Here is a 56,322-nt window from a genome sequence, read left to right on the forward strand (position 1 = left end):
CCGATTTCAACAGCCGCATCAAGGCGCCGCACGGCTTTCACCTTGATGTGCCGCCGCGCCGGCGCGTCTGGGCCACGCCGAACGGCAAGGCGAATTTCCTGCCGCTGCCGGGGCTGGAGGTCAACGATCCGGTGGACGATCCGCAGATGCTCCGACTGTCCACCATCCGCTCGCACGATCAGTTCAACACCACGATCTACAGCTACAATGATCGCTATCGCGGGATCTACAACGACCGGATGGTGCTGTTCATGAACGCGGGCGACATCGCCGCGCGCGGGTTGCGCGACGGCCAGCAGGTCGCGCTGGACACGATCAGCCCGGATGGGTTGCCGCGGCGCGTCGCGGGGTTGACGGTGGTGGAATATCCGATGCCGCGCGGGTCGGTCGCGGGATATTATCCGGAACTCAATCCGCTCCTGCCGCTTGACTACTACGACCGGATCAGCGGCACGCCCGCCGCGAAATCCATTCCCGTTCGCATCGCCACCTGATCCCCCGGAGGGGCAGCCATGTTCGAACATCTGGATGCCGTCATTCTGGCCCGCGTGCAATTCGCGTTCACGGTCTCGTTCCACTTCGTCTTTCCGGCCTTCTCGATCGGGCTGGCCAGCTATCTCATGGTGCTCGAGGCGCTGTGGCTGCGCACGGGCAGGGGGGTTTATGCCAACCTGTTCCGCTACTGGCTGAAGATCTTCGCGGTGGTCTTCGGCATGGGCGTCGTCTCGGGCGTGGTGATGTCCTATCAGTTCGGCACAAACTGGTCGGTCTTCTCGGAAAAGGCGGGGCCGGTGATAGGGCCGCTGATGGCCTATGAGGTGATGACCGCATTCTTCCTCGAAGCGGGCTTCCTGGGCGTGATGCTGTTCGGGATGAACAAGGTCGGCAAGGGGCTGCATTTCCTTGCCACCTGCATGGTGGCCCTGGGCACCATGATCTCGGCCACATGGATCCTTGCGGTAAACAGCTGGATGCAGACGCCGGCGGGGCACCTGATCAACGAACAGGGACAGTTCGTGCCGGGACCGTCCTGGTGGGCGATCGTCTTTACCGCAAGCTTTCCCTACCGGCTGGTGCATACGGTCATCGCGGCCTACCTGACCACGGCGCTGGCGGTGGGCGGGGTCGGCGCATGGCACCTGCTGCGCGACCGCGCCAATCCCGGCGCGCGCAAGATGTTCTCGATGGCGATGTGGATGGCGGCCGTCGTCGCGCCGATCCAGATCTTCGTCGGCGATGCGCATGGGCTGAACACGCTGGAGCACCAGCCCGCCAAGATCCTGGCCGTCGAGGGCCATTACGAGCCCAGTCCCGACGGCGCCTCGCTGATCCTGTTCGGCATCCCCGACAGCGAAGCGCGGCGCGTGGACTATGCCATCGAGGTGCCGAAGCTCGGCTCGCTGATCCTGAAGCACGATCCGAACGCCGCCCTGCCGGGGCTGAACGATTTCCCGCGCGAGGACTGGCCGCCCGTCGGCATCGTGTTCTGGTCCTTCCGCATCATGGTCGGGCTGGGCTTCGCCATGCTGGGGCTGGGGCTCTGGAGCCTCTGGGCGCGCTGGCGCGGCATCCTCTACGACTGGTGCTGGCTGCATCGGGCGGCGCTTGTCATGGGGCCTTCGGGCTTCGTCGCCGTGATCGCGGGCTGGATTACCACCGAGGTGGGACGCCAGCCCTTTACCGTCTACGGCCTGATGCGCACCGCGGAATCGCATTCGCCGCTTGCCGCGCCCGCCGTAGCGGCCTCGCTGATCGCCTTTGTCGTGGTCTATTTCTTCGCCTTCGGGGCGGGGATCTATTACCTGCTGCGGCTGATGGCAAAGCCGCCGCAGCCCGGCGAAACCCAGCCGCCCAGCCGACCGCAGCGCGCCGCCGGCATCACGCCCGCCGCGTCCGGCGCCGGCACGGAGTATTGACATGGAAAGCATCGATCTGACCGTCGTCTGGGCGCTGATAATCGGCTTCGCGGTCTTTGCCTATGTGGTGATGGACGGGTTCGACCTGGGTATCGGCATCCTGTTCCCGACGCTGAAGGTCGGCGAGGAACGCGACCAGGCGATGAACTCGATCGCACCTGTCTGGGACGGCAACGAGACTTGGCTGGTGCTGGGCGGCGGCGGGCTGTTCGCGGCCTTTCCGCTGGCCTATGCGATCATCCTGCCGGCCACCTATCCGCTGATGATCGCCATGCTGCTGGGCCTGATCTTTCGCGGCGTCGCCTTCGAGTTCCGCTGGCGCGACCCGCGCCACCGCGCCTTCTGGGACCTGGCCTTCACGGGTGGTTCGGTCGTGGCGGCGCTGTCGCAGGGCATCGCGCTCGGCGCCATCCTCCAGGGCATCCGGGTCGAGAACGGGGCCTATGCCGGGGGCTGGCTGGACTGGCTCAGCCCGTTCAGCCTGCTGACCGGGATCGCGCTGCTGACGGGCTATGCGGCGCTTGGCGCGGCCTGGCTCAACTGGAAGACCGAAGGCGGCGCGCAGAGCCACGCCCGCCGCATGGTGCATCTGCTTGCGCCCGCCATGATCGCCATGCTGATCGCGGTCAGCGCCGCGACGCCCTTTCTCAACTACGACTACTGGCGGCGCTGGTTCGACTTTCCAGGGGTGCTGCTGACGGCGCAGGTGCCGCTTCTGGTTGCGATCTGCGCCTTGGTGCTGTTCCGCAGCCTGATCGCCGGCGCCGAGCGGCTGCCCTTCCTGATGCTTCTCGCCCTGTTCCTGTTGTGCTTCATCGGGCTGGGCATCAGCATCTTTCCCTATGTCGTGCCCCGCTCGGTGACGATCTGGGATGCGGCGGCACCGCTGCGCAGCCAGTCCTTCATGCTGGCAGGCGCGATGTTCATCATCCCGATCATCCTGATCTACACGGGATGGGCCTATTGGGTGTTCCGCGGCAAGGTCGGAACACACGGCTATCATTGATGGCGGGCGAGGCCCCCCTGTGGAAGCGGCTGGCCTGGATGGCCGCGATCTGGACCGCCAGCGTTCTGGCCCTCGGCCTTGTGGCCATGGCCATCCGATGGGCGCTCGCGCCGTAAGCTCCCGCACCGACACCCGGCAAGAAACCGACACGACTCGCTGAACCAACGAGGAGGAACCAATGGCGACCGAAATGTGCCAGATCTGCGGCATCCGCCCCGCAGCCTATCATGTGACCGTCATGCAGGACGGCGAACGCAAGCAGATGGATATCTGCGAATACGACTATGCCCGGCTGACCCGGCAGCAAAGGCGCGCCTCGCCGCTGGAATCGCTGTTCGGCGGCGATCCCTTCGACGGCTTCTTCGATCGCGCCCGCGGCCTGATGGGCGACGCCAATGCCCCCGCCGGCCGGGCCGCCATGACCGATGCGCCCAGCGAGCGGCAATATGTGGACAGCTTCAGCGAGCAGACCAAGGCCATGCTGCAAAAGGCCGCCGAGCGCACGCAGGAAAGCGGCCGCCGCGACATCGATACCGAGCAGTTGCTCTATGTCCTGCCCGACAGCGAGGCGGTGCAGGCGATCCTGAAGCAGTTCAAGGTCAGCCCCGCCGACCTGCGGGCCGAGATCGACAAGCGTGCCCCCGAGCTGCCCGGCGCGGGACCCGAGGGCAGGGACAAGGATGAGGTCGGCGTCTCGCCTCGCGTGAAAAGCGCGCTGAACCGCGCCTATACGGCCGCGCGCGAACTGGGGCACAGCTATGTCGGTCCCGAGCATCTGCTGATCGGACTGTCCGAGGTGCCGGACAGCCATGCCGGCACGCTGCTCAGAAAATACGGCATGACCCCGCAGGCGATCCGCCAACAGGTGGTCAAGGTGGTCGGCAAGGGTGCCGAGGACGGCCGGGTCGAAACGCCCACGAACACGCCGAACCTGGACAAGTTCAGCCGCGACCTGACCAAGCTCGCGCGCGAGGGCAAGCTGGACCCGGTGATCGGCCGCGCGCAGGAGATCGAGACCACGATCGAGATCCTCGCCCGGCGCAAAAAGAACAACCCGGTGCTGATCGGCGAGCCCGGCGTCGGCAAGACCGCCATCATCGAGGGCCTTGCGCAGCGCATCGTCAACGGCGAGGTGCCCGAGGTCCTGCGCGACAAGCGGCTGATCGAGCTGAACATCAACTCGATGGTCGCGGGCTCCAAGTATCGGGGCGAGTTCGAGGAACGCGTCAAGCAGTTGATGGACGAGATCACCGCCCGGAAGGACGAGCTGGTCCTGTTCATCGACGAGGTCCACACCATCGTCGGCGCGGGGCAGGGCGGGGGCGAGGGCGGGCTGGACATCGCCAACACCTTCAAGCCTGCCATGGCGCGCGGCGAAATGAATCTGATCGGCGCCACCACCTTGGCCGAATACCAGAAATACATCGAAAAGGACGCCGCGCTGGAGCGCCGCTTCCAGCCGGTGCTGGTGCCCGAGCCGAGCGTCGATCAGACCATCAACATCCTGCGCGGCCTGCGCGACAGCATGGAGGCGCATCACAAGGTCACCATCCTTGACGAGGCGCTGGTGGCGGCGGCGGAACTGTCGGATCGCTACATCTCGGGGCGGTTCCTGCCCGACAAGGCCATCGACCTGATCGACCAGGCGGCGGCGCGGGTGCATCTGTCCACTACCTCGCGCCCCGCCGACCTGCAAGAGGCCGAGGCCGAGATCGCGGGCTTGAGACGCGAACAGGCCTATGCCACCTCGCGCAAGAATTTCGACAAGGCCAAGGAATTCGAAGCCCGGATCGGCGAGCGCGAGAAGGACCTGGAGGAAAGGACCGATGCCTGGAAGGCCAGGGTCGGCTCGTCCAGCGCCGAGGTGCAGGTGGGCGACATCGCCGACATCGTCTCGAAGCTGACCGGCATTCCGGTGAACGAGCTGACGCAGGAGGAAAAGGAAAAGCTGCTGAAGATGGAGGAGCGGCTGCATCAGCGCGTCATCGGCCAGGACCGCGCCATCGAGGCGGTCTCGGACGCCGTGCGCCTGGCAAGGGCCGGGCTGCGGCAAGGCAGCCGCCCCATCGCCACCTTTCTGTTCCTGGGGCCTACCGGCGTCGGCAAGACCGAGCTTGCCAAGGCGCTGGCCGAGGTGATCTTCGGCGACGAGGATGCCGTGATCCGCATCGACATGTCCGAATACATGGAGCGCCACGCCGTCGCCCGGCTGATCGGCGCGCCACCCGGCTATGTCGGCTATGACGAGGGCGGGCAGCTGACCGAGCGGGTGCGGCGCAAGCCCTATTCGGTGATCCTGCTCGATGAGATCGAAAAGGCCCATGCCGATGTCTACAACGTGCTGTTGCAGGTCTTCGACGACGGCCGGCTGACCGACGGCAAGGGCCGGGTGGTCGACTTCAAGAACACGCTGATCATCGCCACCTCGAACCTTGGCTCGCAGGTGATCATGTCGGGCGGGGGCGAGATCACGGCGGCGGTCAAGGAGGGCGTCCAGGAGGTGCTGCGCCAGCATTTCCGGCCCGAATTCCTGAACCGGATCGACGAGATCATCATCTTCGACAGTCTCAAGAAGAACCAGATCGGCAATATCGTGCAACTGCAGCTGGACGGCATCCGGCAGGTGGCGCTGGGGCAGGACATCACGCTGCTCTTCGACGACAGCGTTGTGAACCACCTGGCCGAAGAGGGCTACCAGCCCGAATTCGGCGCGCGCGAACTGCGCAGGCTGATCCGGCGCGAGATCGAGGCGCCGCTGGCCAAGGAGATGCTGGCCGGGAAGGTGGCCGAGGGCGACACTGTCACCGCAAGCTGGGACGACAGCGGCGGCATCGGATTTTCGGTCGGGAAAGCGGCGGAGAAACCCGCTTCTGCCGCCGCCCCGTCGACGCTGGACGCCGTTGCCGCAACCGATGTGGTCGAAGGCGAGGAGCGCAGCTTGCAAGGCGGTGCCGAACAGGCCGCCGAGGCGACGACGCTGATCGAGGACGAGGAGGCGGGCTTGCCGCCCGCCTCGTGACGCCTCGGCGACGAACCCGCAACAGGAAGATCATGGCCTGCGATCCCCGACACCTTCAGGTTCTGCGTGGCGGCGTTCGCGGCCATGAACCCGCCCGGGCATGCCCACCCCGCCGCGGCCGCGCCGGGGACGACCGGAATCGGGGCCATGTTCCGGTCGGGACGATGCCGGCGCTTTCGCAAGCCGGCTGAATAGGCTTTGCTGGACCCGTGCCAGCGAGGGAGTGCCAATGACGACGATTGCAAGCCAGCCCGCGGACGCTTCGCTGACGGCGAATGCGATTTTTCTGACCCTGTCGCTGCATGAGGGCGAGGCGGCGTTGCAGACCTTCCGCGACCTCTGCGCCGACCTGCCGGGGCTCGTGCGTGCCGTGGGATTTCGCAACGCCGCCGCGGGCCTGTCCTGCGTCATCGGCATCGGCGCGGCCCTGTGGGACCGGCTGGACATGGGCGCGCGGCCGCAGGGCCTGCACCCGTTCCGCGAACTGGCGGGCGTCCATCGCGCCCCCGCCACGCCCGGCGACATCCTGTTCCACATCCGCGCCGAGCGGCCGGATTTCTGCTTCGAGCTGGCCAGCCAGGTCATGGCCCGCCTCGGTCCCGTCGCCACCGTCGAGGACGAGACGCAGGGCTTCAAGTTCTTCGACAACCGCGACCTGCTGGGCTTCGTCGACGGAACCGAGAACCCGAGCGGGGCCGATCGCATGGCGGCGGTGTTCATCGGCGCCGAGGACGAAGTCTTTGCCGGGGGCAGCTATGTGATCGTGCAGAAATACCTGCACGACCTCGCCAGGTGGGCGGCGATGACGGTCGAGGCGCAGGAAAGGGTGATCGGCCGCCGCAAGCTCTCGGACATCGAGTTCCCGGACGCCGAGAAGGCCAGCTTCGCCCATAACGTGCTGACCAACATCAGTGACGCGCAGGGCAACCCGTTGCAGATCCTGCGCGACAACATGCCCTTCGGCAGCCCGGCGCGCGGCGCGTTCGGCACCTATTTCATCGGCTATGCCCGCGAGCCGGGCCGGATCGAGACCATGCTGACGAATATGTTCGCGGGCCTGCCGCCGGGAAATTACGACCGCATCCTGGATGTCTCGACCGCCGTGACGGGCGGGCTGTTCTTCGTGCCCTCGGCCGATCTTCTGGACCGGATCGGCTCCGGCGAGGCGCTGGCCGCGCCGGAGCAGGGCATAACGGCTTTTGCGGGGCGGGCGCAAGGCTCGCTTGGCATCGGATCTTTGAAACAGGGGAGCTGACATGGACAATCTTCATCGCGAACTGGCCCCGATCAGCGACGCGGCCTGGGCCCAGATCGAGGACGAGGCGTCGCGGACGCTGAAGCGCTATCTGGGCGCGCGGCGGGTCGTCGACCTGCACGGCCCCGAAGGGTTCGGACTGTCGGCGGTGGGCACCGGCCACCTGCGTCCCGCCGCCTCGCCGGTCGAGGGGGTCGAGGCCCGCCAGCGCGAGGTGAACCCGCTGGTCGAGCTGCGCGTGCCCTTCACCCTGGCCCGCGCCGCCATCGACGACGTGGCGCGCGGCTCGAACGACAGCGACTGGCAGCCGGTCAAGGATGCCGCGCGCCGGATCGCCCTGGCCGAGGACCGGCTGGTCTTCCAGGGCCATGCCGATGCGGGCATCAGGGGTATCCTGCCCGAAAGCAGCAATCCTGCCGTCGCGCTGCCCGCCGATGTCGCCGACTATCCCGAGGCGGTGGCGCAGGCGGTCAGCGCGTTGCGGCTGGCGGGCGTCAACGGTCCCTATGCGCTGGTCCTGGGCACGGCGGGTTTCACCGCGGCCAATGGCGGCGCCGAGGACGGCTACCCGGTGCTGAAACACCTGGAGCGGCTGGTCGATGCGCCGGTGGTCTGGAGCCAGGCGCTGCAGGGCGGGGCCGTCGTCACCACGCGCGGCGGCGATTTCGACCTCTGGCTGGGGCAGGACATCTCGATCGGCTACCTGTCCCACGACGCCGGGACGGTGACGCTCTATCTGCAGGAAACGCTGACCTTCCAGATGCAGACCTCGGAAGCCGTCGTCGGTCTGGACGCCTAGCACGCGATGCCTCCGCGCTCTCAGCCCAATCTGCGCGACATCCTGTTCACGCTCAACGGCTCGATCATCCCCGAGATCCTGGGGCGCCTGGCGGTGATCGGGACGGTCTGCATCGTGGCGATCCTTGCGGCGCGGATGCATCCCGGCATCTTCGCCCGGATCAGCGCCATCCCCTTCACGCTGATCGGCATCGCGCTTTCGGTGTTCATGAGCTTTCGCAACAGCACCTGCTATGCCCGCTGGTGGGAGGGGCGCCAGCTTTGGGGGCAGGTGATCGTCGCCTGCCGGGGCCTTGCACGGGCCAGCGCCGGGCTGGAGCCCGGAACCCGCGCATGGCTGCTGCGCGCGCTTTGCGCCTTTTCCGCCGGGCTGGCCGCGCGGTTGCGCCATCAGGACGAGTTGTCCGCTATTGCGCATTGGCTGCCCGCCGCGGATGTCTCCGGCCAGCCCAATCCGACGGACCGCGTGCTGCAGCTTGCCGGCCATGAGCTGATCGCCGCGACCGGGGCCGGGCGTCTGGGCGAAATCCGCTGGTCGGTGCTTGAGGGCTATCTTGCCCAGCTTTCCGCGGCGCAGGCGGCCTGCGAGCGCATCGCCACGACGCCGGTGCCCTTCGCCTATTCGCTGCTCCTGCACCGCACGGCGCTGGTGTTCTGCCTGCTCCTGCCCTTCGCGCTGGCGGGGTCTCTGGGCATCTGGACGTTGCTGCCGGTGCTGCTGGTGGCTTATACCTTCTTCGGCCTCGACGCGCTCGGCCACCAGCTCGAGGACCCATTCGGCCAGACCCCCTATGCCCTGCCCCTCGACACCCTCGCACAAGCCGTCGAGCGCGAGATGATGGCGGCCGTGTCCGAACCAGGCCGGCCGTATCATGACGGCCGTGCAGGCGCCGTTTGCTGATCGGCTGAAATGCGGCGCGGCGGTGGACCCATCAGCATGAAGACCGATGTAGATCCGGGATGCTTGGCTTCGCTTGCGGTCCTTCGGCAAGACCGAGTGACGATCGAAAAGCCCTCCCCCGTTGTTGCGCCGGAGGAAGAGCCCGCGCCGTCAGTGAAACAGCGCAGCCGTCTTCTGCGCCGTCATCCACACGCCCCAGGCCAGCGGCAGCCCGACCGCCGCCCAGGCCAGCATCGCCGGCAGGTCGAACCGGCCCCGGTCGATCCCGAACGAGCCGCTCCTGACCTCGGCCGTCTTGTGCTCGCGCGCCTGCAGCACCGCCAGTTCCTCGGGCTTCATGAACCATTTCTCGTCCAGGGACCGCACCAGTCGGTTGCAGACCAGCCCCAGCGCCAAGAAACCCGCAAGGATGTACATCGTGTAGTCGTAGACCTGCGCCCGCGGCACGCCCGCCGCGATCTGCGCCTCGCGCAGGTAGTTCACAACGACCGGGCCGACGATCCCCGCCGTCGCCCAGGCGGTCAGCAGCCGGCCGTGGATGGCGCCGACGAATTGCGTGCCGAAGACATCCGCCAGATAGGCCGGCACGGTCGAGAACCCGCCGCCATACATCGAGATGATGACGCAGATCATCGCCACGAACAGCACCTGGTTGCCCGAATGCGCGGCACTTGGCGCCAGCAGGTAAAGCACGATCCCCAGGCCGAAGAAGATGAAATAGGTGGTCTTGCGCCCCAGCCGGTCCGAGGCTGAGGCCCAGCACAGCCGCCCGGCGATGTTGAACAGCGACAAGAGCCCCGCGAAACCCGCGGCGATGGCCGCGATGGCCGCTTTCTGGCCGGCGTCCAGCTGGGTAAAGCCCAGGTCCGGCCTGCCGACCAGCGATCCGGCAAAGATTTCCTGCAGCATGGGCGAGGCCATGCCGATCACCCCGATCCCGGCCGAGACGTTCAGGCACAGCACCAGCCAGATCAGCCAGAACTGCCGGGTCTTGTGGGCGTCGCGCAGGTGGACGTGGTGCTGGGTGATCATCGCGGCCTGTTTCGTCGAGGTCTTGTGAGCTTTGCCGCGACGTCCCGGATCGGCAGCTTGGCCGCCTCCGAGGCGATTTTCGAGTCGCTCTTGTATGCCATGATGATGTTCTTGGTGCTGAAGGTTGTGCCTAAACCATCACCCGCAAGCCGGCTTTACCCGCCGGCCCGGTCGATTCCGTCAGATGCCGGAGATAGCGGCGGTATGTGGCGCCGCAGAGCCATCCGGCCGCGATGCAGCTCACAGCCCTGGATAGGGTCGCTCATCGAGGCAGGCCGTGGTCCGCCGGGCATCTGGCGCCTCTGGTGGCAGCCCTGCCGGCATGTTGCAGTGACGCATTATTACCTTCCTTCCCCTAACTGCCGGTGTCCGCACGCAGCGTTCCCGGCGAAGCCCCCAACTGCAGGAACGCATATTGCGCTTGGCTGTCAACGTTTTATTGTTTTATATCAGCGTTTTGGTCGGTTATATTGTCTGTTCACTGTGGCGCGACCGTTCGATATGCGGACATTCTGACCCTGGGGCAGGCGGGTCTGGCGGCCAAACTGGTACATTCTGTCCAAATCGCCCCTTTTCGATTGGCAGGATCGAACCGCCGTTCCATCCTGGAAAACGGGCTCCGCGCTGCTTCGCAGAACGAATCATCCGTCCCGTCCTGATTGACTTGGCCCGTGCTGAAAAATCGACGAGCCGCACCCCGGAAACCGCGCTTTGGTGGGAGCGAGACGATGGTATCACGTGGCCTCTCCCATCTGCATTCGACCTCGCTTAAGCTGCAACCCCGACATGACATTCGCGCCGGATTGATCGGTCGGGGGATTGCGCGGCGCACGCGCTAGGGACAACCAACCCCATGCCCTTGGCGGGCCGCCGGTCATGCACGGCCTGCTCCAGGGCGTCGAGAACGAAGCGTGCATGCGTCGAGGTGCTGACGCGCTAGCCGGCGATCTTGCGGGCATACGCGTCGATGACGAAGGCCACATAAGCAAAGCCCTTCCAGGTGGCGACATAGGTGAAGTTGTCGTCCATTGGGCTCGGACCAATGGCGCCACAATGGACGACCCCACAGCATGTTCGGCGCAGGCACGCGGAACTAGCGGTTCACCTTGTCCAGCGGACGTGGTGCCGATCTGTCCGAGATCGTCGTCTTGTGCGGCTTGCCACGGATAATCCCTTGGATCCCCAGCCCCTTCATCAACCTCCCGACCGAGCAACGCGCGATGTCGAAGCCTTCGCGGCGCAGCTGCCGCAGACCTTGCGCACGCCATAGACCCGATAGTTCTCTTCAAAGACCCGCAGGATCTCGGGGCGCAACGCATCGTCACGGCGCGCCCTGTCGGGCAGGCGCGTCAATACCTGCTGGCGCTCCCGTGGGCTCATTCCGCGCAACGTAAGCGCTCAGCCGTAGCCCTATGGGGCGAGGCTTGACGCGGTGGTGAAGTTCCCCGGCATGAGCTTGTCGATGCGGCTCCTGGGATGCCCGTCGAGCAAGGCGCGCAGGGTCTCGGCGAGATAGCTGACCGGGTCGACGTCGTTCATCTTGCAGTTGGCGATGAGGCTGGCGAGCATGGTCCAGTTCTCCGCCCCGACCTCATGCCCCGCGAAGAGGGCATTTTTGCGGGTCAACGCGATCTTCCGAATCTGGTTTTCGACAGGATTGGTGTCCAGTTCCAGGCGACCATCCTCGAGGAAGCGGGTAAGGCCCGGCCAGCGCGGCAGCGTGCAGCGGATATCTTCGGCCAGTTTCGAGGACCGGGGAATGCGCGAGAGCTGTGCCGCGAGCCACGGCTGGAAGGCGGCAATGATGGGGGCCGAGAGTGTCCGCCGTGCCGCGAGGCGGACATCAGGCGCCGCGCCGCGCACCGTCTTCTCGATGGCATGGAGTTCGGCGATCTGGCGCAGGGCTTCCTCGGCGATCGGCGATCCGTCCTTTTCCAGCCGCTTCACGAACCGCCGGCGCGCATGCGGCCAGCAATGGACGAGCGTCCAAGGCCCCTCCGTCCGGTCCACCTTGGTCAGCTTGTCATAGGCTTCGTAGCCGTCGCATTGAACGAACTGCCCGCAATAGCCCTCGAGGAAGCGGAGCGCATGCACGGCACCGCGACCCGGCGCGTAGTGGATTGAGGGCATGAACGCCACTGGCTCGAGTGAATGCCCGAAAACCACGGGCGGACTGGTGCTCCCATGCCCGCGATCATCGGAGACGACGGCCCAGAAGTAGCCGGTCCTGGTTCTTCGTCGCCCGGGATCGAGCACCGGTGCCCGGGTCTCGTCCATGAAGATCCGGTCTGCACATATCAGGCGTTCGCGAAGATGGTCGACGATCGGGCGCAGATGGAAGCAGGCGCGTCCGACCCAGTTGCCGAGCGTGGCCCGGTCCAACGCGATCCCCTGCCGGGTGTAGATCTCGGCCTGGCGGTAAAACGGGAGATGGTCGCCGAGCTTCGCCACCATGGCCTGGGCGATCAGCGCTTCGGCGGGAAGGCCGCCGGGCACGACATGCTCCGGTGCGTGGACCTGTACCACCGCGGCGGAGCACTGCCGGCAGGCATATTTGGGGCGCCGCGTGACCAGTACGCGCAGCTGGGCGGGCACGATATCAAGACGTTCGGAGACGTCTTCGCCAATCTTGGCCATCTCGCCGCAACCACAGGGACACGGCGTGCTCGCAGGCCAGTGTCGGTCATGACAGGGGTCTGGCACATGGGCCCCGGCGCCACCATCATCAAAGCGTGCCCGAGTCATTCTGTCGCAGCTATCCCCGTCGAACGCGTTCAGGACGGACAAGCCGCCAGTCGAGGCCCTCGAACAGAGCGGCAAACTGGGCCGGAGACATCTTCATCACGCCATCCTGCACCCGGGGCCGGACGAACTTCGCTGCCTCGAGCCGCTTGTGAACCAGGACCATGCCTGTCTGGTCCCAGACCAACACCTTGATCCGGTCCGCGCGCTTGGCCCGGAACACGAAAGCCGCGCCGCTGAACGGATCGAGGCCGAGCGTCTCTTGGATGGCCAGCGCCAGCCCGTCGATGCCTTTGCGGAAGTCGATCGGGCGCGTGGCAACGTAGACGCGCAGGTCGCCGCTCGGCGAGATCATTGCGACGCCGCCCGGAAGGCACGGATCGTCCGGGCAGCTGCGCCTCGTCGATATCGGAACGCACCCGCAGGATGACACCATCCAGCTCCAGCTCGATCAGGCACGACTTCGCCTCACGCACCGAACCGTCGCGCGGACCGGTCACCGGCGCCGAAGGTGGTGCAACGACAAGCGCCGCGAACATCGGCTCCGACGCCGTTTCGGCAGTCAGCGCGAGATGGCCCGACGCCAGCTTCTTGCGCCAATCATAGATCTGCCAGCGCGTCACCGCGTGCCGACGGGCGACGTCCGAAACCCTTGCCCCGGGGCGCCAGGCTCTCGGCAGCGATCCGCGCCCGTTCCTACTCGCTCCGAAGACGGCGGCCAGATCGCCCCTCCAAAACATCAATCGTGCCCGCGTAGCCATCCGTCGAGCCGTCCAAATAGCCGCCCGTTTTGCCGTCCAATCATGCCTTGCCTCGGCGGCAGGACTCTCACAGCTGAGTTCAACATCGCAGAAGGGATCGGCCGGGCGCTTACCGCGCAACCGCTCCGAGTCGACTTGCATCTGCTGTTGCCTGGGGCTCGACGGCCCGGTGGACACGCCAGGTCCAGCGCCTGGTGCGCAAGGTTCAGGCTGAAGGCGCCATGGCCATGCGCCACACGTTGCGTGGCCGGCCGTCGAACGTAACGTCTCGATTGGAACCGCCTTCTGATCTTGGTCTCAGATCTTAAGCTATTTCGTTATTGACGTCGTTAACGACGTCGTATCGGGGAGCTGACATCTGGTGCATCATGTTGAGGTTCGGTTAGCCGACCTTGCATTTCCAGCCAGTAGTCCGACCGCTCGCGCAGGGCACTGACCGTGTGTTCGGCGAAGAACTCACCGTTGACGCGCAACTTCGTGGCCTCGAACGCGAGGGCCTTGGCGCCCTGTTCGCAGAATTCCAGCCTGTCGCGATGGGCGGGGTCGGGAAAGGCGCAGCTTGGACATTTGAAGCCACCTGGCTGGTTCATCGACAACAGCGCGCGCGAGCCCTTTACCAGCACGCTTTGCTGCATCAGAGCCCGCGCCGTGGCAGCCGCAGCACCCCCGCCGCCGGCTGGGTGGTTATAGGGGTGATAGCGCGGCTTCTCGTCTTCCATCTGCGGCTCTCCTTGGATGGAGTTGCATTAACAAGCCTCCACACGAGCCATGCTTTTAACTGGCCAGTATCTCGCGCACCCTCGGGATGACTTTCGTGCCGAACAGCTCGACCGCGCGCATCAAATGCTCATGCGGCATCGTTCCATAGCTGTATTTCAGGTCAAAGCGCTGAAGGCCCAATGTCCGCACCGTTGTCGCGATCTTCAGCGCCACCGTATCGGGCGAGCCGACATGCATCGCGCCGTGTTCGATATCGGCGATATACTGTTCCTTCGTCACCGGGCTCCAGCCGCGATCCCGGCCGATCCGATCGCGCGCCCGCTTGAAATGTGGAAACAGCAACCGCTGCGCCTCCTCGTCCGTATCGGCGACAAAGCCCGGTGCGTGCACCCCGACCGGCAGTATTGGCTGACCAAGCTCGGTCAGCGAACGGCGATAAAGTTCGGCATAGGGTCGGAAGCGCGCCGGATCGCCGCCGATCACCGCCAGCATAAGCGGGAAGCCATAGCGCGCGGCGCGCACGACAGATTCGGGCGAGCCGCCAACGCCGACCCAGACAGGTAGCACGCCCCGGGTGGTCTTGGGGAAGACCTCGGTATCGGTTAGCGGCGCACGGTGCCGGCCCGACCAGGTGACCGGCCCTTCGGAGCGCAGTGCCGCGAAAAGATCCAGCTTTTCGCTGAACAGCATCTCATAATCCGCGAGATCATAGCCGAACAGCGGAAAGGATTCGGTGAACGAACCCCGACCCAGCGTAACCTCGGCCCGGCCGTCCGAGATCCCGTCCAGTGTCGCAAAGCGCTCGTAGACACGGATCGGATCATCCGAGCTGAGCACCGTCACGGCACTGCCCAAGAGGATGCGCCCGGTCCGGGCTGCGATCGCGGCCAGCACCATCTCGGGAGCCGAGACGGCGAAATCGTCGCGATGATGTTCGCCGACGCCAAAGGCATCCACGCTCACCTGATCCGCAAGCACGCCTTGCGCGACCACATTGCGGATCACCTCGGCATAAGGCGCCGGTGCACCATCGAGCCGCGCATTTACATCGCCAAAGGTATCGAGACCGAGCTGCAGAACTTCAGTGGGCATGTTTCCCTCGGATTGTAAAACCGGGCCGGAAGCCAGCATCACCGAGATCAGCCCGCGAACAGCGCAAACGAGCCCGGCCCCGCCGCAGCCAGTGCAAAGAAGCCGCCGCACAGGGCGATATGTGCCAGAAGCTGGTTGATGTCGTTCTTGTGAGCAACCAAGGCGGTTACCACGCACCACAGACCCAACAGCACACCGAACAGCGTCAGCGGCCAACCAATCACCACGCCGATCCCACCGATAAGCTCGCAGGCACCAACCATATAGGCCAACGCCTTGGCATCCGGCACACCCATGGCGCTCAGCACCGGAACCAGTTTGGCCTCGCCGCCGCGAAGCTTCATCACCCCCCAGACGATAAACGCGCCGCCCATGATCAGCCGCGCCAAGAGAATTGCGAAGTCGAACATGAAATACCCCTTTGACGAGATTAAAAATTAGACTGTTGAGTGTACTGCCATTGCCTTGTCTCGTATAGCTGGTCTGTGTGTGTAGCCGGCTGCCGGACTTTCCGAACGTATGGCGGCGGGCTGTTGACGCCGCCAGGAAAGGGCAGCGCGCCCGGGACTTCATATTCGATGGCGCTGCGGCGTCAATCATCTTTACTGAGATCCGCCGCCAATGCACCTCTTCCTACAAGATCGTGCCGATCCGCCGGAAGGTGCGCGAGTTGCTCGGCATAGCCGAGCGGCGCTCGCCCGGATCGCCAATCGCCGAGCAATGGATCGGTATTTCGCTCGACGAGGCGCTTTGTCAATCGGCCTGCAAAGCTGGCTCTGACTCAATCTCGGTGCAGCTTTGCGGTCATCATGCTGCGCCGAGGAGCCGGGCCCTGTCGGGGGGGCAGCCAAGCTTCGGCGCGATCACCTTGTAGGCCGCACTGTCGCTGGCGTAATCGGCCCGGTTCTCTCTGAAAAGCCGAACACCGCGTTCGCGCAACTCGGCCGGATAGGCGGGGGTGAATCTTTGCTTCGTCATAGGGCTCATCCTTTGAGTGTTCTACTCTCCGGTAAACCCGGGGCGGTTCAATCGGGCTGATGATGCGGCTTCTGGTGTTGCACTACGTATCGACCTGTGCAGCACTGGCCTCGCCAGGCTTCGATGACGTGCGCTGGTATCGACCTCTGCGCCCAGGCGAGCGCCTTTCGTTGCGTGTGACCATAGAGGATAGCCGCGTCTCGCGATCCAAGCCTGATCGAGGAATCGTTTCTATCTTAATGGAGGGCATCGCTCAGGACGGAGTGACCATCGCGCGGGCTCGTGGAACTGGAATGGTGCTGGGTCGCCCAAATTTATGAATGCCATCAAATCTATGGAATCAAGCTTACTGTTGGTAAAACTCTTGGAATGTATGCAGTGACTATTGTGATGCCACGTTTTATAGAAGCTGCGTTTTTGTTCGGCAGTAAGGTTCCGCCGAGGGCCGTCTGTTCGGTCTGAACGTCATGACTTAAGGCATGTCTTATGTCATGCGCTAAGGTGGCGCTTCACCGGCTCGACATCGCCCACGTCGCTGGTGGTGAACTCAGCCGCACGGATTTCCAGGGATTTTTCGTCGATGCCAATGTGGATCTTGCGCCAGATGCGCCGCTTCGTGCCACCATGCTTGCGGGCGTTCCACTCGCCTTCGCCCTCGACCTTGATCCCGGTGCTGTCGACCAGCAGGTGCAATGGGCCGTCTGAACCGCGGTATGTGCAGGGCATGCATGCAAGCTGGCTGTCGACCCAGGCGCGCATGGCCTATGGCGATGCGGTCGTGGCGGGCGACTACGGGCTTGAGGTGCGCTATCGCTACAATCTTCGCGATCACCGTCGTGGTGCAGGGGGCGCTGGAAGTACCCATCCGGGGGGCGCTGCCGTTGTTTCTGGTCGCCACGCTGCTGATGCTGTTCGCCACGACTTCGATGGGGATCTTCCTTGCGACGATGGCCGGGTCCATGCCGCAATTCGGGCTGCTTCTGATGCTGGTGCTGTTGCCGCTGCAGGTTTTGTCGGGCGGGATGACGCCGCGCGAAAGCATGCCCGAGATCATCCAGAACATCATGCTTGCCGCGCCGAATACCCATTTCGTGATCCTCTCGCAGGCGATCCTGTTCCGTGGTGCCGGTCTTTCCGTCGTATGGCCGCAGCTTCTGGCGTTGCTGGTGATCGGCACCGGCCTGTTCGTCCTGGCGCTCAGGCGGTTTCGTGCCTTTCTCAGATAAGCTGGCTGCTCACTCGGCCAGGATGCCGCCGGCGACATTGAAGGGCGCGGCAAGCGTTGCGCCCACGGCATTGAAGACAAGTGCGCCGGCACTGCGGAAGCCGCCGACATCCCCGGCTTCGTCCGACAGCCGGGGGTAGAGCGCAGCAAGCCCTGCATACCGGCTGTGGCGCATGTCGTCGCTGGTCTCGATGGTCGAAATGTCGACCAGCATGATGTTCGCCTGAAGCGCGCCCTGCTGTACGACCGGGTTGTTCACGTCCAGCGCACCAACCCTCTGGCGCGCACCCTGGATCATTCTCGACACTTGCAATGCACGGTCGTCGGGTGAGACAAGGACGACCATCGGCGGATCCATCGGACCGATCACGGAAGCCTGCGCGCGGAACACATCCGCATCTATGTCGGGGGCCGCCAGAACCACGTCCAGCTCGCGCAGCACCCCGTCCTGCCCCGAAAGGCGCAACTGCCGCAACGACTCGGCCGTCAGCCACCCGCCCATCGAATGCCCCATGACACTGACCCGATCCACTTCGGGCAGTCTGGTGAGGCGCGCCAACAAACCGGTCAGTCCGTCGCGCGAATAGGTTGCGGCCTCCTTGTCGGTCGCATAGCCCAGAACTTGAGCATCCGACGGCCACGAAAAGAGGATCGGAGCGCCGGTCAGATTGGCATCGGCAGTCATCTGCGCTGTCCGGAACAGTCCCTCCTGGAAGCTGGTGTTGAAACCGTGGACGAAAACGGCTGCCCCCTCGCCCTTGGCGGAACTGGTCCGCGCCGCGACCCGCTGCTCGAAACTCGTCGCATCGAGGATTGTGTGGCTGACCACGGTGAAATCCGTCTGCGGATCGGCGACCCTGCCTTTGGGCCATTCGATCTCGCCGGGCCGGTGGCCTGGAGGAACCGAGATCCTGAATTCGGCATAGCTCATCTGCCCGGCGCGGAGGTTGGTGAAGCCGTCTGCGGCATTCTCGGCCCGGCCGCGTGTCGTCGCGACGAAGACGGTGACGATGTCCGGGTTTTCTGCGGCATCCGGGCGGGGATAAAGAACCTCGGTTCCGGGCCGCTCGGAACAGGCAGCCAGGAGGACCGTGGCCATGACCAGCAATGCGTGACGCAGTCGCCGTCGTCCGCCAGTCAGTGCGGAATGGCGGTTTGCGCCGGGCGTGAATATGTCTTTACCAGTCAGGCTAGGCATGAGATTTCCGATGTTGCCATTCGAAAGTGATGCAAGGCGTTGCTGCCCGGTGTTCTGTTGCGCCGGGATCATCTTCATGCGGAACCGCATGTCAACAAGTGACGATCTTTTCCCCCGCGGAGTCGCAAACGAGCCGCCGCCTTGGAAAATCGCCGCACTGCAGTGATTCTTGGAAGACGCTACAGATCCTGCAAGATCTTGCGAGAGACTGTCGGGCCTTGTGTGCGGGATTGATACGCGCCATGCGCCGGAATGCGAGTATCGCCATGATCCGCTAAGGAAATCCCGAGCGATGACCACGTGCCGGGGCGGATTGGCGGAGGGGTGTGCCAGCGATGCGCCCTGGCGTCGGGGCGCCAACGAGGAACTTGACGTCACCGATCCTGCGATCTTGGATATGTGGGTTCGGGACTGTCATGCCCATGCGGCGGCGACGGATAGCCATCGCCATCGCTGTTCTGGGTTTCCGGCTCATCACCCCCCCGGTGGTGATGAGCCGGAAACCCTCCATGACGGAATCAGTTCATCTGTTCCAGGGAGCGAAGGCGAGGGGCGCTGCCGGACATCACGTCTTGAAAACCGTCACGAAGCCTGCCGATCCCATGCCGATGTTGTGTTGCAATGCGACCTTGACGCCCGGAACCTGGCGTTGCCCCGCCTCGCCGCGCAACTGCGTGATCAACTCGGTGCATTGGGCAAGCCCCGTCGCGCCCAACGGATGGCCCTTGGACATCAGCCCGCCAGACGGGTTCACGACGAACTTCCCGCCAATTCTCCCGGTGGCGTCGTCACCAGCGGTCTCGCCATGTATGATACCATGCGATACATCCGCGCGCCGGTTCACACGCTCTGCATGGGCACGGCCCGTTCGATGGGGTCGTTCCTGTTGATGGCAGGCCAATCCGGCGAACGGGCCGCTTTGCCGAACGCCAGCATTCTCATTCATCAACCGTCAGGCGGGTTCCAGGGGCAGGCGTCGGATATGCTGATTCATGCCGAGGAAATCTTGAAAACCAAGCAGCGGATGACACGGCTCTACGCTGAGCATTGCAGACGCACTTATGAAGAGTTCGAACAAGCCATGGACCGCGACCGCTTCATGACGGTGGAAGAAGCGTTGGAATGGGGTTTGATCGATCGTATCTTGACGGAGCGCGAACCCGGCGCGACCTCGGAAGTTTCTGGATGAGTTAGCGCCAGTTCTATGAGGACTGTAACTTCGCTCTAAGCTCTCAAATTTTCAGCAACGAAGTCGGCACGCTGCTCGATTCCCACCAGCGGCAGCTCGACTATCTGATAGCCAAGCCTGCTGTAAGTCTCTGCCATGACCCTAGCTGTCGCCTCAGCCTCTTGCCTGTCCTGTTTGCGCTCAGTGTCCTGCGTGAAAATGGCATCCCAATATGGTGCGAGAAAAACCCGCTTTTTGTAGGGATGGGTTTTTGCTGCCGTTTCGAAATGAGCAGGCACAGGCAGACCGCAGAGTGTGAGATAACCAACAGCATCTGGTATTCCACGGTCCATCAGGACAAGAGCGTCGCTTGCAAGTGCCTCCTGATAGGAACGCAGTTCCCAGCCCAACATGAGTTCGGCAAAGAGTGCGCGATCCGCCCAAGGCAAAGCTTTACCGCCGATCTTGATTTGGTCTCGAATGATCGCCCTGCCGGCCTCGGGCATGGTGCGGAAGCCGCGCTGGGCCATGGCATCGATCAGACTGCTTTTGCCGGAACCGGGGCCACCGGTTACGACGATCATGTGTTCAACATTTGCCATCAGATTTCGTCCGTATTTAACGTGAGTATCTTGAGTTCGAGGAATGAAGCGTAGCCAGGATCGTAATCCGTTCCGACGGGCGCTGCGGAGTGTTTCGATACCGATTTAGCGAACAGCAGCTGGCTCTACGTCACAAAGATTGGATAAAGCGAGACAACCAGCAGCGCTGCCATGGTGAGATTGAATGCGCGCAGCTTCGCAGGTTCCGAAAGCAGCCGACGGAGGCCCACACCGAACGCGGCCCAGATACCGACGCAGGGCGCGTTGATCACGGCCATCAGCAGCGCAGCTGCGGCCACGGACGACAGCGAGGGGGAACCCGGAAGATAAGTGGCGACGGCACCGAGCGCCATGACCCATGCCTTGGGGTTGACCCATTGGAACGCAGCAGCGCCAATGAAGCCCAAGGGTCTGGCAGCCGATCCTTCTGCATCCTCCGGTGCTGCGGCCCCGGCGATCTTCCATGCCAGATACAGAAGATAGGCGCCGCCAACCCATCGCAGGACGGTGTTGAGCACGGGATACGTCTCGAAAATCATTCCAAGGCCCATCCCCATGATGACGATCATCGTGGCGAAACCAATGCTGATGCCCGCAATATGTGGCAATGTCCGACGAATGCCGAAATTAACACCGGATGCCAGCACCATCATGTTGTTCGGTCCGGGCGTGACCGATGTTACGGCTGTGTAGAGACACAGCGCCAGAAATGCTTGCAAGCCGAACAAGTTGGGCGCGGTTAATTGTGAAACATCTGTCATGACTTGACGCGATCCGCGACGTCAAAAGGAAGTTTTTGGCGCGACTGGCACCAATGCTTCGACCGACCGCCATCCCCGATTTTCATGATCCGCCTCATTGTTGATGCTTCAGAAATCGGCCGACCATGGTCGTGATCAGTTTGCGGCTCTCCTCGAAGTCAAGGTCCGCTGTCATCAACGGCAGCATCGGCGCGGCATCAAGGACCGCCACCAAAACCGCGCTCGTGTGCTTTGGATCAAGACCGGAATCGACTTCGCCACGTGCCTGGCCGGCTGTCAGCGCTTCTGTCAGCAATGTTCGAACACCATCGGTGTTCTCTTTGAGGATGGCTCTGATTCTTTCGTTGCGTCCTGCTTCTGCCAACAACTCGAACAGAATGCGGCAATGACCGAGATCGTCCCACCCCTTCATGCTCCACAATTCCGATAGCAGAACAGTTGCCGTCTGTTCGCCTTCGGGGTGGCCGCTGAAATGGCTGTGGAGGCTGGCAAGGTAATCATCCGCCATCTGCTCAATGATAGCGTCCTTGCTAGGGAAGTAGTGATAGAGGTGGCCGGGGCTCATCGCCGCCTCTTTGCAGATCATCGAAATCGACGCGCCTTGCAGACCATGGCGCAGGAAGCACCGATGTGCCGCTGCGAGAATCTCCTGCCGTCTGCCTTCATGCTGCTCGGGAACGCGCTTGCGGACCATGCGGCCTCCATAAACATAGAATGATCGTTCTAATATAGCTTGACCGCACGGCGATCATAAATAGAGTGAGCATTCAATCTATACCGGAACTGCTGGTGGGTCCAGCCCTATGCTGCCTCAGCCGGTCCGATTTCCAAGGTGCGAGGCCACATGAACAGACCCCTTCCGATCATAGCGACCAGCCTGGCTTGGCTGCTGGCGGCTTTCTTTCTCTTCGGCGCTTACGGTAACATCTTCATCTCAGAGGAAAATGCGGCGGCCTATGTGGCTTGGGGTTACCCCGACTGGTTCCACTACATCACCGCCGTTCTCGAACTGGCGGCTGGGCTGATGCTGATCCGCTCTGGCTTGCGGCCCTATGGAGCCGGCCTTGGCGCGATGGTGATGGCCGCTGCTTCCCTCACGACACTGCTGAACGCTGATTACGACCATGCAGTCGCTCCCAGCATTGTCCTGCTCGTCTCACTGGCGGTGCTGTGCCTGTCCTTGGCCGTCCGGCGCGCAGCCAACTGAACTCCCCACTTTCGGAGAATCCCCGATGAATAGCTCACCAACTCCGGCCGGTCCGGCCGATCCCGCAAACGAACCTGCGGCGTATCTGGACGCATGGTCCGATCTTCTGTCCGGCCGCTACCTCGCCATCGTCCTGGTCATGGCAAGCGGCGTGCTGCTCTATGCCATGAACCTCTATTTCACCGCTGCACTGATGCCCTCTATCGTCGCGGATATCGGAGGGCAGCAATATTATGCGTGGGTGACTACAGCCTTCGTCATCTCGGCAATCGTGGCCTCGCTGTTTGTTAGCCGTATCCTCGACTGGAAGGGGCCGGCGCTTGCCTATGTTACGGCGTTCGTCGTCTTCGCGCTCGGCGCAGCGGCCAATACCGCCAGCCCGACGATGGAACTGCTGATCATCGGCCGAGTGGTGCAAGGACTGGGCGGCGGTTTGCTCGCGGGCCTTGGATATGCGGTGATCCGCGCCGCGCTTCCCGAACGCCATTGGGCGCGGGCAACCGGCGTTGTGTCAGCCATGTGGGGATTGGGCACGCTGTTCGGGCCGGCGCTAGGTGGCCTGTTCGCAGAACTCGGCCTCTGGCGCTGGTCCTACGGTGCGCTGGCGGTGGTTTCGCTGCTGTTCGGAATTATTGCTCAGCGCGCGTTCGACCGCATGGCAGGCTCGGGGCACCGCTCGCCGGTTCCTGTCGCCTCCCTCATACCGCTTGTACTTGCGACCATCGCTATCAGCCTCAGCGCCATCGTGCCGATAGGCTGGCCGACGCTGACAATGGTCGGGATCGGTCTAGTGCTGCTCTGGCTGTTCGTCGTCGTGGAGCGGCGGGCAAAAGAGACCATCCTTCCGCACATCACCTATCGTCGCGGCAATTCTCTGAAATGGGTCTATCTCACGGTCGCGGCGCTCAGTGCGGGCGTGATGGTGGAGAACTTCATTCCGCTGTTCGGCCAGCAACTGGCGGGCCTCTCCCCGCTGATCGCCGGTTTTCTCGGCGCGGTCCTGTCGCTCGCATGGGTCATCGCTCAGCTTTTCGTGGTGTCGGTTAAGAGTGAAAGCGGCCGCCGCCGCGCCATCCGTCTCGGCCCGCTGCTGCTGACTGCTGGGCTGATTGCTTATGGTCTTCTACAAATCTCCGATGCCGATATCGGGATGGTGCTGACTTGGGCGGCTGTCCTCGCATTCGCTGGCGTCGGCATCGGACTGGCATGGCCGCTGCTCGGTGTGGCCGCGATGAGCAGTACCCACGACCCTGCGGAAGGGGGCAAGGCGGCGGCGGCTATCACCATTACGCAGCTTATCGCCTTCTCGATCACTTCCGCACTCGCCGGAACCCTGATGGCGGCAGGCGGGGGTTTTGCGGTGGACTCCGCACGCTACGTTACGCTTGGCATCGCGCTCCTGACCCTGCTGGGTATATTCGCGGCAGGCGTGGCGACGAGAAAGTAGCGAACCGCCATGCGACGGCGGCGTCTGAAAAACCCACAGTCGGCTAGATCGCCTCGAAACCTTGGAGGCTGCATCCCTCTGGCGTCTCTCATCCAGACACTCGCAGTCGCGGAGCACTTGAGCTTCCACCGGGCGGCCAAAGCACTCGGCGTCAGCCAACCCAGCGTTAGCGCGAGGATCAGGACACTGGAGGAAAATCTTGGCGTCCGCCTGTTCGAGCGCAGTACACGAGGCGTCCGGCTCACTGAAGCCGGGCGCGTTTTTGTTGAACGGGTATCGGTTGGCGTCGATCAACTCGACTATGCGGTGAGAACAGCGGGCATGGCAGCATCCGGCGAGTGCGGCCGGCTTCGCACCGGCATCCACGCCCTCATTCCCCGCAGTTTCCTCGCCGAGCTAATCGCGCAATATCGAGAAGCTCATCCCGGCATCGAGGTCGAGATCACCGAAGGCACCGCCCGCGAAGCAGTCATGCAGCTGCTGGTGGTGCGCGGCGACGACGGCACCGTGCGCGTGCTGTCCGATCCCTGCAGCCACCGCAGCATGCCGCTCGCCGAAGGGTCCGGCTCCACGCGCCGCTTCGTCTGCTCGTATCACGCCTGGAGCTACGGCCGCGCCGGCGAACTGGTCAACGCCCCCAGCATGCGCGACAAGGGCGTCACCAGGGAAACCTGCAGCCTGCCGTCGTTTCCCTGCGAGGTGTGGAACGGGTTCGTCTATGCCAACCTGGATCCCTACACGCCGACCGGCCCGAGCCGGCAGTCGATGTCCGACGCCAACCTCACTTTCCATTGCGCCAACTGTCCCGAAACCGCGGAATCGCGCGGCATGGGGCGCCGGGCCTTACCGAGGAAGAGCGCCGCCACTCGACGCTGCTCTGCCTGTTCCAGACGCATATCATCAGCCGGGCGGCGAAGCTGCTGGCCTCCTTCTCGATCCAGCCTCTGGCGGCCTTGCGATGGACCATGTCCACCGCGGCGGCCAACTCGTGCAGGACGGGCTGGAGGACAGGATCGCGCTTTGCCACGGAGTCAATCGCGAAGATCGCGAGAAGCTGGAAAGGACGTAGCGGACCCTCTCGTCCCACCACGCGCCTTTCGGTCCGGGGGTGCCGCGCGATTACGAGGCCACGATCCGGAACTTCTACCGCTAATTCGGCCGGCAGATTGCTCTGGAAAACAGGTCGTTGCGTGTGGTCGGCTCGTCCCGAGGCTTCCTGAGCCTTTGCAAATTCCACCCGGGCGCGGATGCGCGCCTGGCGAAATACACGGAGACCAACAGTGCCTCTCATAACCTGGCGTGATGCCGATGGCCGTGAAATCAGCGGGAATGTCGCCTCGGGAACCAACCTGATGAGGGCCGCGCGCGATGCGGGTGTGCCGGGCATTCATGGCGATTGCGGCGGCGCGCTTGCCTGCGCGACCTGCCATGTCGCAACCGATCCTGTCTGGGCGGAACGTCTCGGCCCACCGGGCCCGCTCGAGGATGAGATGCTGGACATGGTCGACGGAGAGTGGACCCCGACGAGCCGGCTGAGCTGTCAGATCCTTGCGCACGAGGATCTGGAGGGCCTCATCCTCATCGTGCCGCCGGGCGCATGACACCAGAGTCCCCTGCCGTGACAGGGGGGCGATGATACGCCATTCGCAAGCGCCGGAGCGAAGGGCTTGACACTTTCCGCCAGGCCCGCAGCACATGGATCGCGCCGCCTGAACGGCCGCGCGTCCGGTGGCGGCAGGCTAGGCCATGGCATCCAGGAAGGCGTCGTTCTCGTCCGGGGTGGCGATGGTGACGCGGGCCCAGTCCAGGAAGGGCGGCTCTTGCCAGCCCTTGACCAGCACGCCCCGACGCCGCAGCGCCTCGGCGAAATCCGCGGCCGGGCCGGGGGTGCGGAAGAACAGGAAGTTGGCTTGGCTCGGGACCACCGCATGGCCCGCGGCGGTCAGCGCGGCCGACAGTCGCGCGCGCTCGGATCGGGCTAGCGCGACGGTGCGGGCCAGATGCGCCTGGTCCTGCAGGGCCGCCAGCGCGGCGGCGCCGGCGAAGGCGTTCACGGCGAAGGGGTTGCGAGTCTTGCGCAGGGCCCGCGTCAGCGCGGTCGACGAGCAGAGCCCATAGCCGACTCGCGCGCCAGCCAAGCCATAAGCCTTGGAAAAGGTGCGCAGCGAGATCCAGTCGAGCCCCGCCGCGCGCATGATGGCGCAAGGGTCGAAGGCCAGCGCGGGGTCGAGATATTCGCGATACGCCTCGTCGAAGACCACTAGCGTGCCCTGCGGCACCGCCTCCATCAGCGCGCTGAACTCTTCGAGCGACACCGCCGGACCGGCCGGATTCGAGGGCGAGGAGAAGATCAGCACCCGCGCCGGCCGGCGCAGCGCTTCGACCAGGCCCGGCAGGGGAAAGGTCCAGTCTTCGGCAAAGTGAACCTTCTCGACGCTGGCGCCGAAGGCCTGGGCGCCGAACTCGTGCAGGCCGAAGCTGGGACAGATCGTCACCACCCGGTCGCCAGGGCGCAGCACGGCGCGATAGATCGCGCCGATCAGGTCCTCGGAGCCGTTGCCGACGATCACCGCCTCGGGGTCGATGCCAGTCGCGGCGCCGATGGCCTCGCGCAGGGCCAGATCGGCCGCGTCGGGATAGCGCCAGATCCCGGCGGCACAGTCGCGCATCGCGGCGATGGCGGCGGGGGCGGGACCCAGCGGGTTTTCGTTGCTGTCGAGCTTGGCCCGCGCCTCGACGCCATAGACTGCGCGAAAGCGGTCCAGCGCCAGGCCGGCGTTGTAATCCGCCAGCGCGGCGATTTCCGGGCGGATCAGGGACGTGTCCTGCGACATGGCTTGCCTCTATAAATCGAAAATCTTGCCGGGGTTCATGATGCCCCGCGGGTCGACGGCCCGTTTCAGCCGCCGCATCAGTTCCAGCGCCGGGCCGTGCTCGGCGGCCATGTAGTCCTTTTTCCCCAGGCCCACGCCATGCTCGCCGGTGGCGGTGCCCTCCATCGCCAGCGCGAGTTCCACCAGGCGGGCGCTGATGCGCGCCAGCTCGGCCGGGTCGCTTGCGTCGAACAGCAGCACCAGGTGGAAATTGCCGTCGCCGACATGGCCGACCAGCGGCGCGACCAGCCCGGTCCCGGCGATCTCGGCCTTGATGGCGGCGATGCATTCGGGCAGGCGCGACAGCGGCACGCAGACATCGGTGGAAAGTCCGGTGACGCCCGGCCGAAGCGCCCGCGTCGCATAAAGCGCGTCATGGCGGATGCGCCACAGCTTCGCGGCGTCCTCGGGCGTCTGCGCCAGCTCGATGCGCGAGGCGCCCGCGCCCTCGGCCAGGTCGCGAAACAGCGCGACGTCATGCGCGACGGCGGGGTCCGAGCCGGTGATCTCGACCCAGAGCGTCGGGCTTTCGGGCAGGTCGGTGCCGGAGTAGGCGTTGATCGCGCGCATCTGCAACTCGTCCGCCAGCTCGATGCGGCTCACGCCCAGGCCGAATTGCAGCGCCTCGACCACGCAGCCGGTGGCGGCGTTCAGCTCGGCAAAGCTGCACAGCAGCGATTGCGCGGCGGCGGGGATGCCGAACAGCCGCAGCGTCAACTCGGTGATGACGCCCAGCGTGCCCTCGGCCCCGACGAACAGATGCGTCAGGTCGTAGCCCGAGGCGGACTTGCGCGCCCGCCCGCCGGTGCGGATCACCTGGCCGTCGGGCAGCACCACGGCCAGCCCCAGCACCAGCTCGCGCATCGAGCCGTAGCGCACCGTCGTCGTGCCCGAGGCGCGGGTTGAGGCCATGCCGCCCAGTGTCGCATGGGCGCCCAGGTCGACCGGAAAGAACAACCCGCAATCGCGCAGTTCCTCGTTCAGGCGCTGGCGGGTGGTGCCGCATTGCACGATGCAATCCATGTCCTCGGCATGGACCGCCAGCACCCGGTCCATGCCGGACAGGTCCAGCGTGATGCCGCCTTGTGGGGCCAGCACCTGCCCCTCGATCGAAGAACCCGCGCCGAAGGGGATGACGGGCGCGCCGTGCCGATGGCAGATCGCCAGCGCCTGCGAGACCTCGGCGGTGTCATGCAGCAGCAGCACGGCGTCCGGCGGTGCGGCGGGCAGCCAGCTTTCCGCCGCGCCGTAATGCGCCCGCGCCGCGGCCGAGGTCAGCAGCCGCTCGCCGAAGATCGGGCCGAGTTCGGCCAGCGCGGCCTTGACCGCGCCGACCGGGGTTTCGTGGGCGTCAAGGCTCATTCCGTGAACCACCAGCGTTCGGAGGCGCGGGCGCCGTCCAGCTCCCAGTCGTTGCCCAGCTCGGCATGGGCCACCTTGTTCGAGGTGGCGTCCAGGAAATCGGCCCAGAGCGGCGCGATCATGCCGCCATCCTCGGCGATCAGCGACTGGCATTCCCAGTAGAGCTGTCGGCGCTTGGCCTCGTCCTTTTCGCCACGCGCGGCCAGCAGCGCCTTGTTGAAGGCCTCGTTGTCCCAGCCGGTCTCGTTCCAGCTGCCGATGCTTTCGCGGGAATAGGCCAGCGTCAGCATCACGTCCTCGTTCACGCGGCCCGACCACTTGGTGGCGAACATCGGCCGCTTGCCCCAGATGTTGGACCAATAGCCGTCGTCCGGCTCGCGCTTGACGTCGATGGTGATGCCGGCGCGGGAGGCCTGCTCGGCATAAAGCTGAGCCATGTTGGTCGCGCCGGTAAAGGGCGCCTCGGCCACGTGCAGCGGCACGGTCAGGCCCGAGACACCGGCCTTGTCCAGCAGCGCCCTGGCCTTGTCGGGGTCGTAGGCATGCTGCGGCAACTGCGGGTCGAAATCGGGATAGGCCTCCGAGATCGGCTGGTCGTTGGCGATCGAGCCATAGCCCGACAGGATCTTATCCAGCATCTCCTGCCGGTCGATGGAGAGCTTCAGCGCCATGCGGACATTCGGGTCGGCGAACAGCGGATCCTTGCAATTCATGCTGAAGGCATAGTGCTGCTTGCCCTTGGTCTGCAGCAGCTTCACGCCGGGCATGGCGCTGAGCAGCATGGCCGTCGCCGTATCCGCCGCGCCCATGGCGTCGATCTGCCCGGTCTGCAGGGCGGTGGTGCGGGCGTTCACATCGGCGATGGCATGGATCTCGACCGCGTCGAAATGGGCGCGGCCTTCCTTCCAGTAGTTGGGGAAGCGCTTCACGAGGCTGCGCACGCCCGGCTCGAAATTCTCCAGCACATAGCCGCCGGTGCCGATGCCCTTGCCGAAATCCTTGTCCCCGGCCGGCACGATCAGCAGGTTGACGAGCGCCATCAGTGCCGGGAAGCCGGAATTCGGCCCGTTCAGGCTGATGCGCACCTCGTCCGGGGCAGTCGCCGCGATGTCGGTGATCGTTTCCAGCAGCGACTTGACCTCGGACACCGTGTCCGGGCCGCGATGCAGGTTCAGCGAATAGACCACGTCGTCGGCGGTCATGGTCTTGGCATTGTGGAACTCGACGCCCTGGCGCAGCTTGAAGGTCCATTCGGTCAGCTCGGCATTCGAGCCCCATTCGGTGGCCAGCTCGGGGATCAGCTTGCCGCCGAGGCCGACCTCGATCAGGCAGTTGCGCAGCTGGTATTGCAGCTGCATCATGAAGCGCGTCTCGTTCAGCTGCGGGTCCAGCGTGTCGGCGCTGTCGAAATCGGCCACGGCGACGCGGAAGGTGCCGCCCTTGCGCGGCGCATCCTGCGCCAGCACGGGCAGGGGCCGCAGGCCCAGCGTGGCCGCCGCGGAAAGCGCCCCTGCACCCAGCAGCACGGAACGCCTGGTAAACAAACTCGCCATCGGATCTTTCTCCCTGATCTCCTCCCGCCTGCCGGCCGTGCCTGGTCGTTGACGGGAACCTGTTTTTATGACTGACCTAAACGCTAGACTCGGGCCCCATGTCGGACAAATCAGTTTGCGTGGTGCGCGCGACAGTTCAGCTAAACTATCGAATCCAGCCAGGACCTTTCGCCATGAACCCGACGCTGCCGCCGTTGCGTGCCTTGCAGGCCTTCGAATGCTTTGGCCGGCTGGGATCGGTCAATGCCGCGGCGCGGGCGCTGGGGGTGACGCCGGGCGCGATCAGCCAGCAATTGCGGCTGCTTGAAGAGCATGTGGGCGTGGTTCTGCTGGTCAAGGACGGGCGGCGGGCGACGCTGACACCGGCCGCGCGGGCCTATCACGAGCTGATATCGCAGGGCTTCGGACGGCTGATGCTGGCGCAGGACTATATCCTCGCGCACAAGCAAAGCGAGGAGCTGACCATCTCGGGTTTCCCGACGCTGATGCAGAAATGGTTGAATCCCCGCCTGCCCGAATTCCAGGCGACTGCCCAGGACCTGGCCATCCGCGTGATCTCGACCCATCAGGAACCCGATCCGCATATGCTGGAGCAGACCTTCCGCCTGACCTACGGCGAGGCGGCGCGGCGCTATCTGCACAGCCGCGCCCTGTTCACCGACTGCTGCTTTCCGGCCTGTTCGCCCGAATTCCTGCAACGCCATCCCGAGGCGCTGGATCCCGCCGTCCTGGCCCGCCTGCCGCTGATCGGCATCGACTGGGGCGGCGGCTACACGACCGAGCCGCATTGGCGCGACTGGTTCGAATCGCAGGGCCTTGGCGAGCTGCCGCCGATCCGCCCCGTCGCCGTCCATTCCATGTCCAGCCTGGCGCTGGAGGCGGCGATCGCCGGGCAGGGCGCGGTTCTGGCCCAGGGCTCCTTCGCCGCCGAGGACATCCGCGCCGGCCGGCTGGTCCGGCTGTCCGAGGCCAGCCTGCACATGCCCGACCCCTATTTCGTCTGCTGGGGCCCGACGACGCTGGACCGCCCCGTGGCGCGGGATTTCCTGAACTGGCTGATGCGCGCCACCAAGCCGCTGCGCAGCCGGACGGTTCAGTCCAGCTAAACGATCTGGCTGCGCTTCTGCGCTGAACGCTTCGGCATTCGCCTATACATTTGCCGAAACGCAGCCACATAAGGTGCAGCCATGTTCCTCAAGAACGCCTGGTATGTCGCGGCCTGGAGCCATGAGATCACCGACAGCCTTCAGCAGATCCTCGTCCTGGGCGAAAAGATCTGCATCTTCCGCAACAGCCAGGGCGAGGTGATCGCGCTCGAGGATGCCTGCCCGCATCGCAAGCTGCCGCTGTCCAAGGGCCGCATCAAGGGCGACAATGTCGAATGCGGCTATCACGGGCTGACCTTCGACTGCGCCGGGCAATGCGTCTGGGCGCCGGGCGGCGGGCGCATCCCCTCGGCCGCCAAGGTGCGGCCCTATCCGGTGCATGAGAAATACGGCCTCGTGTGGATCTGGATGGGCAACGCCGCCATTGCCGATGCGGACGAGATCATCGACATTCCGAATTTCGACAGCCCGGACTGGGGCATCAACTGCGGCGCCGCGATGGAGCTGCGCTGCAACTATCTGTTGATGTGCGACAACCTGCTGGATCCGACCCATGTCGCCTGGGTCCATGAAAGCAGCTTTGCCCAGGACGCGACGCGCGACACGCCGCTGAAGGTCACGCGGACCGAAAACGGCGTCATCGTCCACCGCTGGATGATGGATGTCGAGCCGGCGCCCTTCTACAAGAAGATCGTCGAGTTCGACGGCAATTGCGACCGGCTGCAGCATTACGAGGTGCGCTATCCCGCCCACGCCCTGATCCGCGCCGTCTTCACCCCGGCGGGGACCGGCGGGCCGGACGGCACGCTGCACGAAAAGACCTTCGTCATGGACAGCTACAACTTCATGACGCCGACGACCGAGACCGAGACCCGCTATTACTGGTTCCAGCTGCGCAACATCCGCCCGCATGACGAGGAACTGTCGAAGATGATGTCCGAGGACGTGCGCCACGCCTTCGAGGAAGACCGCGCCGTGCTGAACGAGGTGCAGATCGGCATGGCCAGCAAGACCTCGCCGCATATCGACCTGTCCATCGACGCCGGCCAGCTGCGCTTCCGCCGCCAGCTCGAGGCGATGATCGCCGAAGAGCGCATGGTCGACGAGAAGATGAGGGCCTGATCCATGGCCGATCCGTTCCGCCGCTTCCGCCTGGCCCGCAAGGTGTCGGAAAGCGCCTGCATCACCTCATTCCACCTGGTGCCCGAGGATGGCGGCCCGCTGTGGGACATGCGGCCGGGCCAATACCTGACGCTGCGGATCCCGGCGCCCTCGGGGCCGGTGCTGCGGACCTATTCGCTGTCGGCGCTGCCCGAGGGGCGGGACCATCACCGCATCAGCGTCAAGCGCGAGCCGCAGGGGCTGGGCTCGCGCTGGCTGCACGACCAGCTGGCCGAGGGCGAGGTGATCGAGATCGCCCCGCCGCGCGGCGGCTTCGTGCTGGACGAGGCCAGCACCCGGCCGGTGCTGCTGCTGGCGGGCGGCGTCGGTCTGACGCCGCTGCTGGCGATGCTGCACCGGCTGGCGACGGGGGCGCGGCGGGCGTTCTTCGTGCAGGCGGCCGAGAACGGCGAGGTGCACGCGCTGCGGGACGAAGTGGCGGCGCTGGCCGCGGGCTCGGGCGGGCGGATCATCGCGCGCACGGTCTACCGCGCCCCGACCGAGGCCGACCGCGCCGCGCGCCGCTTCGATGCCGAGGGCGTGGTGGACCGCACCCTCCTGCAATCCCTGCTGCCGCTGGACGATTACGAGGTCTATCTCTGCGGCCCGACACCCTTCATGGTGGCGATGTGGAAGCTGCTGACGGGCTTGGGCATCGCCCCCGCCCGCATCGCATACGAGTTCTTCGGCAAGGGCGGCTCGCTGGCCGCGCTGGCGGCCGGGCCGGGGCCGGCATCCGCACCCGTGCATGGCAACCGCATCCCGGCGCGGGCGCCCAAGTCCCTGGCCAAGCTGGAATTCCTGACCGATCCCGATGCGCTTGGCCTGCCCGATGCGCTGCCCGGCACGGTGGCCGAGGCGGCAGCCAAACAGGCAGAACCGACCGAATCCGGCGCCGAGGTGGTCTTTGCCCGCTCGGGCCTGACCCTGCCCTGGAACGGCGCCAGCCGCACCATCCTGGAGCTGGCCGAGGCCGCGGGACTGGAGCCCGAGTTCAGCTGCCGCGAGGGAATCTGCAACACCTGCCGCTGCGCCATCCGCGAGGGCGCGGTGGAATATGTCACCGATCCGCTGGACCCGCCGGGGCCGGGGCAGGCGCTGATCTGCTGCTCGCGCCCGGCGGGGCGGGTGGTGCTGGACCTGTAGGAAAGGGGGCGGTGTATCCGCCCCCTTTCCGTTTCAGCCGATGCGGCGGTCCAGCGCCTCGGGCGCGATCTCGGGGCCGATGACGAACAGGTGGTCGCCGTGGCCGACCAGCCCGTTGCGGCGGCGGATCAGCACCCGACCCGCGACCGGCGCCGTCAGCACCTGCGGCGCCTGCGTGATGTCGAAGAGGTCGTAGAGTTTCGCGACCGGCTGCCCCTCGGCCACCTCGTCGCCCAGTTCGACCAGCGGCTCGGCCAGGGCGTGGCGCATGGCGGTGACTTGGCGGCTGCCCGCGCCCAGGTCGACGAAGCGGGTCTGGCAGCCCGGGCCCGTGGCCAGCCGCTTCGTCGCCTCGGGCGCCACGATCCCTTCATGCGCCAGCAGGTTCAGGATGCCGTTCCAGCCATGGCCCAGCGACTGGGGCGAGACCTGCGCCATGCCGCCCAGTTCGCAGGAGATCATGGCGCAACCTGCCGCCAGCGCGGCGCTGTCCAGGTCGCCCCCGGTGCTGCCCAGGCCCACGACCATGGTCCAGGGCAGGCCGAAGGCGCGGGCCAGCGCCGCCCCGCGCCGGTCCTGGGCCGGATCGCCGGTCAGCGTCAGATAGGCGGCGTCGAGGTAATTCGTCGTGCCGCCGCCGGAATGCAGGTCGATCACCAGCCCGGCGCGCGGCAGCAGGTGGCGGTTCAGGAACCCCGCCAGCGCCCGCGTCGGCCCCTGTCCCGTCGCGCCGGGAAACACCCGGTTCATGTTGCCCCCATCCAGCGGCGAGACCCGCGTCCGCGCCATCACCGCCGGCATGTTCAGCGCCGGCACCAGGATCAGCCGGCCGGCGACATCCTGCGGCTCCAGCGCCTCGAACAGCCGGCGGGTGATCAGCTGCCCCTCGTATTCGTCGCCGTGATTGCCGCCGACCACCAGCGCCGTCGGCCCCTCGCCGCCGGCAATGACGCCGATGGGGCTGCGGATCACGCCGAAGTCATGGCGGTTGTCGGAATGGCTCAGGTCGATCCATCCCGAGGCCTTGCCCGGGGCGTCGAGATCGATTTCGCAGGTGACGGTGTCGTAGCGGTTCATGCGGCGCCTTTCTCTTGCATCTGTCGCTGGCCCAGCAGGCGGGTCAGCCAGTCCGGGTCCATCTCGGGGACCGAGGACAGCAGTTTCTCGGTATAGGGATGGTGCGGCGGCTGGAACATCTGCGCCTTGGGGCCCTGCTCGACCACCGCGCCGTTCTGCATCACCACCACCTCGTCCGCGATGGATCGCACCGTGGCGAGGTCGTGGGTGATGAACAGATAGCTGAGCCCCATCTCGCGCTGCAAACGGTCGAGCAGGCGCAGGATGCCCTCGGCCACCAGCTGGTCCAGCGCGCTGGTCACCTCGTCGCAGATGATGAGCTCGGGCTCGGCCGCCAGCGCGCGGGCGATGCAGAGCCGCTGCTTCTGCCCGCCGGACAGCTCGCCCGGCAGGCGGTCGATGAAGCGGCCCGGCTCCAGCTCGATCTGGTCCAGCAAGTCGCGGATCCGGTCCTCTTTCTTGCGGCCGCGCAGGCCCAGGAAGAACTCCAGCGGGCGGCCCAGGATCTCGCGCACCCTGTGACGCGGGTTCAGGGCGGTGTCGGCCATCTGGTGGATCATCTGCAGCCGGCGCTGCAGGGTGCGGGGCCGGTTGCGGGACAGTGGGTCCAGCACCTGCCCGTCGAAGACGACCTGTCCCGCGCTCGGCGGCAGCAAGCCCATCACCACCCGCGCCGTGGTCGACTTGCCCGAGCCGCTTTCGCCCACCACCGCCACCGTGCGGCCGCGCGGCACGCTGATCGAGACATCGCGCAGCACCGGATGCACGCCGTAGCTGGCCGAGACGCCCTGGATGTGCAGGATCGGCTCGGGCGGCGCCGGCTCGTCGCGCGGCGCGGGCTGGAAGTTCCGCACCGCCCAGAGCGAGCGGGTGTATTCCTCGCGCGGGGCGGCTAGCATCTCGCGGGTCGGGGCTTCCTCGACCTCCTCGCCCTTCAGCAGCACCTTGATGCGGTCGGCCATCTGCGCCACCACCGCCAGGTCGTGGGTGATGTAGATCGCGGCGGCGTCGTGGCGGCGCACCACCTCGCGGATCGCGGCCAGAACCTCGATCTGCGTGGTCACGTCCAGCGCCGTGGTCGGCTCGTCGAAGATCAGCAGCTCGGGATGGCAGGACATGGACATGGCGGTCATCGCCCGCTGCAACTGCCCGCCCGAGACCTGATGCGGATAGCGCGCCCCGATCCGCTCGGGGTCGGGCAGGCGCATTTCGCGATACAGGCTCACAGCCTCGGCCTCGGCCTGGGCACGGGGCATCAGCCTATGCTGGACCGGGCCCTCGCAATATTGCGCGATCAGCCGCCAGGCCGGGTTGAAGGCGGCGGCCGAGGATTGCGCGACATAGGCGATGCGCCGCCCTTGCACCTGCCGCAACAGCCGCGCATCCGCCCCGGCCAGTTCCAGCCCGTCGAAGCGGATCGAGCCCCCGGTGATGCGGCAGCCCGGCTTGACATGGCCCATGGCGGCCAGCCCCAGCGTCGATTTCCCGGCGCCGGATTCGCCGATCAGGCCCAGGATCTCGCCCCGGTCCAGGTTCAGGTCCACGCCCTTGACGATCTCGGTCCGGCCCTCGCGGCTTTGCGCCTCGATGCGCAGGCCGCGGATGTCCAGCAGTCGTGTCATCCGGTCACTCCTTCAATCCGCTGGACAGGTGCAGCACCCAGTCCACCACCAGGTTCACCGCCACGGTCAGCAGCGCGATGGCGCCCGCCGGCAGCAGCGGCGCCAGCCCGAAGGTTGCCGCCTGCCAGCTGGAGAAATTGGCGAAGGCGATCAGCTTGGCGCTTTCGCGCACCATCGAGCCCCAGTCCGCCGTCGGCGGCTGCAAGCCCAGCCCCAGGAAGGACAGGGCCGAGATGAACAGGAAGACGAAGCAGAAGCGCAGGCCGAATTCCGCGATCAGCGGCGCGCTGGCATTGGGCAGCACCTCGCGGCGGATGATCCAGCCCAGCCCCTCGCCGCGCATCCGCGCGACCTCGATATAATCCATGGTCAGGATGCCCTGCGCCACGGCCCGCGACAGCCGGAACACCCGCGTGCTGTCCAAGACCGCGATCACCAGCACCAGCGCCACGACCGAAGTGCCGGCGATGGTCAGGATCAGCAGTGCGAAGATCAGCGAGGGCACCGCCATCAGCACATCGACCAAGCGCGAACTCGTCGTCTCGAACCAGCCGCCGAGGGTGGCGGCCAGCAGCCCGGTGCCTGCCCCCAGCGCAAAGGCGAGGAGGGTGGTCAGCAGCGCGATGCCGACCGTGTTGCGGGCGCCGTAGATCATGCGCGACAGCACGTCCCGGCCCAGCATGTCGGTGCCCAGCCAATGCTCGGCCGACCAGGGCAGGTATTTGGCGCCGACGATCGCCGCCTCGGGATAGGGCGCCAGCAGCGGCGCAAGGAGCGCCACCACGGCATAGGCGGCGATCAGCGCCATGCCGATCCGGGCCGAAAGCGGTGCCGTCCGCAGGGTCTTGAGCAGAGCGTTCATGCCTACCTCGGATGCAGGAGTCGGGGATTCGAGACGATGCCCAGCACGTCCGCCAGCAGGTTCAGCACGATATAGGTGGCGGCAAAGATCAGGCAGGCGGCCTGCACCACCGTCATGTCGCGCTTGGCCACGCTGTCGACCAGCAACTGGCCAAGGCCGGGATAGACGAAGACCACCTCGACCAGCACCACGCCGACGATCAGATAGGCCAGGTTCAGCGCCACGACGGTGACGATGGGCGCCACCGCATTGGGCAGGGCGTGGACGGCGATCACCCGCCAGCGCCGCAGCCCCTTCAGCTGCGCCATCTCGATATAGGGCAGGGCCAGCAGGTTGACGATGGCGGCGCGTGTCATGCGCATCATATGCGCCATGACGATCAGCACCATGGTCAGCGCCGGCAGGAAGGTCACGTAAAGCCGCACCCCCAGCCCCATGCCGGGCGAGACGGTGGCCAGGCTCGGGAACCATCCCAGCCAGGCCGAGAACAGCAGGATCAGGATATAGGCGACGAAGAATTCGGGAAACGAGATCACCGCCAGCGTCGAGGTCGAGATGAAGCGGTCCAGCGCCGAGCCGCGGTAAAGCGCCGCCAGCAGCCCCAGGCCGATGGCCAGCGGCACGGCGATCACCGCGGCATAGCCGGCCAGGAAGAAGGTGTTCACCACGCGTTGCCCGATCAGTTCGGCGATGGGGCGCTGGTTGGCCAGCGACAGGCCGAAATCCCCGGTCAGGGCGCCGCCGAGCCAGTGCAGATAGCGCAGCAACGCCGGGTCGTTCAGGCCGTTCCTTTCGCGAAAGGCGGCCAGGGTCTCGGGCGTCGCGGACTGGCCCAGCACCTCGCTGGCGATATCCCCAGGAAGCAGTTCGACGGCCCAGAAGATCAGTGCCGAAACGATAAGCAACGTCAGCGCGCCGATGGCAAACCGGCGCAGGACCAGCTTCAGGATCATGGGTTCCTTGCTCTCTTATGGCTGGGCTTGGGGGTGGATATGACTAGGTATAATGACAGCCCCGCGCCACAGGTCCAGCCTCGCTTAGGTTAGCTGACCTGTCGGACATGTTAGAGACACTGCGGATGGTTCTGTGCTCATCTGGGGCCAGCAACGCCAAGGTTCAGCATGTGTACGACGACCAGTTTCCGCGTCATCAAGGCGGATATCCTGCGCCGCATCAGCGGTGGCGAATGGCCGCCGGGCTCGCTGCTGCCGAACGAGCTGGCGCTGGCGCGGGAATTCGGCGCGGCCAGGGCCACCGTCAGCCGCGCCATGCGCGAGCTGGTCGACGACGGCATCGTCGAGCGCAAGCGCAAGGCCGGCACGCGGGTGCGGCCGGTGCCGCTGCGACAGGTGCGGCTGGACATCCCGCTGGTCCGGGTCGAGGTCGAGGCGCAGGGTTCCAGCTATCGCTATGCGCTGGTTTCCTCGGAGACCGTGCCGGCGCCGAACTGGCTGCGCGCGCGTCTGGACCTGCGCCAGGGCGCCGAGATGCTGCACCTGGTCTGCCTGCATCTTTCGGACGGCCATCCCTACCAGCTCGAGGATCGCTGGATCAACCTGGGCGCCGTGCCGCAGGCCGAGCAGGCGGATTTCTCGACCCTGGGGCCAAGCGAATGGCTGAGCCGGCAGATGCCCTTCTCGGACATCGAGATCAGCTTCTCGGCCAGCGCCGCCGAGGCGGAGCAGGCCCGGCAGCTGAGTTGCGCCGTGGGCGACCCGCTGTTCCGCATCGAGCGGCAGACCTTCTGGGAGGGCCGGCCGATCACCTTCGTGCGCATGGTCTATCGCTGCGGCCACCGGCTGATCGCCCGGTATTGAGGGATGGAACGGGTGATCTGGTTGGTATTTCTATGGTCGTTGTTGAAGGAAGCAGGGGCGGCGGCAACGAAGCTATAACCTTCTTCCTCATTGAGCGGATACCTTGGGGGAATTCCCGGCAACGGGATGAGCGGCGGCCCCCGCATTGAAAACAAACGGAACCGCCCTCCCGGCGAATCTTGCGAGGCAGGCAGCAAACGATGACCAACCTGTTCGAAGAAACCCGCAACGGCAATGTTGCTCTGACCCGCCTGAACCGTCCCAAGCAGTTCAATGCGCTGAACTCGCCTCTCGCCGTTGGGATGGTCGCGGCAGCCGAGGAGTTGGACGCGGCAGGAGCGTCAATGCCATCGCCGTCACCGGGTTAGGCGGAATGCTGGCGCGCAAGCCACCCATGCTGGTGCGGGTAGCGCTGGCAAACAAGATCGCGCGTATCGTCTGGACTTTGATGGCCCACGGTGACGTCTAAAAGGCTCCCGCCCCAGCGGTGTAAGCCGTCAAAGTCGCGAGGACGTCGGAGCGGAAGAGGGCAAGGAGACGTTTGGCGCAACGGTCGTGAGACGGAATCAGAGGAAGCAGCCTGCAACAAAGTGCCTTCGAGCACGCGGCGTTGATTTGGGACCTGATCCGCGAACACCATACGGGCCCGCATCATGACTATGGCCGCAATAATGGCCGGATACATGTCAGTACCCGGCTGCGCGCGAAACTGAGCCAGAAACCCTCTTGTGCAAGGGGCGGTTATACTTGTAGCAGAAGTCAGCGTGTGAGCGGGCTTCCCCCTCTTCCCCGTTAGGGTTTTGACACGCGTTCAATCTCAGCGATGCCGAGTGTGGCGACGTCATCTTGGGCGGGGTGCCGCTTTTGCCGGATCAGTTCTTTGCGCCCGGTTTGAATTTCGACAGATCTGGGGTGCTCAAGGTTGTCCCTGCATCCTTGACCTCGACGAAGGTGAACCAGTTGTCATCCGGCGAACCATGGTGGTTTTCCTTGCCGAATTCATAATGAGCTCCCTCGCGGCCTTGCAGGCCGTAGAAGCTACTCATTTCTTCGATTGCATCCTTTAACGCCACACGGGCGCCCGCAATGTCGTCTGCCGCCAGCCGTTCCTGCACGGCCGGAGCGGCTGCCGCCGCGAAGATGATCTGGGCCGTGTCATAGCCAAGAAGGGGATACATGGTGGGCTGATGCTCGACGCCAAACTTGGTATCGAGTCTCACGAAGAAATCCTGTACCTCTGGCCGTTCCATATCGACCGTATTTGGGATCAGAATGCCATCGCTTGCCTCTGCGGCCATCTCGCGAAGCGCTTTCAGCAAGGCGCTGCGGGCCACCACCGTCGGCACATTCAGGTCAAGCTGGCGCATGGTCCGCAACACACGCGCGCCATCGGCAGAATAAGGATAGACGATGACCGCATCCGGTTCTGCCGCTTTCAGACTGAGGATCTGCGGCGAAAGGTCCACTGCATTGATCTCGTACGCTTCTTTCTGGACGATATCGATTCCCTGCTCCGCCAGCGCCTTGCTAGAGGCTTCGATGCCATCCAGACCGAAGTTCAGGGTGTTGCCGATCAGCGCAACCCGCTTGAACCCTTGCGCGGCCAACATATCGGCGATCGCCTGCGCATCCTGGCCATTGCGGGGACCGACACGGAAAACATAGCCAGCCGGATTGTCGGTCAGGTTGTCCGTCGCCAATGCCATCAGCAGCAGCGGAATCTCATATTCGTTCGCGACCGGGATCATCGAGATCGAGGTGTCGGGATGGGCACCGGTGATGGCGATGGCGCCGTCATCCTCGGCACAGCGCGTCGCGGCCGTTCCGGCAAGCTGGAAGTCCATCTTAATGTCATAGACGACGATCTCGACGTTTCTGCCGGCGATGCCTCCTGCCGCATTCTTCTCGTCGACGGCAAGGCGCAGCCCGTTCAGAGCAAGCTGTCCCACCTCTGCCGCGCCATTGGACTGGTCATCGGCCGAACAGATGATGATCGGTTTCAACTCCTCGGCCAACGACACGCAGGGTGGTGCCAACATCAAAAGCGACAAGAACCCAGCCGCAAGGGCGAACCTTCCGTAAGTCATGCTATCCTCCATTGCATGAATGATGGTCGAGACCGTCCGGCAGCGCGTAAGCGCGTCACGGATGGACGAAAAGGCTGCGCAGCAGAGCGTCACTGCCCTGTTCGGCTGCGCCCGCCTGATGAATGGTGCGCATAATGTCGAGCCCGCGCATGCCCAACGGGGTTGGCTGCCCGTCAGCAACCATCCGATACCTTGCGGCGACTCTATAGATCGCGAACCGGTCAAGTGGGACGCTATCCAGTTCCCCGATGACATCCGCGATTTCCCCGAGCGATTTTTCGGCTTCCCTCCGTATCCGCAGGGCCGCGATATAGTTCAGACCCGCTACCTGACCGGCAACATTCGGGGTGTTCCACCACTCGTGATTGCCTTGGGTAAGCGTGTGGCCGGTCATCGGCTTCAGCGCCGGATCGGCTTTGGAAATGCCTTCGGCGATACGTGCAAGCGCCTTGCCGACCTCTTCGGGTTCGGGGCTTTGCGCGCTTTGGAAAAGCACATAGACTTGTTCCGGTGCCTGCACCTCGGGGTCGATGTTCTCGGTTTCGATCCAGACATCCTCGGACCAGACCGTCCGCGCCTCGGCGCTGAGCGGGATGGAGACCACGCGACTGAACAGGATCTGCTCGTCCCGGCGAATGAAATCGCTGACTTGGCTGGACGCGAGCCCGCTAGAGCCGGAACTTGGCGCGAAGATCACCTCGGCAATGCCGTCGATCGGATTGCTCGCGGGGGGCTGTCCCGGCGGCGTGAAGGGATCGGGAAGCAGGTGATACTGGACATAAGAGGTAAAGCCGGGAACCCGGGTTGCAAGAACGCCGTGAACGTCGCGCCAGTAGCGCTGGAACAGATCGCTCGATATGTCGCCGCGCCGCTCGAGGATCGCGACAAGGGAATCCATGCGGCCGGTCGGTTCGGTAGCGGATGCGGTCTCAGCGCTCTGCATGACGGACCCCGTTGATGCAAAGGGCGGCCATTGACTCCCAAGCCTGAGATTCCTGGTTGTGTCGGGCAGGGGTGGGTCTACGGACAAGTCCTTGAAAGTGCATTTGATTATCGGTCCTTGATTTTTTCTATTGCGCACAGAACCCGCAGAGGCAGGTTGTCGTTGTGCATGAAAAAACAGCCCCTCCGAGGCTGCGGGGCGGTTCCGGCCTCTGTACCGTGATGGTCGTCATCAGGCGAGTTCTGTCTGGATCAGGTCGCCGGCCCGCGCCGCCAGCATCAGGGTCGTGGCCATCGTATTCCCCGAAATCAGCGTGGGCATGACCGAGGCATCGACAACCCGGAGTTTTCTGAGTCCTCGCACACGAAGCGCCGGATCCACAACCGCCATCGGATCGCCGTCCGGCCCCATCCGCGCGGTGCCGACGGGGTGGAAGGTGGTCGATCCGGTCCGATAGCAATAGTCCAGCAGTTCGTCGTCGGTCTGGACATCCGGCCCCGGCGTCAGTTCCGCATCGACATAGCGGCGCAAGGCATCGCTTCCCATCAGCCTGCGGGCCAGTTTCAGGCCGGCCAGCATGGTCTGCCGGTCGGTTTCGTCATCCAGATAGTTCGGCTGGATCTCGGGGTTTACGGAAAGATCGGTCGAAAGGGTTCGCACCTGGCCACGGCTGTTGGGACGATGCTGCCACATGCCGCAGGTTATGCCCGGCTCGGTCGCCAGCCCTTGCGCGCCATAGCTCGCGGGGAAGAAAATGCCCTGAAGGTCAGGGAAATCCAGTTCGGCGCGCGATTTGGCAAAGATCTGCACAAGCGATGGCGGAAGGCCCAGTAGGCTGGGCCGCCCAAGCGCCCAGCGGAGAACCTCGCCCACCAGACGCAGGCCGCGCGACTTTTCGTTGAATGTTCCGGTTCCTGTGACACGCGCGGTTACGGTCGAATAGTAATGATCCTGCAGATTTCCGCCGACCCCGGGCAGATCATGGACGACGTTGACGCCGATTGCCTGTAGCGCCTTGGCATCGCCGATGCCCGAAAGGTTCAGCAGCCTGGGCGTATTGATGGCGCCGGAACTTATGATGACCTCGCGACGGGCCAGGATGCGGGCACCGGGTTGCCGTGTCCGCATATCGACCGTATCGATCCCGCGCGCCGTCTTGTCCTCGATGATGATCCGGCTTGCCAGAGTATTCGTCCTGACCTCCAGATTGCTGCGCGACCGGGCGGGACGCAGGAAGGCGGTCGCGGCGCTGACCCGCTTCTGATTTTCGATGATCGTCTGGTAATATCCGACGCCGAACTGGTCTTTGCCATTGTAATCGGCGTTGAAGGGCAGGCCCAGGCGTTGTGCCCCTTCGATGAAAGCGGCGGACAGCGGTTCGCGGTATCCCACATCGGTGACGGGCATGGCGCCTTTCCGTCCCCGAAATGCCCCGTCTCCGCCCTCGCGGCGTTCGATCTGCTTGAAATAAGGCAAGACATCTGCATAGCGCCAGCCGGTATTGCCCATCTGTGCCCAGTCGTCGAAGTCCCGGGCCGTCCCGCGGACAAAGATCATCCCGTTGACCGAGGTCGATCCTCCCAGCGTCTTGCCCTGCGGCAGCGACACCGCCCGACCTCCGGTCCGGTCGGTGGGGGCGGTTGCAAAATGCCAGACATAGTCAGGGTTGGGCAGGATCTTTGTGAAACCCGCCGGTATATGGATGAAGCGGTGGTTGTCATCAGGCCCCGCCTCAAGCAGGCAGACGGAGTATCTGCCCCCTTCGGACAGCTTGCATGCAAGCACTGAGCCCGCTGCCCCTGCGCCGACGACCACGTAGTCAAATGTCGCTGTCTCCAATTCCGCCTCCCTCGGCCGTTAGAGAGCTTCAATGGTTCTTCCATTGACCTATGTGGTATGTCAATCATAACTTTCACAAGTTTCACGCGGCGGGAGGTAATATGAGCGCTGTTGATTATCCGAATTCCGAACTGCTGATCGCGGGCGTCTGGCGCCAGGGGGCCGACAACGCAACGTATGAGGTGTCCAATCCCGCGACGGGCCGCGTGATCGGCAAAACGGCCCAGGTTGGGGCCGGTGATCTTGATGAAGTCGCTGCCGCCGCCTGGACTGGCTTTCTGGCCTGGCGCGACGTGCCGGCCCATGATCGCAGCCTGAAATTGCGGGCGGCGGCGCAACGGTTGCGCGATCAGGCAAACCAGATCGGGCATGTCATCACGCTGGAGCAGGGCAAGCCGCTGACTGAGGCCGTCGGTGAGGTGCTGACGTCCGCGGACGTCATCGACTGGTGTGCCGAAGAGGCCAAGCGCACCTATGGTCGGGTGATTCCGCCGCGCAATCCGCAAGCCCGGCAAATGGTCCTGCGCGAACCCATTGGCCCGGTGCTGGCGATCACGCCATGGAATTTTCCCATGTTGCAGGCCGCACGCAAGCTGTCCTCGGCTCTGGCGGCGGGGTGCTCGGTGATTCTGATGGGTTCGCGCAACACGCCTGCGACGCCTGCGCTTCTGATCCAGGCCTTTGTCGAGGCCGGAATTGGTGCCAATGCAGTGCAGGTCATCTCGGGCGATCCACAGGCCGTCAGCGAAAGGCTGATTGCCGATCCGCATGTCCGCAAGGTGACCTTCACCGGCTCGACCGAAGTCGGAAAGCGCATCGCCGCGCTGGCGGGGCAGCATATGAAACCCGCGACGATGGAACTAGGCGGCCATGCGCCGGTGCTGATCTTTGACGATGCCGATCTGGATCGGGCGATTCCCGAACTTGTCGGGTTCAAGTTCATGAATGCGGGTCAGGTCTGCGCCTCGCCGACGCGGCTTTTGGTGCAGGCGGGCATTCACAAACGCTTCGTCGAGAAATGGACCGAAGCGGCACGGCAGATCGTCGTCGGCGATGGGCTGGCGGCCGGTACCGGCATGGGGCCTTTGGTGAGCGATGCACGCAAGAATGCTGTTGATTCGCTGATCGAAGAGGCGGCGAGTTGTGGCTCTCCCGTGGTCAGGGAGCGAGCGGGCGACCTGCCCCGGCTGGGCAGCTTCCTTGCGCCGACCCTGCTGACCGATGTGCCCCCTCATGCGCGGATCATGAACGAGGAGCCCTTTGGCCCGGTGGCCGCAGTGTTCCGTTTCGAAACCGCCGACGAGGCCATCGCCGAGGCCAATCGGTTGAGCTATGGCCTGTGCGCTTATGCCTATACAGGAGAACTGTCGCTGGCTAACCGCATCACCCGCGAAGTCGAGGCCGGTTCGGTGTCCGTGAACCACATCAACGTCGCCCTGCCGGAGGTGCCGTTTGGCGGGATCCGGGATTCGGGCTATGGCAGCGAGGGCGGCGCCGAGACGACCGAGCCCTATCTGGTGACGAAGTTCGTCTCGATGCTTTGAACGCATCCGCTGTCCGGGCTGCGCATGGCTCGGACAGATTCCATCTTTTGCAGATCGGCAAGCGACGCCACGTCGCCAAAAAACCCCCGGTGACACTTGCCGAGACGCTGCATGTTCGGGGTGCCTCGCCGTCGCATTGGACCTCTTCAGATTTCGCTCTCCATACTCGGCATCGTGTTTTGTGCGGGTGCAAGCAAAACCTAATGGTTGATCCATTGACAAATGCTTTCCGCTGGCACATGATAGCTTCGAGGGCATGGGATCTTCCGGCCCGGATGGGGCTGACGGTCCACTGTAACCGGCTGATATGAATGGAGGAGTGCATGGCTGAGGTGCAGATGGTTGATGCCGATGAGCGGCGGACGCTGATTGCCGAACTTGAGAAATACAATTTTCGGGTCAGCTCGCCCGACCGCCCCTTGTTCACCAAGGAGCCGAATTCCTCCATGGTGCCGGTCCTGTGGAAGGCCGGGGATATTGCCGAACAGCTGGAACAGATCGGCTCGCGGCTGAAGCTTCAGGCGGGGGGCGCGCGCCGGACCCTGCAACTCAGCAATCCTGGACTGCCTTATGGCACGACGCCGACCTTTTGGGTGTCGATCCAGTATATCCTGCCCGGAGAGATCGCGACGGCGCACCGTCACATGGCCTCGGCATTGCGCTTCATCATGCAGGGCGAGGGGGCCGATACCACCGTCGACGGCGAAATGTATCAGATCAACGAGGGCGATCTGGTGCTGACCCCGAACTGGACCTGGCACGATCACGAACACAAGGGCAGCGAGCCGATGGTCTGGATCGATGTCCTGGACATCTCGCTGGTGCGGTCCTGCCATGCCGTGTTCTTCGAGGATTTTGAATCCGCGCGGCAGACACCCAATGTGATCCCGGACGAATCCTATCGCCGCTTCGGCAGCGGCCTGATGCGGCCGCTGCGCCGGCCCGAGCCGAAGAAATACAGCCCGCTGCTCGCCTATACTAGCGCCATGTCTGAAGAGGCGCTGCGGCAGGCAGCGGGGCTCGACCCGGATCCCTATGACGACGTGATCCTGGAATATCAGAACCCTTTGACCGGCGAGTCGGCCCTGCCGACCATCGGCACGCGGCTGCAGATGCTGCGTCCGGGCACGCACACGCGCGCGCATCGTCACACTGGCAGTGCCGTCTATTACGTGGTGCGGGGCGAGGGGGCGACGATCATCGACGGCCGGCGTTTCGAGTGGGCCAAGGGCGATTTCCTGGCGCTGCCGCCTTGGGCCGTGCATGAGCATCTCAATACCGGGCAAAGCGAAGCCGTATTGTTCCAGGTGAACGACATCCCCGCCCTCGAGAAGCTCGGCTTCTATCGCGAGCAGCCGGCCTGACGCGGAACCTCGTCGCGGGCCTTGCCCGCAGTCACCAGGCGCGCGCTGCGCCTGCCACCATTCAGGGAAGATAAGTATGGACACTCCTGTTTTGATCGTCGGCGCTGGCCCGATCGGCCTGGCGCTCGCCGGGGATCTGGGCTTTCGCGGCACCGCTTGCACGCTGGTCGAGCGGAGCGACGGCCAGATCCTGCAACCGAAAATGGACATGGTCGGCATCCGCACCATGGAGTTCTGCCGCCGCTGGGGCATCGTGCCCTGGGTGGAAAGTGCCGGCTACAACCGCGCCTATCCGCAGGATTGCGCCTGGGTGACGTCGCTGACCGGCCACGAATTCGGGCGCGAGGTCTTTCCGGCCCCGCAGGACGAGAAATGCCCGGCGCAAAGCCCGCAGAAGCGCGAGCGCTGCCCGCAGAATTTCTTCGACCCGGTGCTGCGCCGCTTTGCCAGCCAGTATCCGTATGTCTCCCTGCGCTACCGCACCGAGCTGATCGGCTTCGTCGAGGACGAGGACGGCGTTCTCAGCACGCTGCGCGACCTCGAAAGCGGCGAGACCTTCGAGATCCGCTCGCAATACCTGGTCGGCACGGATGGCGGGGCCAGCAGCGTGCGGCAGGCGCTGGGCATCGCCATGTCGGGCGAGCCGACCCTGACCTATACCACCAATGTGGTGTTCCGCACCGAAAACCTGGAAGGGCTGCACCACCTGCGCCCGGCCTATCGCTATATCTTCATCGGCCCCGAGGGAACCTGGGCCACGCTCGTCGCCATCAACGGCCGCGACCAGTGGCGCTTCTCGCTGGTGGGGGACGACAGGATGCAGACCCATTCCGAGGAGGTGATGCGCGCAGCCATCATCCGCGCGGTCGGCAAGGAGTTCGATTTCGAGATCCTGTCGTTGTTGCCCTGGGTCCGTCGCCAGCTAGTCGCGGACAGCTATGGCACCAAGCGGGTTTTCCTGGCCGGGGACGCGGCGCACCTGACCTCGCCCACCGGCGGCTTTGGGATGAACACGGGCATCCAGGACGCGGTGAACCTGTCGTGGAAGCTTGCCGCGACGATCGAGGGCTGGGGCGGACCGAACCTGCTGGGCTCCTACGAGGCAGAGATGCGGCCGGTGGCGATCCGCAACGTGTCCGAGGCGACCGGCAACCTCAAGCGGATGCTGTCGCCGCGGGTGGTTTCTCCGGGCCCCGAGATGTTCGCCGACACCCCCGAAGCGGAGCAGAAGCGCCGCGAGTTCGGCGAGGCCTATACCGAGCTGATGAAGCGGGAATGGTTCTCGATCGGCATCCATCTTGGCTATATGTTCGAGGGCTCGCCCATCGTCATTCCCGACGGCACGCCCCGTCCCGAGGATACCGTGCAGACCTATACCCCGACCTCGCGGCCCGGCTCGCGCGCGCCGCATGTCTGGCTTGAGCCCGGCAAGTCGATTCTCGACCTGTTCGGCAAGGAATTCGTCCTGTTGCGCTTTGGCGAGGATGCGCCCTCCGGCGACGGGCTTGCCACTGAGGCGGCAGCGCGCGGGGTGCCGTTCCGGGTCGTCGCCATCGACAATGCCGAAGCCGCGGCACTTTACGAACGCCGGCTCGTCCTGGTGCGGCCGGACGGGCAAGTGGTCTGGCGCGACGACGCCGCCCCGGCGCGGCCGAGCGAGATCATCGACGCCGTGCGCGGCATCGCCGACGGCCAGGCGCTGGGCATCCGCAGTGCGGCCTGAGCGCGGCATTGATCGGCAGCTTCGGGGCGCGGCGGGAAACCCGCCGCGCCTTTTCATCTATCTGCCCGACCCGGCCTACGGCTTGCCGTCCATATGACGGTCGAAAAAGGCCAGGCTGCGCTGCCAGGCCAGGGTGGCGGCGGGTTCCACATAGCTGGCCCGCTCGGTGCAGCCGAAGCCGTGCCCGGCTTCATAGATGAAGACCTCGACATCCGGGCGGGCGTTCCGCACCTGCAGCGCGTCCTCCAGCGGGATGGCGTGATCCTTGTCGCCATAGTGCAACTGCACGGGACAGTTCAACCGGGCATCGAGATCGGCGGCGATTCCGGTGCCGTACCAGCCGACCGCGGCATCGAAAGCCGTGCTGCGCGAAGCGGCCTGCCAGCACAGCGCGCCGCCCATGCAGAAGCCGATGATTCCCTTGCGTCCGGGCAGCAGCGCTGCCGCCGCCAGAATGTCGTCGAGCGCCAGGGCCTCGTCGAGTTGGCGCCGGATTGCCATGCCCTCCTGCGCCTCCTCGCGGCTGTAACCGCGCTCATAGCCGCGGCTGACGCGGTCGAAAAGAGCAGGGGCAATGACGCGATAGCCCAGATCAGCCAGTTTTTGGCACACCGAGCGGACGTAGTGATTCACGCCGAAAATTTCCTGCACCACGACCAGCGAACGGGTGGCTGCGGGCGGGCCGGCGCACCAGGCCGAAAGGACGTGGCCGTCGCTTGCGGTGACGTCGATAAAGCCGGGGGTTTTGTACATAGGGCACCTTTCCGAAAGTCCTGTCTATTTCTGCTTGACTTCTATCCAGCAGTTGAGGATAAAAGTCAAAGGTTGAGCCAATGTGCCATTCGGTCGATGCCGGAGGCGAGAAAGAAGGAGGCGTCATGACCGGTGCTTTGGATGGAATCCGCGTGCTGGACTTCACGCAGATGATGAACGGCCCCATGGGGACCATGCTTCTTGCGGATTTCGGGGCGGACGTGATCAAGGTCGAGCCGCCGCAGGGCGACACGTTCCGCAAGACAGGCGAGACGTTCCTGGGCGACGATGCTGCCTATTTCCTGACGATGAACCGCAACAAGCGCAGCGTCGTCCTTGATCTCGGCACGGAGGCAGGCAAGCGAGCCGCCCGCGAACTGGCGAAGCATGTCGACATCGTCGCGGTGAACTTCCGTCCGGGCATCGCCGAGAAGCTGGGGATCACCTACGAGGAACTCAGCGCCGAGAATCCCGGGCTGATCTATTGCCAGACCACCGCCTTCGGGACTGAAGGCGACGACAGCACCCGTCCGGGCATGGATCCGGTGATCCAGGCGTTGTCTGGCCTGATGCAATTGACCGGCGACGAAAAGACCGGTCCGCTGAAGACCGGCATGCCCTATTGCGACCTGATCACGCCCCTGCTTTCAACCATCGGCGTCATGGCCGCCCTGAACGCCCGGCAGAAGACCGGCAAGGGCCAGCGCATCGACCTGTCGATGATGGACGCCACCATCTACAGCATGATCCCGCGCGATTCCTATTACTTCTCGACGGGCGATACGCCGGCCCGCATGGGCAATGCGCATTGGCAGATCGTGCCCTATAATACCTATGAGACCTCCGACAAGCGCCACGTCATGATCATCGCCCATACCGACAAGTTCTGGCGGGCGTTGGCGGGGGCGGTGGGGGCTGACGATCTCCTGGCGGATGAGCGCCTTGCGACCAAGGAGGGGCGTCTGGCCCATCGCGAGATCGTCGATGCCGGGCTGGCGCGAGCCTTTGCAAAAAAGCCCATGGCGCATTGGAACAAGGTGCTTCTGGAAGCCGGGACCATGTTCGCGCCGGTGGCGACCTTCGACGAGGTTTTCGCGGATCCGCGCATCCAGCGCGACTTGGTGGTCGAACTGGATCATCCGCGGGCGGGCCGCTTCAAGCTTCTGGCCAATCCGCTGAAGCTTTCGGGAACGCCGCTGAGAAAGGTCTCGCGCCCGCCGGTCCTGGGGGAGCATACCGAAGAGGTTCTGGCTGAATTCGGCATCGTCCTGGACAGGGAAGGCCGGACCGGTAGGCTTGAGGAGGCCTGACCGGCGCCGATACGACAAGCTGCATCGGTCGATGCAGCGACCCGAATAACGGGACCTGGGTGGACAGGTTCCAAGGAGGAGAAAGCAATGTACCCGTCGTCCATTGACACGTCAGAGCGTTCCGTCGGTGAAGACGGGCTGCCGAACTTTCCGATGCGGCGTTGTCCCTTTGCGCCGCCGGCGGAATATGCCGAAATCCGCAAGAAGCCGGGGCTGAGCAAGGTCCGCATGCCGGACGGCGCCTGGGCGTGGATCGTCACCCGCCATAACGAGGTCAAGCAGGTGCTGGGCGACAACCGCTTTTCCACGGTGCCCTCGACGCCCAACTATCCGATGATCGCGCCGGCGCGCGCGTCGCTGCTACGCAACGAGCATCCCGCGACGCTGATCCGCATGGACCCACCCGAACACACCAAGCATCGCCGGATGTTCTCGCGCGAGTTCATGGTCAAGACCGTCGAGGCGATGAAGCCCTATCTGAACGATCTCGTCGACCGGCTGCTCGACGAGATGGAGGCCAAGGGCGGCAGCTGCGATTTTGCCGAGGTCTTCGCCCTGGCGCTGCCGACCACAGTGATCTCGAACATGCTGGGCGTGCCCTACGAGGACCAGGAATATTTCCACGAACGCGCCCTGCAGAAGCTCGACCTGAAGGCGGACCCTGAAGTTCCGCTGCGGGCCGGGCGCGAAATGCGCGAGTATCTGGACGGGCTGATCACCCGCAAGCTCGAGGCGGCCGAGCCGGCAGACGACCTGATCACCCGGATGCTGCACAACTACATGCTGCCCGGCCACATCACCCGCGCGGAGGCGCTGGCGACCGCCGAGCTTCTGCTGATGGGCGGGCACGAGACCACGGCGAACATGATCGCCCTTGGCTGCCTTTCGCTGCTGCTGCACCCCGATCAAAAGGACGCACTGGTGGCCGACCCGTCGCTGGTGGTGGGCGCGGTCGAGGAGATGCTGCGTTTCCACACCATCGTGCATTACAACGGTCCGCGGGTGGCGCTGGAGGATGTCGAGGTTGGCGGAACCCTGATCCGCAAGGGCGACGGGGTTTTGGCGCTGATCAGCGCCGCGAACCGTGACCCGGCCGCCTTCGACGATCCCGACCGCTTCGACATTCGCCGCAAGGCGCTGCATCATGTGGCCTTCAGCTTCGGTTCGCATCAATGTCTGGGCCAGGCCCTGGCGCGGGCCGAGCTGCAGATCGTGTTCAGCAAGCTGTTCCAGCGCTTCCCGAACCTGAAGCTTGCGGTCCCGGTCGAGGAGCTGGAATTCCGCTATGACGCTTTCGTCTACGGTATCGAAAAGCTCCCCGTCACCTGGTGACGGGGGAAACGCCCGAAGCGCCCCGGCGCCCGCGGCTGCCAATGAGGAGGATGGCAATGAAAATCACGGTCGATATGGACAAGTGCATTGGCGCGGGGCTTTGCGTGGTCGCGGCTCCCCAGGTCTTTGCGCAGAACGACGATGACGGGCTGGTGATCGTGCTGAACGAGAACCCGCCTGCGGATCAGCACGAAGCGGTGCGCGAGGCGGCCCGCCTGTGCCCGGCTCTGGTCATCCATCTGCAGGACGACAATGACTGATTCCGAGATCGTGATCGTTGGGGCGGGACAGGCCGGCTATCAGCTTGCCGGCGCTCTGCGAGATGCTGGCCACCGGGGCCAATTGGTCCTGATCGGGGACGAGGCGGAACTGCCCTACCAGCGCCCGCCGCTCTCCAAGGCGTTTCTCAGCGGCGCCATCGGCGCCGAGGCGCTGACCTTCCAGCAGCCGGTGCATTTCGAAAGCAAGGGGATCGACCTGCGAATCGGCACCCGGGCCGAGCGGCTGGACCGGGTGGGCCGCAGGTTGATTCTCGCCGATGGAAGCGACATCGGCTATGACAAGCTGGTGCTGGCGACCGGCGCGGCGAACCGCGTGCTGCCGGGTTCCGAAGGAATCGATGGTGTGCACAGCATCCGCACCATCGCTGATGCCCGCGCGATCCGGGAGCGGCTTGAGCGCAGCAGGAATGCCGTCGTCATCGGTGGCGGCTTCCTTGGCCTGGAATTCGCTGCCGTGGCGCGCGAATGGGGCTTGGCTGTCAGCATCGTCGAGGCCGGTCCGCGCCTGATGGGACGTGCCATATCGCAGCCGATGGCTGAGGCTTTCCGGGCACATCACGTCGCGCTGGGAAGCCAGCTTTTCCTGCAGGCCAAGGTCCGCCGGCTGATTGCCGAAGCCGGCGAGATCAGCGCCGTCGAACTCGAGGACGAGATCCTTCTGCCTGCCGATCTGGTCGTGGTCGGCATCGGAGTCGAGCCGCATGTCGCGTTGGCGCGGGATGCCGGGATCGATTGCGACAATGGCATTGTCGTTGATGATCGCCTTGCCACCAGCGATCCTTCCATCTTCGCGCTGGGCGATTGCGCGGTGTTCCCTTCGCGTTTCGCCCTGCAGCCGTCGCGGCTGGAGTCGATCCAGAACGCCATGGACCAGGCCCGGCATCTCGCGGCCGTGCTGACCGGCAAGCCCGCCGCATATGACGCGGTGCCATGGTTCTGGAGCGACCAGGGCGGCGCCAAGCTGCAGATCGCCGGCCTTGCGCAGGGAACCGACCGCGAGGTGCTGCGGGGCGATGTCTCCGGGATGAAATTCTCGGTCTTCTGCTATCGCGGCGATCGGCTGGTCGCGGTGGAATCCGCCAACCGGCCTGCCGATCATATGGCCGCGCGTCGCCTGCTGACGGCCGGGCTGTCGCCCACCCCCGAGCAGGCGGCCGATCCCGGCTTTGACCTGAAATCCCTGTTCGCCGCGGCGCAGCCCGCCGCGTGAACCGCAACCAGGACGTGGACAGATGACATTGCACCCCGGGCTTTCCGCCGACGCCGCCAGCTTCATTTCCGGCAGGCATCTGCTGCTGATCGACGGGCAATGGGTCAGCCCGAGCGAGGGGCGGCGCTTCGAGGTGTTCGATCCGGCGACGGGGGCCGTGGTCGCTGCCGCATCCGAGGCTAGGGCCGAGGATGTCGATCTGGCGGTGGCGGCGGCGCGCCGGGCGCTGGACGGGCCCTGGTCGCGCTTTTCGGGGCCCGAGCGGGCGCGGCTGCTGATGCGCCTTGCCGACCTGATCGAGGCCAACGGCGAATTGCTGGCCCAGGTCGAGGTGGTCGACAACGGCAAGCCCCTAGCCCTAGCCCGGGCCGGCATTGCTGGCGTTGCCGAAATGGTGCGCTATTTCGCTGGCTGGACGACCAAGCTGAACGGCGAGACCGTCAAGGTTTCGCTGCCAGGCGAATGGCACGCCTTCACCAGCCATGTGCCGATCGGCGTGGTCGCGCAGATCATCCCGTGGAACTTTCCGCTGTCGATGGCGATCTGGAAGCTGGCGCCCGCTTTGGCGGTGGGCTGCACGGTGGTGCTGAAACCGGCCGAGCAAACACCGCTCAGCGCGATCAAACTGGGCGAGCTGATCCTGGAGGCGGGGTTTCCGCCCGGCGTGGTGAACATCCTGACCGGCTTCGGCTCGGGCGCCGGTGCCGCGCTGGCCCGGCATCCGGGCGTGGACAAGGTCGCCTTTACCGGCTCGACCGGCACCGGCAAGAAGATTGTCGAGGCCGCGCTGGGGAACCTCAAGAAGGTCACGCTGGAACTGGGCGGAAAATCCCCCGTCTTCATTTTTCCCGATGCCGATATCGATGCGGCGATCCAAGGCGCGGCAAATGCCATCTTTCTCAACAGCGGGCAGGTCTGCTCGGCCGGCTCGCGGCTCTACGTCCATGAGCGGGTTTTCGACCAGGTGGTCGAAGGCGTGGCGGCGATCGGTGACAGCATGACGCTGGGGCACGGGCTGGACGCCGGAACGCAGCTGGGGCCGCTGATATCTGCGGTGCAGCGCGATCGGGTATCGGACTATATCGACAGCGGGCTGGCCGAGGGTGCCCGGATCGCGGGCTCGGGCGCCAAGCCGCAAAGTGAGGGATACTTCGTTGCGCCAACAGTCTTGGTCGATACCCGCCCCGACATGCGCGTCGTCCGCGAGGAGATCTTCGGCCCGGTGCTGGTGGCCCAGAAATTCGGCAAGGACGAGGACCTTGCCGTCTTGGCCCACACCGCGAACGATACAGAATACGGGCTGTTCGCTGGCATCTGGACCTCGGACATCGGCAGGGCGCTCCGCTTTGCGCGGCAGATCCGGGCCGGGTCCGTCTCGGTGAACGCGCATATGGTCAATGAGCCGGCGCTGCCCTTCGGCGGCTTCCGCCAATCCGGATGGGGCCGTGAGCGCGGGCGCGAGGTGCTGGAGCTTTATACCGAATTGCAGAGCGTGGCCATCAGGCTGGCCTGAAAGGGATGGCCAAAAGGGCCGGGAGCAAGATGTCGGACTATGACTTCATCATCGTGGGCGGCGGCTCGGCGGGCTGTGTCTTGGCCAACCGCCTGTCGGCGCGGGCCGCGAACCGGGTGCTGCTGTGCGAGGCCGGGCCGGATACGCCCGTGGGTGAGGAGCCGCCGGCGATCCTCGACAGCTATCCGGGCACGGCCTATCTGAACCCGGGGTTTCTCTGGCCCGATCTGATGGTCACGACCGAAGGCGTGGCTTCGTCGAACAGCGCGGCGCCGCCGCGGGCGCGCAAATACGAACAGGCGCGGATCATGGGCGGCGGCTCCTCGGTCAACGGCCAGTTCTTCAATCGCGGCGGTCCCTCGGATTACGACGAATGGGCGGCGCGGGGGGCGGCCGGCTGGGATTGGGACTCGGTCCTGCCCTGGTTTCGCAAGGTCGAGACCGATCTCGATTTCGACGGGCCGCTGCATGGAAAGGACGGGCCGGTCCCGGTCCGGCGGATCTTCCCCGATGCCTGGCCCGGCCATGCCAAGGCGCTGGCCGAAGCGATTGCCGAGCAGGGCTATCGCTACCTGCCCGATCAGAACGGGCCGTTCGAGGACGGTTACTTCCCCATCGCCATCTCGAACCGGGACGAGCGGCGGGTATCCTCGGCCATGGCCTATCTGGACGATGCGACCCGACGGCGCGCCAATCTTCACATCCGCTCGGATGCGACGGTCAGCCGGCTGGTGTTCGACGCCGGGCGCTGCACCGGCATCTGCCTGGTCAGGCCGGACGGGCAGGAGGAGCAGCATCGCGCCGGAACCGTGATCCTCAGCGCCGGGGCCCTGCAATCGCCGGCGATCCTGATGCGGTCGGGGATTGGACCGGCCGCGCATCTGGCCGAGAACGGGATCGAGCTGCGGCAGAACCTGCCCGGCGTGGGGCAGAACCTGATGGAACATCCGTCCATCGCGCTGGCCGCTTTCTTGCGCCGCGCGTCGCGGCTGAACGGGGGACCGAGCCGGCGGCATATCTATGTCGGCTGGCGCTATTCCTCGCAGATCGGCGGTGCGCCGGCCGGCGACATGTTCGTGGCCGGGGTGACCAAGACTTCTTGGCACGCGGTAGGCGACCGGATCGGCACCATGCTGATGTATGTCAACAAACCCCATTCCGATCGGGGCGCGGTGCGGCTGCGCGGCGCGGACTGGCGGGTGAACCCGGCCGTCGATTTCAACCTGCTCTCGGACAACCGCGATCTGGACCGGCTGACCGATGGGTTTCGTCGCATGGCTGCCGTCCAGCTGAGTGGAGCGATGCAGGCCGCCACCGCCAACCCCTTCCCGGCCAGCTATTCCGAGAAGGTCCGCCAGATCGGCATGCTGAGCCGCAAGAACAAGCTGCTGACCGATGCGCTTGCGACCCTGCTGGACGGGCCTGCACCGCTGCGCGACTTTCTGATGCGCCGGGTGGTCGCGGGCGGTCCGGGCCTGCATGAGCTGCTGGCCGATCCGCAGGCGCTGGAGACTTTCGTACGCGGCGCCTGCGTCGGGGTCTGGCACCCGTCCTGCACCTGCCGGATGGGCGCCGCCGACGATCCGCTGGCGGTGCTTGACCCGCAGGGCCGGGTGCGCGGCATCGGCGGGCTGCGCGTCTGCGACGCCTCGATCTTTCCGGTGATCCCCTCGGGCAACATCAACTTCCCGACCATGATGGCGGCCGAGAAGATCGCCGATTCCATCCTGTCGGGCGCATAGGCCCGACCGCCCCGGCATTCAAAGGCAAGGCCCCGCGCTCTGCGGGGCCTGCTATCGTTTCAGGGCAGCGCCGTGGCGATGATCGAGGCGTCCAGGGCCTCGAACTCGTGATAGCCGATGGTGTCGTAAAGCTCGGCCCGGGTCTGCATCTGCTCCAGTATCGCCTTGGTGGCACCGGTGTCGCGAATCGTCGCGTAAAGCTGTTCCTGCGCACGGGCGGCGACGCGCAGCGAGCTGACCGGCCAGATCACCATGCTGTAGCCCAGCTCCTGGA

The 56,322-nt window shown here is 65.0% G+C and carries 52 protein-coding genes and 2 pseudogenes (1 of these 54 only partly in view); 28 read left to right on the forward strand and 26 right to left on the reverse strand.

The window, feature by feature from the left end; translation table 11 throughout:
* From IT40_RS03515 to IT40_RS03545, 8 genes are all read left to right on the forward strand, one after another.
* A partial coding sequence (locus tag IT40_RS03515; protein ID WP_036750688.1) for a molybdopterin dinucleotide binding domain-containing protein occupies positions 1-494 on the forward strand: 494 nt, incomplete at its 5' end.
* An 18-nt stretch (positions 495-512) separates the two neighbouring features.
* Complete coding sequence (locus IT40_RS03520) at positions 513-1,916, forward strand: cytochrome ubiquinol oxidase subunit I (RefSeq protein WP_036750693.1); 1,404 nt, start codon at positions 513-515, stop codon at positions 1,914-1,916.
* Position 1,917: 1 nt separating this feature from the next.
* Positions 1,918-2,922, forward strand: a complete 1,005-nt coding sequence (gene cydB, locus IT40_RS03525; RefSeq protein ID WP_011750245.1) for a cytochrome d ubiquinol oxidase subunit II — start codon at positions 1,918-1,920, stop codon at positions 2,920-2,922.
* Positions 2,922-3,038: a DUF2474 domain-containing protein gene (locus IT40_RS27275; RefSeq protein WP_084196813.1), complete on the forward strand. Its 117-nt coding sequence runs from the start codon at positions 2,922-2,924 to the stop codon at positions 3,036-3,038. Before cydB ends, IT40_RS27275 begins: the two co-directional genes overlap by 1 nt.
* A 62-nt stretch (positions 3,039-3,100) precedes the next feature.
* Positions 3,101-5,941, forward strand: coding sequence for an ATP-dependent Clp protease ATP-binding subunit (locus IT40_RS03530; protein WP_036750696.1), 2,841 nt, complete (start codon positions 3,101-3,103; stop codon positions 5,939-5,941).
* Between the two features lie 229 nt (positions 5,942-6,170).
* Positions 6,171-7,196 (forward strand): Dyp-type peroxidase, encoded by a 1,026-nt coding sequence (locus tag IT40_RS03535; protein ID WP_036750709.1) that lies wholly within the window; start codon positions 6,171-6,173, stop codon positions 7,194-7,196.
* A 1-nt stretch (position 7,197) separates the two neighbouring features.
* Positions 7,198-7,995 carry a family 1 encapsulin nanocompartment shell protein gene (locus tag IT40_RS03540; protein WP_036750710.1) on the forward strand — a complete coding sequence of 266 codons (798 nt, stop codon included), beginning with the start codon at positions 7,198-7,200 and terminating at the stop codon, positions 7,993-7,995.
* A 6-nt stretch (positions 7,996-8,001) separates the two neighbouring features.
* Positions 8,002-8,895 (forward strand): bestrophin family protein, encoded by an 894-nt coding sequence (locus IT40_RS03545; RefSeq protein ID WP_036750713.1) that lies wholly within the window; start codon positions 8,002-8,004, stop codon positions 8,893-8,895.
* Positions 8,896-9,045: 150 nt separating this feature from the next.
* Here IT40_RS03545 and IT40_RS03550 read toward each other — a convergent pair whose 3' ends face one another.
* The 9 genes and pseudogenes from IT40_RS03550 to IT40_RS03590 all read right to left on the reverse strand — a co-directional run.
* Entirely contained in the window at positions 9,046-9,927 is an 882-nt protein-coding gene (locus tag IT40_RS03550; protein WP_244273990.1) for an MFS transporter, read from the reverse strand.
* Positions 9,928-10,770: 843 nt separating this feature from the next.
* Positions 10,771-11,274 (reverse strand): annotated as a pseudogene (locus tag IT40_RS29885) (IS3 family transposase); the annotation flags it as partial.
* Between the two features lie 63 nt (positions 11,275-11,337).
* Positions 11,338-12,672 (reverse strand): IS66 family transposase, encoded by a 1,335-nt coding sequence (tnpC, locus tag IT40_RS03560; protein ID WP_275600384.1) that lies wholly within the window; start codon positions 12,670-12,672, stop codon positions 11,338-11,340.
* Between the two features lie 10 nt (positions 12,673-12,682).
* Positions 12,683-13,024: an IS66 family insertion sequence element accessory protein TnpB gene (tnpB, locus tag IT40_RS29145; RefSeq protein WP_036750717.1), complete on the reverse strand. Its 342-nt coding sequence runs from the start codon at positions 13,022-13,024 to the stop codon at positions 12,683-12,685.
* 735 nt (positions 13,025-13,759) lie between these two features.
* The gene (locus IT40_RS03570; protein WP_036750720.1) at positions 13,760-14,149 is read right to left on the reverse strand and encodes a hypothetical protein; all 390 of its coding nucleotides are present in this window, start codon (positions 14,147-14,149) and stop codon (positions 13,760-13,762) included.
* Positions 14,150-14,204: 55 nt separating this feature from the next.
* Positions 14,205-15,281 (reverse strand): LLM class flavin-dependent oxidoreductase, encoded by a 1,077-nt coding sequence (locus IT40_RS03575; protein WP_243700185.1) that lies wholly within the window; start codon positions 15,279-15,281, stop codon positions 14,205-14,207.
* Positions 15,282-15,289: 8 nt separating this feature from the next.
* Entirely contained in the window at positions 15,290-15,652 is a 363-nt protein-coding gene (locus IT40_RS03580) for a DoxX family protein (protein ID WP_036750724.1), read from the reverse strand.
* 397 nt (positions 15,653-16,049) lie between these two features.
* Positions 16,050-16,220, reverse strand: a complete 171-nt coding sequence (locus IT40_RS28305) for a hypothetical protein (protein WP_157034054.1) — start codon at positions 16,218-16,220, stop codon at positions 16,050-16,052.
* 495 nt (positions 16,221-16,715) lie between these two features.
* Positions 16,716-16,934: pseudogene (locus tag IT40_RS03590) on the reverse strand (transposase); the annotation flags it as partial.
* 50 nt (positions 16,935-16,984) lie between these two features.
* Between IT40_RS03590 and IT40_RS03595 the strand changes: the two are divergent.
* Positions 16,985-17,446, forward strand: coding sequence for an ABC transporter permease (locus IT40_RS03595; RefSeq protein WP_243700184.1), 462 nt, complete (start codon positions 16,985-16,987; stop codon positions 17,444-17,446).
* Positions 17,447-17,455: 9 nt separating this feature from the next.
* On the opposite strand, the gene IT40_RS03600 is transcribed toward IT40_RS03595, so the two are convergent.
* Both IT40_RS03600 and IT40_RS29890 read right to left on the reverse strand, forming a co-directional pair.
* On the reverse strand, positions 17,456-18,721 hold the full coding sequence (locus IT40_RS03600; RefSeq protein ID WP_208021323.1) for an alpha/beta hydrolase: 1,266 nt from the start codon (positions 18,719-18,721) through the stop codon (positions 17,456-17,458).
* 487 nt (positions 18,722-19,208) lie between these two features.
* Complete coding sequence (locus tag IT40_RS29890) at positions 19,209-19,376, reverse strand: thiolase C-terminal domain-containing protein (RefSeq protein ID WP_084196817.1); 168 nt, start codon at positions 19,374-19,376, stop codon at positions 19,209-19,211.
* Positions 19,377-19,448: 72 nt separating this feature from the next.
* Between IT40_RS29890 and IT40_RS03605 the strand changes: the two genes are divergently transcribed.
* On the forward strand, positions 19,449-19,832 hold the full coding sequence (locus IT40_RS03605) for an ATP-dependent Clp protease proteolytic subunit (protein WP_244273992.1): 384 nt from the start codon (positions 19,449-19,451) through the stop codon (positions 19,830-19,832).
* A 35-nt stretch (positions 19,833-19,867) separates the two neighbouring features.
* On the opposite strand, the gene IT40_RS03610 is transcribed toward IT40_RS03605, so the two are convergent.
* From IT40_RS03610 to IT40_RS03620, 3 genes are all read right to left on the reverse strand, one after another.
* Complete coding sequence (locus tag IT40_RS03610; protein WP_036750741.1) at positions 19,868-20,413, reverse strand: AAA family ATPase; 546 nt, start codon at positions 20,411-20,413, stop codon at positions 19,868-19,870.
* Between the two features lie 125 nt (positions 20,414-20,538).
* A complete protein-coding gene (locus IT40_RS03615; protein ID WP_208021320.1) occupies positions 20,539-21,174 on the reverse strand; it encodes a LysE family translocator in 636 nt (211 codons plus the stop codon).
* Positions 21,175-21,268: 94 nt separating this feature from the next.
* Entirely contained in the window at positions 21,269-21,868 is a 600-nt protein-coding gene (locus IT40_RS03620; RefSeq protein ID WP_036750744.1) for a TetR/AcrR family transcriptional regulator, read from the reverse strand.
* 150 nt (positions 21,869-22,018) lie between these two features.
* On the opposite strand from IT40_RS03620, the gene IT40_RS03625 reads away from it, so the two are divergent.
* Genes IT40_RS03625 through IT40_RS03635 form a run of 4 tightly spaced genes read left to right on the forward strand, consistent with a single transcriptional unit; the run spans position 22,019 to position 25,429 of the window.
* Positions 22,019-22,381: a DoxX family protein gene (locus tag IT40_RS03625; protein ID WP_036750749.1), complete on the forward strand. Its 363-nt coding sequence runs from the start codon at positions 22,019-22,021 to the stop codon at positions 22,379-22,381.
* A 25-nt stretch (positions 22,382-22,406) separates the two neighbouring features.
* Entirely contained in the window at positions 22,407-23,828 is a 1,422-nt protein-coding gene (locus IT40_RS03630; RefSeq protein ID WP_052095717.1) for an MFS transporter, read from the forward strand.
* 9 nt (positions 23,829-23,837) lie between these two features.
* Entirely contained in the window at positions 23,838-25,121 is a 1,284-nt protein-coding gene (locus IT40_RS27290) for a LysR family transcriptional regulator (RefSeq protein ID WP_084196823.1), read from the forward strand.
* Positions 25,109-25,429, forward strand: coding sequence for a 2Fe-2S iron-sulfur cluster-binding protein (locus IT40_RS03635; protein ID WP_036750752.1), 321 nt, complete (start codon positions 25,109-25,111; stop codon positions 25,427-25,429). Before IT40_RS27290 ends, IT40_RS03635 begins: the two co-directional genes overlap by 13 nt.
* Positions 25,430-25,567: 138 nt before the next feature.
* On the opposite strand, the gene IT40_RS03640 is transcribed toward IT40_RS03635, so the two are convergent.
* Genes IT40_RS03640 through IT40_RS03650 form a run of 3 tightly spaced genes read right to left on the reverse strand, consistent with a single transcriptional unit; the run spans position 25,568 to position 29,616 of the window.
* Positions 25,568-26,662: an aminotransferase class I/II-fold pyridoxal phosphate-dependent enzyme gene (locus IT40_RS03640; RefSeq protein ID WP_036750755.1), complete on the reverse strand. Its 1,095-nt coding sequence runs from the start codon at positions 26,660-26,662 to the stop codon at positions 25,568-25,570.
* Positions 26,663-26,671: 9 nt separating this feature from the next.
* Positions 26,672-28,063, reverse strand: a complete 1,392-nt coding sequence (locus tag IT40_RS03645; RefSeq protein WP_036750757.1) for an FAD-binding oxidoreductase — start codon at positions 28,061-28,063, stop codon at positions 26,672-26,674.
* Positions 28,060-29,616 carry an ABC transporter substrate-binding protein gene (locus IT40_RS03650; RefSeq protein ID WP_036750765.1) on the reverse strand — a complete coding sequence of 519 codons (1,557 nt, stop codon included), beginning with the start codon at positions 29,614-29,616 and terminating at the stop codon, positions 28,060-28,062. The genes IT40_RS03645 and IT40_RS03650 overlap by 4 nt, the downstream gene beginning before the upstream one ends.
* A 173-nt stretch (positions 29,617-29,789) precedes the next feature.
* Between IT40_RS03650 and IT40_RS03655 the strand changes: the two genes are divergently transcribed.
* From IT40_RS03655 to IT40_RS03665, 3 genes are all read left to right on the forward strand, one after another.
* Positions 29,790-30,722 carry a LysR substrate-binding domain-containing protein gene (locus IT40_RS03655; RefSeq protein WP_036750767.1) on the forward strand — a complete coding sequence of 311 codons (933 nt, stop codon included), beginning with the start codon at positions 29,790-29,792 and terminating at the stop codon, positions 30,720-30,722.
* Positions 30,723-30,803: 81 nt separating this feature from the next.
* Positions 30,804-31,844, forward strand: coding sequence for an aromatic ring-hydroxylating dioxygenase subunit alpha (locus tag IT40_RS03660; RefSeq protein ID WP_036750770.1), 1,041 nt, complete (start codon positions 30,804-30,806; stop codon positions 31,842-31,844).
* Positions 31,845-31,847: 3 nt separating this feature from the next.
* Positions 31,848-33,029, forward strand: coding sequence for a 2Fe-2S iron-sulfur cluster-binding protein (locus IT40_RS03665; protein ID WP_036750774.1), 1,182 nt, complete (start codon positions 31,848-31,850; stop codon positions 33,027-33,029).
* 33 nt (positions 33,030-33,062) lie between these two features.
* Here IT40_RS03665 and IT40_RS03670 read toward each other — a convergent pair whose 3' ends face one another.
* Genes IT40_RS03670 through IT40_RS03685 form a run of 4 tightly spaced genes read right to left on the reverse strand, consistent with a single transcriptional unit; the run spans position 33,063 to position 37,543 of the window.
* Positions 33,063-34,106: a succinylglutamate desuccinylase/aspartoacylase domain-containing protein gene (locus IT40_RS03670; protein WP_036750776.1), complete on the reverse strand. Its 1,044-nt coding sequence runs from the start codon at positions 34,104-34,106 to the stop codon at positions 33,063-33,065.
* The gene (locus IT40_RS03675) at positions 34,103-35,728 is read right to left on the reverse strand and encodes an ABC transporter ATP-binding protein (RefSeq protein ID WP_036750779.1); all 1,626 of its coding nucleotides are present in this window, start codon (positions 35,726-35,728) and stop codon (positions 34,103-34,105) included. The genes IT40_RS03670 and IT40_RS03675 overlap by 4 nt, the downstream gene beginning before the upstream one ends.
* Positions 35,729-35,732: 4 nt before the next feature.
* Positions 35,733-36,590, reverse strand: a complete 858-nt coding sequence (locus IT40_RS03680; protein ID WP_036750781.1) for an ABC transporter permease — start codon at positions 36,588-36,590, stop codon at positions 35,733-35,735.
* 2 nt (positions 36,591-36,592) lie between these two features.
* Positions 36,593-37,543 carry an ABC transporter permease gene (locus IT40_RS03685; RefSeq protein WP_036750784.1) on the reverse strand — a complete coding sequence of 317 codons (951 nt, stop codon included), beginning with the start codon at positions 37,541-37,543 and terminating at the stop codon, positions 36,593-36,595.
* 168 nt (positions 37,544-37,711) lie between these two features.
* Here IT40_RS03685 and IT40_RS03690 point away from each other — a divergent pair, with 168 nt between their 5' ends.
* Positions 37,712-38,407 (forward strand): GntR family transcriptional regulator, encoded by a 696-nt coding sequence (locus IT40_RS03690; RefSeq protein ID WP_052095723.1) that lies wholly within the window; start codon positions 37,712-37,714, stop codon positions 38,405-38,407.
* Between the two features lie 200 nt (positions 38,408-38,607).
* Positions 38,608-38,775, forward strand: coding sequence for a hypothetical protein (locus IT40_RS29155; protein ID WP_166436095.1), 168 nt, complete (start codon positions 38,608-38,610; stop codon positions 38,773-38,775).
* Between the two features lie 504 nt (positions 38,776-39,279).
* Here IT40_RS29155 and IT40_RS03700 read toward each other — a convergent pair.
* From IT40_RS03700 to IT40_RS03710, 3 genes are all read right to left on the reverse strand, one after another.
* Positions 39,280-40,494, reverse strand: a complete 1,215-nt coding sequence (locus tag IT40_RS03700; protein WP_243700182.1) for an ABC transporter substrate-binding protein — start codon at positions 40,492-40,494, stop codon at positions 39,280-39,282.
* A gap of 55 nt (positions 40,495-40,549) precedes the next feature.
* The gene (locus IT40_RS26590; protein ID WP_052095724.1) at positions 40,550-41,437 is read right to left on the reverse strand and encodes an EthD domain-containing protein; all 888 of its coding nucleotides are present in this window, start codon (positions 41,435-41,437) and stop codon (positions 40,550-40,552) included.
* 231 nt (positions 41,438-41,668) lie between these two features.
* Positions 41,669-43,276, reverse strand: a complete 1,608-nt coding sequence (locus IT40_RS03710) for a GMC family oxidoreductase (protein WP_036750794.1) — start codon at positions 43,274-43,276, stop codon at positions 41,669-41,671.
* Between the two features lie 101 nt (positions 43,277-43,377).
* Here IT40_RS03710 and IT40_RS03715 point away from each other — a divergent pair, with 101 nt between their 5' ends.
* The 3 genes from IT40_RS03715 to IT40_RS03725 all read left to right on the forward strand — a co-directional run bounded on the left by IT40_RS03715 (position 43,378) and on the right by IT40_RS03725 (position 47,907).
* On the forward strand, positions 43,378-44,820 hold the full coding sequence (locus IT40_RS03715; protein WP_036750797.1) for an NAD-dependent succinate-semialdehyde dehydrogenase: 1,443 nt from the start codon (positions 43,378-43,380) through the stop codon (positions 44,818-44,820).
* Between the two features lie 323 nt (positions 44,821-45,143).
* On the forward strand, positions 45,144-46,184 hold the full coding sequence (locus IT40_RS03720; protein ID WP_036750961.1) for a cupin domain-containing protein: 1,041 nt from the start codon (positions 45,144-45,146) through the stop codon (positions 46,182-46,184).
* Positions 46,185-46,260: 76 nt separating this feature from the next.
* Positions 46,261-47,907 (forward strand): FAD-dependent oxidoreductase, encoded by a 1,647-nt coding sequence (locus IT40_RS03725; RefSeq protein WP_052095725.1) that lies wholly within the window; start codon positions 46,261-46,263, stop codon positions 47,905-47,907.
* A gap of 75 nt (positions 47,908-47,982) precedes the next feature.
* On the opposite strand, the gene IT40_RS03730 is transcribed toward IT40_RS03725, so the two are convergent.
* The gene (locus tag IT40_RS03730; RefSeq protein ID WP_036750799.1) at positions 47,983-48,660 is read right to left on the reverse strand and encodes a dienelactone hydrolase family protein; all 678 of its coding nucleotides are present in this window, start codon (positions 48,658-48,660) and stop codon (positions 47,983-47,985) included.
* A gap of 125 nt (positions 48,661-48,785) precedes the next feature.
* On the opposite strand from IT40_RS03730, the gene IT40_RS03735 reads away from it, so the two are divergent.
* The 6 genes from IT40_RS03735 (at position 48,786) to IT40_RS03760 (ending at position 56,048) form a co-directional block, all read left to right on the forward strand.
* Entirely contained in the window at positions 48,786-49,970 is a 1,185-nt protein-coding gene (locus IT40_RS03735) for a CaiB/BaiF CoA transferase family protein (protein ID WP_036750965.1), read from the forward strand.
* A gap of 87 nt (positions 49,971-50,057) precedes the next feature.
* A complete protein-coding gene (locus tag IT40_RS03740; RefSeq protein ID WP_244273994.1) occupies positions 50,058-51,302 on the forward strand; it encodes a cytochrome P450 in 1,245 nt (414 codons plus the stop codon).
* 56 nt (positions 51,303-51,358) lie between these two features.
* The gene (locus IT40_RS03745) at positions 51,359-51,562 is read left to right on the forward strand and encodes a ferredoxin (RefSeq protein WP_036750803.1); all 204 of its coding nucleotides are present in this window, start codon (positions 51,359-51,361) and stop codon (positions 51,560-51,562) included.
* Positions 51,555-52,793, forward strand: a complete 1,239-nt coding sequence (locus IT40_RS03750; RefSeq protein WP_036750807.1) for an NAD(P)/FAD-dependent oxidoreductase — start codon at positions 51,555-51,557, stop codon at positions 52,791-52,793. The genes IT40_RS03745 and IT40_RS03750 overlap by 8 nt, the downstream gene beginning before the upstream one ends.
* Positions 52,794-52,815: 22 nt before the next feature.
* Positions 52,816-54,306, forward strand: a complete 1,491-nt coding sequence (locus IT40_RS03755) for an aldehyde dehydrogenase family protein (RefSeq protein ID WP_036750810.1) — start codon at positions 52,816-52,818, stop codon at positions 54,304-54,306.
* A 29-nt stretch (positions 54,307-54,335) separates the two neighbouring features.
* Complete coding sequence (locus IT40_RS03760; RefSeq protein ID WP_036750967.1) at positions 54,336-56,048, forward strand: GMC family oxidoreductase; 1,713 nt, start codon at positions 54,336-54,338, stop codon at positions 56,046-56,048.
* Between the two features lie 59 nt (positions 56,049-56,107).
* On the opposite strand, the gene prpB is transcribed toward IT40_RS03760, so the two are convergent.
* Positions 56,108-56,322, reverse strand: the final stretch of a protein-coding gene (gene prpB, locus IT40_RS03765; RefSeq protein WP_036750971.1) for a methylisocitrate lyase. Its footprint extends 685 nt past the window's final position; 215 of the gene's 900 nt are visible here — the last part of the coding sequence; its start codon lies off the right edge, out of view — the gene reads right to left on this strand; its stop codon occupies positions 56,108-56,110.

Origin of the sequence: Paracoccus versutus, from assembly GCF_000763885.1 — a bacterium.
GTDB classification, from domain to species: Bacteria; Pseudomonadota; Alphaproteobacteria; order Rhodobacterales; family Rhodobacteraceae; genus Paracoccus; species Paracoccus versutus.

Coding starts and splice junctions, on each gene's coding strand:
- IT40_RS03530 (WP_036750696.1), top strand. CDS start 3,101: ATGGCGACCGAAATGTGCCAGATCTGCGGCATCCGCCCCGCAGCCTAT.
- IT40_RS03760 (WP_036750967.1), top strand. CDS start 54,336: ATGTCGGACTATGACTTCATCATCGTGGGCGGCGGCTCGGCGGGCTGT.
- IT40_RS03675 (WP_036750779.1), bottom strand. CDS start 35,728: ATGACACGACTGCTGGACATCCGCGGCCTGCGCATCGAGGCGCAAAGC.
- tnpB (WP_036750717.1), bottom strand. CDS start 13,024: ATGATCTCGCCGAGCGGCGACCTGCGCGTCTACGTTGCCACGCGCCCG.
- IT40_RS29890 (WP_084196817.1), bottom strand. CDS start 19,376: ATGTCCAAGGGCCATCCGTTGGGCGCGACGGGGCTTGCCCAATGCACC.
- IT40_RS03650 (WP_036750765.1), bottom strand. CDS start 29,616: ATGGCGAGTTTGTTTACCAGGCGTTCCGTGCTGCTGGGTGCAGGGGCG.
- IT40_RS03600 (WP_208021323.1), bottom strand. CDS start 18,721: ATGAAGATGATCCCGGCGCAACAGAACACCGGGCAGCAACGCCTTGCA.
- IT40_RS03665 (WP_036750774.1), top strand. CDS start 31,848: ATGGCCGATCCGTTCCGCCGCTTCCGCCTGGCCCGCAAGGTGTCGGAA.
- IT40_RS03660 (WP_036750770.1), top strand. CDS start 30,804: ATGTTCCTCAAGAACGCCTGGTATGTCGCGGCCTGGAGCCATGAGATC.
- IT40_RS27275 (WP_084196813.1), top strand. CDS start 2,922: ATGGCGGGCGAGGCCCCCCTGTGGAAGCGGCTGGCCTGGATGGCCGCG.
- IT40_RS03630 (WP_052095717.1), top strand. CDS start 22,407: ATGAATAGCTCACCAACTCCGGCCGGTCCGGCCGATCCCGCAAACGAA.
- IT40_RS03615 (WP_208021320.1), bottom strand. CDS start 21,174: ATGACAGATGTTTCACAATTAACCGCGCCCAACTTGTTCGGCTTGCAA.
- IT40_RS03750 (WP_036750807.1), top strand. CDS start 51,555: ATGACTGATTCCGAGATCGTGATCGTTGGGGCGGGACAGGCCGGCTAT.
- IT40_RS03620 (WP_036750744.1), bottom strand. CDS start 21,868: ATGGTCCGCAAGCGCGTTCCCGAGCAGCATGAAGGCAGACGGCAGGAG.
- IT40_RS03575 (WP_243700185.1), bottom strand. CDS start 15,281: ATGCTGGCTTCCGGCCCGGTTTTACAATCCGAGGGAAACATGCCCACT.
- IT40_RS03755 (WP_036750810.1), top strand. CDS start 52,816: ATGACATTGCACCCCGGGCTTTCCGCCGACGCCGCCAGCTTCATTTCC.
- IT40_RS03670 (WP_036750776.1), bottom strand. CDS start 34,106: ATGAACCGCTACGACACCGTCACCTGCGAAATCGATCTCGACGCCCCG.
- IT40_RS03610 (WP_036750741.1), bottom strand. CDS start 20,413: ATGGCAAATGTTGAACACATGATCGTCGTAACCGGTGGCCCCGGTTCC.
- IT40_RS28305 (WP_157034054.1), bottom strand. CDS start 16,220: ATGACGAAGCAAAGATTCACCCCCGCCTATCCGGCCGAGTTGCGCGAA.
- IT40_RS03540 (WP_036750710.1), top strand. CDS start 7,198: ATGGACAATCTTCATCGCGAACTGGCCCCGATCAGCGACGCGGCCTGG.
- IT40_RS03595 (WP_243700184.1), top strand. CDS start 16,985: ATGGCGATGCGGTCGTGGCGGGCGACTACGGGCTTGAGGTGCGCTATC.
- IT40_RS03655 (WP_036750767.1), top strand. CDS start 29,790: ATGAACCCGACGCTGCCGCCGTTGCGTGCCTTGCAGGCCTTCGAATGC.
- IT40_RS03640 (WP_036750755.1), bottom strand. CDS start 26,662: ATGTCGCAGGACACGTCCCTGATCCGCCCGGAAATCGCCGCGCTGGCG.
- IT40_RS03735 (WP_036750965.1), top strand. CDS start 48,786: ATGACCGGTGCTTTGGATGGAATCCGCGTGCTGGACTTCACGCAGATG.
- IT40_RS03625 (WP_036750749.1), top strand. CDS start 22,019: ATGAACAGACCCCTTCCGATCATAGCGACCAGCCTGGCTTGGCTGCTG.
- IT40_RS03745 (WP_036750803.1), top strand. CDS start 51,359: ATGAAAATCACGGTCGATATGGACAAGTGCATTGGCGCGGGGCTTTGC.
- IT40_RS03645 (WP_036750757.1), bottom strand. CDS start 28,063: ATGAGCCTTGACGCCCACGAAACCCCGGTCGGCGCGGTCAAGGCCGCG.
- IT40_RS03715 (WP_036750797.1), top strand. CDS start 43,378: ATGAGCGCTGTTGATTATCCGAATTCCGAACTGCTGATCGCGGGCGTC.
- IT40_RS03520 (WP_036750693.1), top strand. CDS start 513: ATGTTCGAACATCTGGATGCCGTCATTCTGGCCCGCGTGCAATTCGCG.
- IT40_RS03725 (WP_052095725.1), top strand. CDS start 46,261: ATGGACACTCCTGTTTTGATCGTCGGCGCTGGCCCGATCGGCCTGGCG.
- IT40_RS29155 (WP_166436095.1), top strand. CDS start 38,608: ATGACCAACCTGTTCGAAGAAACCCGCAACGGCAATGTTGCTCTGACC.
- IT40_RS27290 (WP_084196823.1), top strand. CDS start 23,838: ATGCGACGGCGGCGTCTGAAAAACCCACAGTCGGCTAGATCGCCTCGA.
- IT40_RS03690 (WP_052095723.1), top strand. CDS start 37,712: ATGTGTACGACGACCAGTTTCCGCGTCATCAAGGCGGATATCCTGCGC.
- IT40_RS03720 (WP_036750961.1), top strand. CDS start 45,144: ATGGCTGAGGTGCAGATGGTTGATGCCGATGAGCGGCGGACGCTGATT.
- IT40_RS03545 (WP_036750713.1), top strand. CDS start 8,002: ATGCCTCCGCGCTCTCAGCCCAATCTGCGCGACATCCTGTTCACGCTC.
- IT40_RS26590 (WP_052095724.1), bottom strand. CDS start 41,437: ATGCAGAGCGCTGAGACCGCATCCGCTACCGAACCGACCGGCCGCATG.
- cydB (WP_011750245.1), top strand. CDS start 1,918: ATGGAAAGCATCGATCTGACCGTCGTCTGGGCGCTGATAATCGGCTTC.
- tnpC (WP_275600384.1), bottom strand. CDS start 12,672: ATGACTCGGGCACGCTTTGATGATGGTGGCGCCGGGGCCCATGTGCCA.
- IT40_RS03680 (WP_036750781.1), bottom strand. CDS start 36,590: ATGAACGCTCTGCTCAAGACCCTGCGGACGGCACCGCTTTCGGCCCGG.
- IT40_RS03550 (WP_244273990.1), bottom strand. CDS start 9,927: ATGATCACCCAGCACCACGTCCACCTGCGCGACGCCCACAAGACCCGG.
- IT40_RS03535 (WP_036750709.1), top strand. CDS start 6,171: ATGACGACGATTGCAAGCCAGCCCGCGGACGCTTCGCTGACGGCGAAT.
- IT40_RS03740 (WP_244273994.1), top strand. CDS start 50,058: ATGTACCCGTCGTCCATTGACACGTCAGAGCGTTCCGTCGGTGAAGAC.
- IT40_RS03700 (WP_243700182.1), bottom strand. CDS start 40,494: ATGACTTACGGAAGGTTCGCCCTTGCGGCTGGGTTCTTGTCGCTTTTG.
- IT40_RS03605 (WP_244273992.1), top strand. CDS start 19,449: ATGTATGATACCATGCGATACATCCGCGCGCCGGTTCACACGCTCTGC.
- IT40_RS03570 (WP_036750720.1), bottom strand. CDS start 14,149: ATGGAAGACGAGAAGCCGCGCTATCACCCCTATAACCACCCAGCCGGC.
- IT40_RS03580 (WP_036750724.1), bottom strand. CDS start 15,652: ATGTTCGACTTCGCAATTCTCTTGGCGCGGCTGATCATGGGCGGCGCG.
- IT40_RS03730 (WP_036750799.1), bottom strand. CDS start 48,660: ATGTACAAAACCCCCGGCTTTATCGACGTCACCGCAAGCGACGGCCAC.
- IT40_RS03685 (WP_036750784.1), bottom strand. CDS start 37,543: ATGATCCTGAAGCTGGTCCTGCGCCGGTTTGCCATCGGCGCGCTGACG.